This is a genomic window from Myroides albus, assembly GCF_009711045.1.
GTDB lineage: Bacteria > Bacteroidota > Bacteroidia > Flavobacteriales > Flavobacteriaceae > Flavobacterium > Flavobacterium album_A.
The window spans coordinates 1-57,671 of the sequence record NZ_WMJX01000006.1; the positions used below are offsets into that span (position 1 = coordinate 1).

A 57,671-nucleotide genomic window follows, 5' to 3' on the forward strand; every position below is an offset into this window, starting at 1 on the left:
TGCTTTTCTTTCTTGCAGAGGGCTGGAAAACTACTCTGAAGTCGCAAGTTTTTGATTGAAATGGTAGGTAGACTCAAAATATTGAGGGGTTTACGGATTTCTTCATATTGTATTAAAAAACTTTATTATTTTTACATGAGAAACTTTATTATTTAAAAATAATGAATTATATATTTAGCACTAATTCTACTGATCGTGTGTTGTGAGTAGAAAAAGTAGCCTTTATATTTGAACTAAAGTTACCTAAACTATATGATAAATGTAAAATCTCGTGTGTAATTTCTCACGAGGTAATGCATTTATTGATGCTTTTCAAAAAACAAGTATAGATGGTATATATGCTTGTGGTGATAATACCAGCGTATCGGCCGCAGTAGCGAATAGATCTTTGGCTGGGGCAACCATAGTTAAAGAACTTACTGAAGAGTTGTTCTGAAAAGATAAAGAGGGATTTTTTTTGAGATACCCTCTTTGTTAAAAAATATTTTACAACTGTAGCTTTAATTTCTACTGTTAGATTTTCAAATAATCCTTTTACATTAAGTACTGTTGTTGCTTGCTTGATTTTATGCTTAACAAGACATTCTTGTAAAATAGAAAAATGTTACATCAGTTCAGTGGTATAAATTGTATAGATATTTAATTTAACAATAACTTTAAGGGGATAATCTGCTGTTTTTATTACCTCTTCTAAGTTCTTAATAAAGAGTAGAAGCTGAGTTTTCATATCAGCATTACTTGAAATTCCATTAGCGTTGATGGCTACTTGACCAGAGCAGCATAAAGTACTTTGAACATTTTAATTTCTATTGCTTGAGCGTAGTTACGCTCAGATTGCCATTGCCAAGGGTTAATAGCTGTTTTAATCATTTTGCTTTCTTATTTAAGTTAAATAGCAAATTTGCTATTAAATGCTTAAATCAACAGTTGACCTATATCAGAAATAAAAAGTGAGGTAGATCACTTTAAATCTAATCGGCTTAGTGTTTCTCTAGAAACTCCAAGATAAGCAGCTAATAGAGATTTTGGAACGCGCTGCATAATACCAGGAAAGCGTTCTTGAAGTTCAAAGAATCGCTCTGTAATATTGTTTTCATCATGGATAAAATACGCTGCTGCCCTTCAATAAATCCCTTGTGCGTTTTATCTAAAAAGAATTCATTTATCATAGGAAGTTCTTTTCTTAGTCTATTATATCCTTCTAAATCCAAAGCATAGACCTGCGTATCTTCAATACAATCTAAACTTATACTTGCTAGATATTGGCTGTAGAATGCTTTTTGATCCGTTTCCCACTAGCCTTCCATTGCAAAGTCTACAATATGCTCTTTGGCATTATTGTCAGTATAAATAAGTTTTAATAGACCTGTATCAATAAAGAACAGATAGGGGGCAGGTTCTCCTTCTTGAATTAAAAATTGATGTCTTTTATATTTTTTAAACACAAAACAAGACAAGACAAAATCAAACTGCTTGTCTGTTATAAAGATTACTTGTTCTATTGGTTTCTTAAGAGTATTATTTATGTGATTTACTTTAGGTAAAGATATAAGCTCTGGTACATTAAAGATATATAAGTATATAATTATAGTTGTTCTAAATGTTTACTAATCAAATCAGCAGTTTGTTTGGGATGAGAAATAAGTCCTCCATGACCTGCACCTTGAATAGTCTGTAATTCTATTGAATTAACTTTCTGTTTTATTGTTTTTGCTACAGCTGGATATACTAAGATAGAATCTGAGCCTGTAATAAGTGTTATTCTACCACTAAATTGATTAAGGTTTTCGGGTTTTATATTTAATCTTTCAGGATCATTGGCTTGATCAAGCCAAGTAGTGTAACTAGCTGTCATTGTATTTCTGGCTCTTTGATCAAAAACAGAATACCAACTACCTTTTCCAAAGGCTACTTTTTCAATAAAATTAAAGGTTCCCTGTTCAATGTGTCCTTGTTCAAGTAAAGTTTTACTTTTTTGCATTTCACTTTGAACCTCTGATAAAATTTGTTTGTATTGAGTTTGTCCTTTAAGCATTCCAAAAATAGGAGGTTCATATAAAACAATGCTCTCAACTCTATCAGCGTGATTATTAGTAAGTTCAATTGTGATATTTGCTCCATAAGAATGTCCAATAAAATGAGCTTTCTCAATCTGCAAAGCATCGAGTAGGGAGACGGCATCTTGGACATCCATTGATATTGTACCTTGTTCTTTATCTAAAGAAGAAGCACTATGTCCTCTTCTATCATATAAAATAATGGGGTTAGTAGTAGTTTTAATTAACTCTTCTGCTACTGGTAGCCAAGAATTATGATCATCCCACGAACCATGAATAAAGACAATTGGTATACCTTGACCTTTTTTATAGCGTATAGCTAAATCAACATCACTTTTATTGATAAGATAAAGAGGCGTATTTTCAATTGTAAAATACTCAAGTTCTGTTTTTGAAGTAGTTTGAGCAAATACATCAATAGAAAATAACTCAAATAGTAATAAGAATATTATCCCTGTTTTTTTATATGAAAATTGTTTCATGTTTTTACATTATTTATTAAGTCTAAATATACTTAAAATGATTTAAGAAAAAAAATGCAACCATTATTTGACTATGTTTTTGGTGAGAAGAAGTATTAATTTCTTTAGCTATATCATTGATAAAGCGTTTTTCTTCTTCTTATAAGTAATCTTTCATCATTGAGGTGAAATCTTAGGTGGACGAAGTAGATTCAAATCCTGTGTATCTAGAATTATAAGAAAAATGAAAAGTTAAAAGTTAAAAGAGAATATAACCCAATAATGCCCCACCTAAAACAATAAAAGCACTATTTACTTTTTTAAATTTAAAAACCACTATACAACTTAGAAGAGCAATAACAAGGGGTTGCCAGCTAATTAAAGTATCTCTAGTCATCAATACACAAACGGCGATAATCAAAGCCACAGAAGCAACATTAACTGCATCTAAAAAGACAGATAATCCTTTTGAATTGCGCAGTTTTTTCATCATCGGATTGATTAAAGCTACTAGAACAAACGAAGGTAAAAAAATCGCTAAGGTTGATAAAAGAGCTCCTGATAAATCATTAATTTGATAACCAATAAAAGTAACAGAAGAGAAAACTGGTCCAGGGGTGAATTGCCCTACAGCTATAGCATCCATCAGTTGTTCTCTTGTTAGTAATCCTGTTTGAACTAGTTCTGTATCTAAAAAGGCAAATAGAACATAACCACTACCATAAAGTATAGCCCCGATTTTGAGAAAAATCCAAAATAGCTGCCGATTGGTTGTGTTGAAAAACGTACTTTGTATGCTAAGTAACAAAGGTAGTAGTATAAAACTTTGTAAAGTATTTTGCCTTATAATATTTATATAAAACAAAGCATAGGCTAAAATTCCAGCCCCAAACAATAAAATGATTTCATTAACACCTAGTAAAGAGGCTGTTAGAACGATTAATCCTAAAAAGGCTAAAAAGGAGGAGGTTATTGATTTTTTAGCTAGAGGAAAAACAGCTCCAAGCATAATGGCTATAATTGCGGGTTTAATTCCGTATATTAAAGGTTGTATATGTGGTAATTGTCCATATAGTTTATAAAAATAGGCGAGTACACCCGTTAGAGAAACAGCAGGAAGAATAAAACACAGCCCTGCAATTATAAGGCCTTTCCAACCCGCTTTGTCATAGCCAATATGAATGGCCATTTCTGTACTGTTAGGACCAGGGATTAAATTGGTAGCCCCTAGTAGATCTAAGAAGTGTTGTTCATTCATCCACTTTCTTTGTACAACGACTTCCTCTCTCATCATTGCAATATGAGCAGCAGGACCGCCAAAACCAATAAATCCCAGTTTTGTAAATACTATGGCTATTTCTTTTAAGCTTACTTTTTCTGACATATTGCTTTCTAATTTTAGTCTTTACTACAATCGACGTATTCTAAGTTATTAAGTTGTATGAATTGGTATAAAACTAATGATAATCTAATAACCAAGGGTTATGTGAATATTAATTATAGACTTGCTTTTGAACTTGTACTTTTTGTATGTAAAAAGAAACGTGCTCTCTTTACTAAAGTAATTGGTTTTAAAAGGAGATTAGATAATAATCTGTTGCTTATCTGTATTTATGAGATATATAACAACTATATTTTTAATTTCAAATAACAGTAATTCTGAATCTTGATTTAAAAACTATTATAGTTTATGCTTACGTGAAAATCTCTTTTTTAATTAAATTCCCTAAGAGAGTCATTTTTATTCTAAATTTGCCTATACATAGATAGTACTTATATTAAAAGTAATATGCGGTAGATATGGGAAGAAATACACCTGCCAATAGAAAGGCTGTAAAGGATAAGATAGATAAAAAGAAGAAGAAAGAGCAAGAGGCAGCTGTTAAGCGTAAAGCTCTTTTGAAAGAAATAGTAAATCAAATGAAAAATAAATAATCAGTCTATTAGTTTTATAAAACCAGAGAATTCTATGGTCCTTTATAAAAAGTATGTAGATCTTTTTATTTAAAGTTATTCTAAATAAAATAGTAGAATAGAAAGAATCTTTCTATTTTTGGGAGAAACTCAAAAAATCATGAAGAACAGTATTTTTCGCTTCGGTTTAATTCTTCTAACAATGGGAGCGATGCTATCTTGTAGTAGCACAGTAAAACCGGATAAGGCAACACCTATTACTAACTTTAAAGTGGATCACTACTTAGGTACCTGGTATGAAATCGCACGTTTTGACTTTCGCTTTGAAAAAGACTTAGATAATACTTCGGCACAATATAGTCTAAATGAGGATGGGAGTATTAAGGTCCTCAATAGTGGATTTAACTATGTTGAGAAACAGTGGAAAAAAGCAGATGGGAAAGCAAAGTTTAGAGAAGATGAAAGCACTGCAGCACTTAAAGTAAGTTTCTTTGGTCCTTTTTATTCTGGTTATAACGTCATTGCTTTAGATGAAGATTATAAATATGCTTTAATTGCAGGAAAGAATCTTGATTATCTTTGGATTCTCTCAAGGGAAAAAACTTTACCTGAAGATGTGAAAGTAAAGTATTTAGAAATTGCAAAAGAAGTTGGATATGATACTTCTCGTTTGATATGGGTAAAACACGATAAGAGTGATAATCCCTATTTAAAATAATACAAATAAGCCCTCTAAAATAATTATGAGGGCTTATTTTTTTATAGTATTTATATTGAAGTCACTTTGTAATGCTCTTTTACAAAAAGGATAGATTCCTTACATAAAATCTCTAAAGCGGCTAAGTTAATATCTGTTATTTTGCTTATATAGATGCACGCTTTTCCCATCTTGTATTTGCCTAAATCTACTAAGGCCATTCTACTTTTTTCGGTATCAGAGAAGACGTAGAGAGAAAATTTATCTTTGCGCGGAGAGAATCCCAAAATGGGAGCATCACCTTCATGGCCACTTGCATATTGATAATGATAATTGCCAAAACCTATAATGGTAGGGCCCCACATTCTCGGCTGATAACCAGACCAATGTTGAAATAATCTAATCAATTCTAGAGAATCTTCTTTCTTTTGTTGATTTTCTACATAGGAGTCTATAAATGTAGATACCTCTTGATCCGTATAAGTAGTTTTATTCTTTGCCATTGACACACTGAATTAAAAAATTAAAATAAGTATTTATATTGAATAAATAGCCAAAGACAACAAAAAAGGTGTCTTACAAGACACCTTATATGGTTTGTACATAAATGCTAACTTATAATCAGACAGGAGTGAAGTACTCGTTGTTTCTAACTTAAGTAATCGAATTAAGACAAGGCAATTCTTCTTTTGGTTTAACTCATTTTACCTTATTCTATCCTTACAAGTTCAACCCTGCGATTCTTAGCCTTATTGCTTTCAGAATCATTTGCAACTAAAGGATGTTCAGCACCAAATCCTTTTGCCAGCAAACGAGCTTTATCAACCTTGTAATTAATCAAGCTATTCATCACAGCATTTGCACGATCGGTAGAAAGCTTTTTATTGTTAATACCGTCGCCTGTGTTATCTGTGTGACCTTCAATAGAAATTCTTAAAGTAAGGTCTTTACTTAAGGCAGTTGCTATTTCAGCAACAATCTTTTGTCCTTCCTCAGTAATTGTAGATTTATCAATATCAAAGTTGATATAAAGAATAGATTTTCCCTTTTCAATTAAATCTTTTGCTATTTCGTCGGCCGTAATCTTAGTAATGGTCTGTTGTAAAGCTTCTTGTTGTACTATGTTAAGTTTACCACCAGCATTATTAGCTGTATACTGAACGTAGATGTTACCTTGTTGCTCAGAACGGATGACAAATACTTGTATTATTTCTCCTGGATATCCAATATCTCCATCTGCTCCTTTATTTGGATCTTGTTTGTGATAACTGTTGTATTGTTCCTGTGTTATTTCTCCATTGAATACTTTTACACCACCAATCGAAACTAAGTAATCTTCTATACTTTTTTCAAAGTAGCGTTGTGAGAATTCCTCTCCAGGGACAGCAGTTACATTTGTCTTAAACAGTTTTCCTTCAATAGGTGTTATTATTCCATCAATAGGGAAGTAGCAAACATCAAAGTTCTTCTGTAACGGTTTATTTAACTCTTGTAACCCTTTTGGTAAAGTAAAGAAAGGGAAGGTTCCCAAGTCAGCTTGGCTAAATTTAATATCTTCAATGTTAAACTTAGTAGGTGTTTGCTCTAACTTATCTGTACTATTTGATTGTTGTTCCATCGGAATATCTTGAGTCTGTACATTGTTTTTTTTCTCTCCACAAGCGATGATAAGACAAGAGCAAGCTAATATTAAAGTTGTTTTTTTCATTCTTTAGTTATAAATGGTTATCGTTATTTACTGATTTTTTAAACTGTACTAAGTTCAGAAAAAAAATAATAGCTAAGATATACTCAAGCTAAATAGTATATAAATAATAAACAATATGCGTATGTGTCAATAAGTAATGGTTATATAGAGTACTTGTTACAACTATAGGCTGTAACTTAATGACAGTGAAAGTGAACGACTTTTTTGTGGGTTCACAGTACCACTACCAGTGAAATACTTGCGATTAGTCAAATTATCTATTTTAAAAATAAATGATAAGTTGTTAATATCATACCCAATGGCTGTGTTCAATACAGTATAACTTGGCAAGGTAAACACGCCGATTGTCGATCTATTCAAGGTATTAAAACTACTTGTAGAATAAACACCAAAGCCCAAGCTTAAATTCTTCAATACTCCCGTTTGCAATTTGTAATTAGTCCATAAATGAAACGAATTGGCTGGTCCGGCTTCTTCGGGTCTTCTTCCTAAGATTCCATCATCTTCTGCAATTGAACGTGTTACTTTGTTGTAGTTGTGACTAAATCCTGAGATGAAATCCCAACCAGGAACTAATTGACCAGATACAGAAAGTTCAAGCCCCTTGCTTTTTACTTTTCCTCCTTGTTTTAACCCATCTAAAGTATTGAGATCAGACATTAACTTATTGGTAACTGTAATGTCATAGTAAGATATACTAGCGTCTAATTTTCCGTCAAATAGCTTGACTTTTGTACCAATCTCAAATTGATTGGCCTGCTCGGGGTCAAAGGGTTTGATAGACTTAGTCGTCCCATCGTCGTTTGATGTTACTGCAGGGTCTAAGTATAGAAATCCATTTAAGTAATTAGCAAAAAAGGCCCATTTATCTTTAATGGGTTGATAAACCAAACCAAACTTTGGAGAAAGTGTAGTTTGATAATTGCTTTGCTTTCCGAAAGAAGAGCTATTTCCTTTAAGGTGATCTATCCTAAGGCTTAACATCAAAGATAAATTTGGTGAAAACGCAGTTACATTTGATATGTATGCTCCATAAGTTTGTGTTTTCGCCACATTATGTGTTGTGTTGATATCTGCTAATGCTTGATCAATTTCTGACTTATTCATCTCGGCAGTATCAGATTGGTGTTTAAGGGAAATAATACCATAGTCAATTAAATCTCCGTCGTAACTATCAAATTTCTTTGATAGATAATCTAATCCAAACAAAATAGTATTATTGAAATTTCCTATTCTAAATTTTCCTGTAAGGTTATGTTGAAGGCTTATGACATCGGTTTTTGAATTAACTTTAGACAAGAACCTTAGGAACTCATCGCCATTGTTTAAATCACTGAATAACTGATCGTATCCTCTGCTACGAGTATTGTTAATACTAATCAGTGTATTGGAAGTCCAATTTTGTGCAATCTGATACTCAAGTCTAACCTGACTGGTCAATGTAGGGTTCTTAATCGATAAGTCATTTATAGTATATGAGTTCTTATAATTGTCTTTGAATAGATCAATTCGATCAAACGACATCATCTCATTCCTCGAGAGAAAGTACATAGGAGCATGAGCTGACTCAGCCGCTTTATATTGAAAATCAACAAATAACTTCAGATTCTCAAGCAGTGAAAACTTCACAGATGGAGCTACAAAAATAGATTCTTTGAATCCCGCATCTTGAAATGAATTTTCCTTGTGATATGCCGCGTTTATTCGAAAAGAAATTTTTGACGACAAGGGGGAATTGACATCAATAGCAAAGCGGTTCAGATTATTTGATCCTGTGATATAATTCACATTAGCATTGAATGTGTCGTGTGGTTTCTTTGTAATCACGTTAATTAAACCACCATAGGAAACAGCATTTCCTCCGTAGAGTGTTCCATTAGGTCCTTTGACAACTTCAATCTGTTCAATATTGGCTATATCAAGAGTTGCATTTGTATAACTTGGTAAACCGTTTAAAAGGTTAGGTTGAAGTGCGAAACCTCTCAAGGTATAGTATTCTCCTCCTTGAATACCCAATCCAGTCGATTCCCATGAACGTTGTAAACCCGTTGCATTTTTAAGAATGTCATGTATGTTTGTAGATACTTGTGTTTCGAAAGTATGTTGCGTGATGACATCGTAAGATTGAGGTGTTTCTAAAAAGCTCAATGGCATTTTAGATGTGTTATGACTACTGTGATGTGTAGTTGTAATAACTACTTCATTGATTTTGTGATTCACTAAAGAATCATTTGATTGTGAATATGTGTAAGTAAAACAACCCAATGATAACGAAAGTAAAATATATTTCATCAGTAAAGTTAGTATTATTTCGACGCGTAAAGGTATATGAATTAAAGTATTATAAAAATTGAGAATAAATATTTAACATTATTTATAATATGTGATTTTAATACCAGTAATCAAGAGATTAAAAATACATTTTGTAATTGTATGAAAATAATCTTTACATACAGTTGATTGTAAGTGATTGTTTTTTTTGAATTTACTTTAGCTAATCACGATGTCCCTTTTGTTTAGTTTGTGTATATCAATTTTAAATTACTTTGATAATCCTTGTATTCTTCGCTATTATAGAGGAAATCACTACCTTTAGTATAACTAAAATTTTAATATGAAAAGAGCAGATTTTACACCGCAAAATGTTACAGATTCACCAAATGTAAATACTATTTTTAGCATTTGGGTATTTAAAGATAATATTGATATTAAGCATAGTTTTGAGCGTGTTTGCGCTTTAGTTGAGAATTTTAATAACTCTTTTCGCACCAGATTGCCAAATACAGAGGCAAGTTGTGTGATGGGGATTGGGTATGAAGCTTGGTTAAAGTTAGATATGCCAATGCCAATGCCTTTAGAATTAAAAACATTTAATGAGATTAAAGGACCAAAGCACACAGCTGTTTCTACACCAGGTGACTTGCATTTTCACTTGCGTTCTACTACTATGGGAGCTTGTTTTGATATGTCTATGGCTTTGTCAGAAGTCTTGATTGAGATTGCTGACTGCATAGACGAAGTACAGGCATTTAGATATTGGGATGGTCGTTCTGTAATTGGCTTTGTAGACGGTACAGAGAATCCACAAGGACAAGACAGAGAACACTATGCTATGGTGGGAGAGGAGTCTGATCTCTACCAAGGTGGTAGTTACCTGTTTGTGCAAAAATACTTGCACAATATGAAAAGTTGGAATAGTACCTCGGTAGAAGAGCAAGAGAGAGTGATAGGTAGATATAAAATGTCAGACATCGAGATGCCAGATGACATTAAGCCAAGTAATTCACATACAGCATTAACTAATATTGAAGATGAAGATGGTAATGAGTTAAAGATTATTCGTGATAATTTGCCATTTGGAAATGCCTCTAAGGGAGAAATTGGAACCTATTTTATTTCTTATGCCAATAGATTTAGTACTACTGAGAAGATGTTGGAGAATATGTTCATTGGGGATCCTGTAGGTAATTATGATCGTTTATTAGATTTTAGTACAGCTGTTTCTGGCTCATTGTACTTTGTACCAACCTTGGATATGCTTGGTGATTATTCAGCTGATTAATGCGCCATAGTCTAATGGAATTAAACTAAAATTAAAAATATTATAATTGTTTTTTCGTCCTTAAATTGCCTATCTGAACAAAAGTAGTTATGGAAGTAAAGAATATTGAATTTAAAGCCAAAGTAGAAAATTTAGATAGGCTTATAGCTATTGCTGAGTTGTCTAATATTAAGTTAGAGGGATCATATAAGCAGGTTGACACCTATTATGATGTTCCGAAAGGAAGAGTGAAGTTACGCGAGTATGGGAATTTTAGTTCCTTAATCTACTATAATAGAGAAAATACTAAAGCAGTAAAGCAATCTGATGTAATCTATTATCAGCATGCGCCCAATCAGGCTTTATCTGCAATATTAGAACTACAGTTTGGCGTTAAAGTACGCGTGTCAAAAGTGAGGAAAATCTACAAGGTTGACAATGTAAGTATTCACTTTGACCAGGTTGATGGATTGGGATGCTTTGTTGAAGTAGAAGCTTGTAGTGAAGAAAATAATAAAACAGTGGAAGATCTCCAAAAACAATGTGATTACTTTTTTAATCTTTTTAAATTAACTCAAGCAGATTTAATAGAGCAATCCTATAGTGATTTAGTTCTATCATTACAATTACAATAAAACAACAAAGGCTTTAGATTACTAAAGCCTTTGTTGTTTTTATGTTGTTTTATATACTACTTCGAATAGTGTTCCATCATCGCATTTCAGTGTTTTATAGGGATACTTTAACAGTAGAGCATAATCGTGAGTTACCATTATGATTGTCTTGCCATTAGCATTGATCTCCTTGAGTAGCTCCATTACTTCTACACTGGTTTGTGGATCTAAATTACCAGTAGGTTCATCGGCAAGGATTAAATCAGGATCATTTAAAAGTGCACGTGCTATAGCTATTCTCTGTTGTTCTCCTCCAGATAATTGATGAGGCATCTTTTGTATATGCGTACGCATACCTACTTTGTCAAGTACTTCTTCAATTTTGCGGTCAATAGCCTCTTTCTCTGTCCACCCTGTTGCCTTTAGGGCAAAGTGTAAATTTCCATATACTGTTCTATCTGGAAGTAATTTGAAGTCTTGAAATACAATTCCTAACGAACGTCGTAAGTAGGGAATATCTTTTTCTCTTAATTGTCTTAAATCATATTCAACAATAGTTCCATGGCCTTCTGTTAAAGGTAAGTCAGCATAAAGCGTTTTCATAAAACTACTTTTTCCAGCTCCGGTCTTACCAATAATATAAATGAACTCTCCTTGCTTAACTTGTAAGTTAACATTGGATAGTACTTTGTGCTTATTTTGAAATATATCTACACCCTGTAAGGATAATACTGTACGAGCCATAATCACATCTAATTTTGTGTAAAAATAGCAAGTTAAATGTTTTTTACATAATAACTAAGAAAAAAGAATTGCAATAGGCTATAAGAATAATACAATAAAAAAAAACACTTTCTCTGAAAGTGCTTTCTCAACTAACCAAAAACAATAATAAAATGGGTTTATTCTTATAGACTTTATTTACTTATTTAATACTGTAAAAGTATGCTTATAATATTACCTGTGTGTTAATTAGAGGTTATCAAATCAATAAGAAATCACTTTCTAATATGGAGTAATATGAAGATTCTAAAGTGTTAAAAAAATGAATTAAATCGAAAAATGAGTTCTTGAGTTGTTATTGTTTAGTAATTTTGTAACAAATTAATTTGAAAAATGAACTTAATAAAACAGGTTGCGATTATCATAGGCTGTCTCGCATTCGGTGAACTACTTATCTATCTTACAGGTATCAAATTACCTTCAAGTATCATAGGCCTAATCTTATTGTGGACTCTTTTAAAAATTGGATGGGTTAAGGTCGAGTCCATCAGTGGGTTTACAGATTTTCTAATTAAAAATATGGGAATATTCTTTGTACCTCCTTGTGTAGCGATGCTCAACTACTTTGGCATTTTAAGCGAATCTATTATCCCGATTATCATAGCTACACTTGTCAGTACAGCTCTTGTTATTTTTGTCACTGGATTAAGTCACCAATTTTTAAGAAGAAAAAGATGAAATTTCTTACAGACCCAACATTTTTACTGTTTTTAACTTTGGCTTTTTATAGCTTAGGTATTTTTTTGACAAGTAAAAAAAAGTGGATTGTTTTCAATCCTATTATTTTATCGACTACTATTTTGATCTGTTATTTACTGATCTTAAAAATACCTTACGAAAAGTATAGTATTGCAGGACATTATATAGACTTTTTTTTGAAGCCCTCTATTGTGGCTCTTGCCGTTCCTCTTTATCTTCAATGGGACAAGATTAAAAAACAATTATTTGCTATTTTATGTAGTCAGTTATTAGGCTGCATTGTCGGAGTAGTATCTGTTGTTTTTCTCGCAAAATGGACTGGTGCTGATAAGGAAATTATTTTGTCATTGGCTCCAAAATCTGTAAGTACTCCCATTGCTTTAGAAATTTCAAACACAGTGAATGGTATTCCTTCTATTACTGCCGCATCTGTAATGATCGCTGGTATTTTTGGAAGTATGATAGGCTTTAAGTTTCTCAATATGTCGCGTATTAGTAATCCTATGTCCCAGGGAATTGCCATGGGAACCTCCTCTCATGCGTTAGGAACAATGAAAGCAATGGAAATTAGTAATAAGTACGGTGCTTTTGCCAGTGTTGGAATGATTTTTAATGGTATTTTGACTGCTTTTTTAGCTCCAATTATTCTAACTTGGTTAGATTCATATCTTTAATGAGAAAAACTTTTTGTTAATAGTGATAAATGGCGCAATATATTGCCGAAAAATATGTTTTAATTACTATAATAGATATATTTGGCAATAAATAAAACAGACTCAAATGCGCAAAAATATTAGATTAGCATATTTGGCTTTAGCTCTTGGAGCTGTTACAGCAAATGCTCAACAAACACAAAGATATACAAATGAATTTACTGAGTTTAAGCATGCTGTTAATTTATACAATGAGGAGCAATATTTAGCCGCTCAACTTTTATTTCAAAAAGTAAAAACTTCACAACAAGCCTTGAATACTGAAATTGAGGCAGATTGTGCTTATTATATCGCCAATTGTGCGATTCGATTAAATCAAAGCAATGCAGAACAAAAAATAGATGACTTTGTAAGTAAATATCCTACCAGTGCTAAACAACATCAAGCTTATCTTGATGTGACTGATTATTATTTCAATAAAGGGGATTACCGAAAAGCGCTACACTATGCTACTAAGATTAAGAAACCTTCTTATGTAGGTGCCTTGAATGAAGATAAATTTAACTTCCAAAAGGGATATTCTTTCTTTTATGTCAAGAATGTCAAAGAGGCTAAACGCGCCTTGAGACAAGTTAGACCTGGTAATGAGTGGGGAGATCAAGCTGCTTATTATTTAGGTTATATGGCGTATGACTCGAACAATGTGGAAGACGCTGAAAAGCTATTCGAAATGGTAGGAGATAAGTCTAAGTACCAAGACCGCATTGGGTATTATCGTGCAGATATGAACTTCAAGTCAGGAAATTTTGAGAAAGCTATTTCGGAAGGTCTTGCTCAAATAGAAAAGACAGAAGAAGAATCAGAAAAATCTGAGCTACAAAAAATGGTAGGAGAGAGTTTTTTCAATGTTGGACAATTTGAAAAAGCTTTGCCTTATCTTGTAGAATACAAAGGTAAAGAAGGTAAGTGGAGTAATACAGATTACTACCAACTGGGATATACTTACTACAAACAAAAGGATTACGAAAAAGCAATAGAGCAGTTTAATAAAATTATTTCGGGGAACGACCCTGTAGCTCAGAATGCTTATTATCACTTGGGTGAAAGTTACCTACATACGCACAAGAAAACCCAAGCTCTGAATGCCTTTAAGAATGCCTCTGAAATGAGCTTTAATAAGGATATTCAGGAGGATGCATTTCTGAATTATGCCAAGTTGAGTTATGAAATTGGAAACGCCTTTGAAAGTGCTCCGTCTGTTTTAAACTCTTTTATGTTGAAATATCCAAATTCACCGCATAAAGAGGAAATAGAGGGTCTATTGATTGATTCTTATATAACATCCAAGAACTATAAAGATGCTTTGAATATATTGGAGAATAGCCATTCAAAAGGCAATGCAGAAGTATATCAAAAAGTGTTGCTATATAGAGGTTTAGAGTTATTTTCAAATAGCGATTATACTCAAGCTTTGGAGTTGTTTAGTCGTGCCAGTAGTGAAGACCAGGACTTTAAGGTTACTGCAAAGGCATTGTACTGGAAAGCAGAGTCTATGTTCGCTCTTGATAAGTTTAATCAAGCCATTGACGCTTACGATGATTTTAAAAATAGTCAAGGAGCCTCAAGTGTAGAAGAATTTAAAAACGTGGATTACAATATTGGATATACTTATTTTAAGATAAAGGAATATCAGAGTGCAATTTCGTTCTTCAATTCATTTGTTTCTCAATCTTCTATTGATGCTACTCGTAAATATGATGCTTATTTACGCATCGGGGATTGCAATTTTGTATTAGGTAAATATTGGCCAGCAATGGACGCATATAATGTTGTCATTGATGCCAATCAACAAGATATAGAGTATGCTAAGTTTCAAAAAGCGATATCGTATGGTTTTGTCGATCGTACACAGAAGAAGGTAGATGATTTATTGGCTTTTGTCAAAGATCACCCTTTGTCAACTTTAGCAGATAAAGCACAGTATGAACTTGGAGTTGGTTATGATGTATTGAATCAAAAAGAAAAAGCTTTACAAGCTTATGATAAATTAATTTTAGATTTCCCTTCTTCCATTTTCAAAAGTAGAGCGATGTTGCGTCAAGGGTTGATCTATTATAGTCAAGGCAAAGCAGATATAGCATTGTCTAAGTTTAAACAAGTTGTATCAAGTGCTCCCAATACGCCAGAGGCGGTCGAGGCGGTTCAAAATGCTCGCTTAGTTTATGTAGACAAAGGGCAAGTTGACCAATATGCAGCTTGGGTAAAAGGGCTTGACTTTATCTCTGTAAGTGAATCAGAGTTAGATAGCGACACTTTTGAGTCAGCAGAAAGACAATTTATCCAAAACAACAAACAGGAAGCTATCAAAGGTTATGAAAGTTATCTAAAAAACTATCCTAATGGACAAAAAGCACTCCAAGCACATTATTACTTGGCGCAAATGTACTTAGAGCAAAAGAACGAGGATAAAGCTGTGGCACATTACGAAAACTTGTTGAAGTTTGGAAAAAGTGAGTACTCCGAACTTGCTTTGGTTAGAACATCAGAGATTTACCTTAAACGAAAAGATCAAGCAAAATCAATAGAAAAATTATTGCAGTTAGACAAAGAAGCCGTTCAAGAACAAAACAAAATATTTGCATTGTCTAATTTGATGAAAGTATACTATAATCAAAAAGAGTATAGCAAAGCTTTGGCCAATGCTGAAAAAGTGTTGCAAAAAGGAGCATTAGATGCCAGAGTAAGCAGTGATGCAAAACTAATTATTGCACGTACAGCTTTTGCCACAGCAAATGAAGATAAAGCTAGGACTGCTTATCAAGATGTCTTAAAACAAGCAAAAGGAGAAGTAGCAGCTGAAGCTATGTATTATGATGCATATTTTAAAAATAAAGACGCAAAATATGAGGCATCTAATGAAGTAGTACAAAAGTTAGCCAAAGACTACTCATCATACAAGTATTACGGAGCAAAAGGTTTGTTGTTAATGGCTAAGAACTTCTACGCCTTGAATGATAGCTACCAAGCAACCTATATCTTAGAAAGCGTAGTGAAAAACTTTGGTGATTATGCTGATGTTAAAGCAGAAGCTTTACAAGAGTTAAATCTAATCAAACAAGAAGAAGCAAAACACAATTCTTCAATTGCTAACTAATTTTTGCTAAAGAAAGTCAACAATGAAAAATAGAAATATATATATAGCCGCAGCATCTGTAATTCTATGCTCAACAGTGGTGCAGGCACAAGATCAGAAGAAGCAGGATTTGGGAACAGAAGTAGTTAATGTAGTTAGAAACTACGACGCTACTGTGTCTGATGCCTCAAAGGTGAAAGATTTACCCGAAGCAAAACAGGAAGGTGATATGCAAAAGAAAAATGTCATCTATACGATTAACTCTTATCCAGTTGAATCTACGTTTGTCCCTGAAAAAGGAGAAGTAGCTGAAGTAGAAAAAACAAGTCCTTTAAAGGCCTATAATAACTACGCATTAGGTTCATTTGGAAACTACTCTAACTTAACAGGAGAAGTGTTCTTGAGTTATAAACTTGACAAAACAAGTTATATAGCAGGTTTTGCAAAACACGTTTCTTCACAAGGAGGAATAAAGGATTTGTTGTTAGATGATGCTTTTTCGAAGACAAGTGTAAGCGCTTTTTATGGCGGTCAGCTTAAAGGGTTTGCTTGGAATACTGAATTAGGAGGAAGCTATCAAATGAGTAATTGGTATGGTTTACCAACAGAAGAAGTTGCTTTCAACCGAGGAGATGTTACAGGGATAAAAGAAAGACAGCGTTATAAGGATATATTTGTCAATGCGAATTTAGAATTTGACAATTCACCTTTTAAGAATGTAGAAGTTAAGTACGATAGATTTTGGGATGATTTTTCTTCTGTAGAAAATAGATTTTCCATTAAACCCAATATTCAAACCAGAATTGGCTACTTATCGCATGCTCAATTAGGTGTAGTGTTAGACTATGTGAGTACAGAGTTTAAAGATCGATTTAACACAGGGGAAACCAATAAAAACACACATTTCAATATTGGTTTTGAACCTAACGTAATCTTTAAAGATGAAAATTACTTTTTACAAGTTGGTTTAGGTATTTACTATAATGATGGTAAAGTAAATAATAGTTCAGATAACAAGTTTTACGTTTATCCACAGATTAAAGGATCGTATAACTTGGTCAAAGATCTCTTAATTACGTATGCAGGTATAGAAGGTGGACTACAGCAGAACTCATTTAAGGAATTAGTGGGAGTAAATCCTTTCGTTGCACCAGATTTATTAATTACACCAACAGATAAAAAATACGATATATACGTAGGTTTAAGAGGAAAATTAGATCACAATATATCTTATAATGTCAAAGGATCTTATAAGAACGAATCTGATAAATTGCTTTTTGTTCATACGCCTTATTCAACAAATACGGCTAAAGTTGCCTATGGCTTAGGTAATTCATTTATGACAGAAGCTCAAAAGGTAAAGACTTTCAGTCTTTTTGGTGAATTAAAGTACGAGTTTAGTCAAGAGACTTCTATTGGGGCTTATGGACAGTGGAACAACTATGATACAAATGGCATAAAGCCGTGGAATCTCCCAAAGATGAAGTTTGGAGCTAATGTTGATGTAGCTTTCGATCCACAGTGGTATGCAAATGTTGACTTATATTATGTAGGTAAGCGATATGATGCATTTTCTATCTCGGATATCGATGCGAATATCGTCGGAGATATGGAAGCAATTCAAATGCAGCAAGTAAGAGAATTAGAAGGATATGTTGATTTGAATTTAAGTGTGGGTTACCGCATAACAAAGAATTGGACAGCTTTTGTCAAAGCCAATAATATTTTGAACGATAAATACGACAAATGGGATAATTTTCAAGTTCAAGGATTCCAAGTTATGGGTGGTGCAATCTACAAGTTTGATTTTTGAGAAAAAAAGCTTAAATAAAGTTTAAAATTTTACTATTTACTTTAAAATAGGCAATAAAACTGCGCATAATTATTTTTTTCATTCATAGAAAGACTTACTTTTGCGACTCAAACAACAATAATCATATTCCTTGTAAGGGAGGACACTAAAATTTGAATAATGACGCTAAAGAAAAAACTTAAATCAATTTGTATTGAGCGGTTGGAAGATAAGATTAATGCTTTCAAAGGGATTGTGGAAGATATGTCAAATGGCGCTCAGAATGATGCTAAAAGTTCTGCTGGAGATAAACATGAAACAACCTTGGCGATGCTACACATCGAACAAGAAAATATAAGTAAGAAAATACAGGAAAACTTATCAATGTTAGAAGTTATTTCTAAAATAGATGAGAACAAAGTGAGTGAGAAAGTGGAGTTTGGAAGTGTTGTTAAAATTAATTCTGTAACCTTATTTTTTTCAGCAGCTTTGCCAAAGATTCTTATTGACGATCAATCTGTTTTAGCAATTTCTGTTGATGCACCTATTGCTAAAGAACTATTGGGAAGAAAGCTAAATGAGACTTTTATTTTCAACAATTGTGAATTTAAAGTGAATTACTTAGAGTAAGATTACCATAATTATATATTTGATAAGCGCGAGAAGTTTTCTTTTCGCGCTTTCTTTTTTTTCTGTTATAGGAAAAGTTTAAGCAGAAACTTATGAGGTATTAGTCTATATGAGTTCGTTTTCGATGGGTAATAATAAAATAAAAGTATCTGATGTGGGTTTCTGTAGCAATGTGAGAAAGAAAAACGACGACATAAATAGGCTGCAAAATGAATCTCAGTTGCAATATCGTTAGTAACTATTTTATTTTTGTAATTGCCTTATATATGGATCATAAAGGCTATTATTCAAAGTTTACTATAGTGAGTTAACATTAAATCAGTTGTAACGTATAATTCAATTGGGCTCATTGCCAATAAAGCTTCCAAATTCTTCTGAAATAAGCTATCTCAAACTCAAAATAGAGAACTGTTGAATAGTTAATATTTCATGCCATAACTTCCCCTAATTTAAGAACTATTGAATCAATACTATATCATGTGTATTTTTTAATTTTATATCTCAAATAAAAATAGAAAGGAATATGCAGTTCATGTCACAATTCTGCAACACTCTATAAAACCAATATAGAAGCTTTACAAGAGTCGAAGTAGAGAAGTATTTCAATCCAATTTGTAGAAGAAGGTGTGATTTAGAAAAAACTCTTTATCTTCATATTTGTTTTTATATATCAATTGAAAGAAAAACTGTGAAAAGATTGCAATTTGGGATTAATAAGGGTAGGTTAATCTTGATAAAGTCTTTGAATTAGTTTATATTTGTACGTTACTTATTTTAGAAAAAAATTATGAGCCAAGAAACAAATAAGAATAATTATTCAGCAGATAGCATACAAGCTCTTGAGGGAATGGAACACGTAAGGATGCGTCCTTCGATGTATATTGGTGATGTAGGAGTAAGAGGTCTTCATCATTTGGTTTATGAAGTAGTAGATAACTCAATAGATGAGGCTTTAGCAGGGTATTGTGATACTATTAAAGTTACAATTAATGAGGATAACTCTATAACTGTAGAAGACAACGGTCGTGGTATTCCAGTAGATATTCACAAAAAAGAGGGAGTATCTGCACTTGAAGTAGTAATGACTAAGATCGGAGCAGGAGGTAAATTTGATAAAGATTCTTATAAAGTTTCAGGAGGTTTACACGGTGTAGGTGTATCGTGTGTTAACGCATTATCAGATTTATTGCGCGCTACGGTTTACAGAGATGGAAAGATCTATGAACAAGAGTATTCAAAAGGTAAAGCGTTATTCCCTGTAAAAGTAATAGGAGAAACTGACCAAAGAGGGACTAAAGTTACTTTTAAACCTGATACAACTATTTTTACTCAAATTACAGAGTATTCATATGAAACTTTAGCAGGTCGTTTAAGAGAATTAGCATTCTTAAATAAAGGATTGACAATTACCTTGACAGATGCAAGAGAGAAATTAGAAGATGGCAGTGATAAGGGAGAAACTTTCTTCTCTAAAGAAGGTTTAAAAGAGTTTATCAAATTCTTAGATGGGAACCGCGTGCCAATTATTGGAGACGTTATCTCAATGGAACTTGATAAAGGAGATGTTCCTGTTGAAGTTGCCTTGATCTACAACGATACTTATGCGGAAAATATTTATTCATATGTGAATAATATTAATACACATGAGGGAGGTACTCACTTACAAGGTTTCCGTATGGGACTTACTCGTACTTTAAAGAAATATGCTGATGCTTCTGGTATGCTTGAAAAATTAAAGTTCGAGATTACAGGAGATGATTTCCGTGAAGGACTGACAGCTATAATTTCTGTAAAAGTAATGGAGCCTCAATTTGAAGGACAAACTAAAACTAAGTTAGGTAATAGAGAAGTTGTTTCTCCAGTAAGTCAGGCTGTAGCAGAAATGTTAGAGAGTTACTTAGAAGAAAACCCTAATGATGCAAAGATAATTGTTCAAAAAGTAATCCTTGCCGCTCAAGCTCGTCATGCAGCTAAGAAAGCACGTGAGATGGTTCAACGCAAGACTGTGATGACTGGAGGAGGCTTACCTGGTAAACTATCTGATTGTTCTGAACAAGATCCAACTAAATGTGAAGTATTCCTTGTGGAGGGAGACTCTGCGGGGGGAACTGCTAAACAAGGTAGAGATAGAAACTTCCAAGCTATATTGCCATTAAGAGGTAAGATTCTTAATGTTGAGAAAGCAATGGGACATAAGGTTTTTGAGAACGAAGAGATTAAGAATATCTTTACTGCCCTTGGTGTTACAATCGGAACAGAAGAAGATAGTAAGGCATTGAATTTAGAGAAATTGCGTTATCACAAGGTAGTAATCATGTGTGATGCCGATGTGGACGGTAGCCACATCGCAACGCTTATCTTGACTTTCTTCTTTAGATATATGAGAGGTTTAATAGAGAACGGTCACGTTTATATTGCAACTCCTCCGCTGTATATGGTTAAGAAAGGTCAGAAGAAAGATTACGCATGGACAGAAGAAGAACGCCTTAGCTTGATTGAACAAATGGGTAGTGGATCTTCAGTACAACGCTATAAAGGTCTTGGGGAAATGAATGCTGAGCAATTGTGGGAAACTACAATGAACCCAGAACACCGTATTTTAAGAAAAGTTACAATTGATAGTATGCAAGAAGCAGATAGAGTATTCTCGATGCTAATGGGGGATGAAGTTCCGCCTCGTAGAGAGTTTATTGAAAAAAATGCTACTTATGCTAAAATTGATGTTTAACATATAATAAAAAATAAAGGTCATGCATATTTGTAATGACCTTTTTTTAATAACATAAATCAAAGATATAAGTATGAAAGTTTCTATCATTGGCGCAGGAAATGTTGGGGCAACCTGTGCAGAAGTTATTGCAAATAGAGGAATTGCAAGTGAAGTTGTCTTAGTAGATATCGTTGAAGGCTATGCCGAAGGTAAAGCGATGGATATTATGCAATGTGCTGCTACTTCAGGATTTGATACTGTTGTAAGTGGTTCTACAAATGATTATTCAAAAACGGCAAATAGCAACGTTGTTGTTGTAACTTCTGGAATACCACGTAAACCAGGCATGACAAGAGAGGAGTTAATCGGAACAAATGCAGCTATTGTTAAAACAGTTATTGAAAGTGCTTTAAAATTCTCTAAAGATGCCATATTTGTAATTGTAACTAATCCATTAGATACAATGGCTTTAGCAGCTTTAAAAATTACAGGTTTACCTAAAAACAGAATTATTGGAATGGGTGGAGCATTGGATTCTTCTCGTTTTAGATATTTCTTGAGTCAAAAATTCCAAAAACCTATGGCTGATGTTGAAGGTTTAGTTATCGGTGGGCATGGTGATACAACTATGATTCCACTTACGCGATTTGCAACTTATAAAGGAGTTCCTTTTAGTGAATTTGCATCGGAACAGGACTTAGAAGAAGTGGCAAAACAAACTATGGTAGGTGGAGCAACTTTGACTAAACTACTTGGTACTTCAGCATGGTATGCACCAGGAGCATCTGTTTCATATATAGTAGATTGCATTTTAAACGATAGAAAAAAGATGGTTCCATGTTCAGCTTTTCTTCAAGGAGAATATGGAGTAAAAGATTTGTTTATTGGGGTTCCATGTATCCTTGGAAAAAATGGAATTGAAAGCATAGTAGAATTCAATTTGAACGATGCTGAAAAGGCAAAATTCAATGCAAGTGTAGAAGCGATATTAGAAACGAATAAAGGATTAACAAATTTTTTGGGTTAATAAGCTGAAATGTTAAAATAAAGTAATACTTTGCGACTGTTTTTTACTGATATTCTTCAAGGAAATATTGGTTAAGTATTATGCATATTTTATATTTGCTCGTTTTTAAAATAATAAATAATTAATTTTTAATAATAATGCAGAACAAAGGACTCGTTAAATTTTTTGCAATAATATTTGCATTGGTAAGTATTTACCAACTTTCATTCACCTTTGTTACCAACCATTATGAAGATAAGGCTAAGGCTTTTGCTGGAGGAGACTCTAATAAAGAGTTTCAATACTTAGATTCTATTGGTAATCAAACGGTATTTTTAGGACAGACATTTAATGAAGTAAGAGCTAAGCAAATCAATAAAGGTTTGGACTTAGAAGGAGGAATTAGTGTGACTTTACAGATTTCTATTAAAGATATCTTGAAAGGTTTATCTAATAACTCAAAAAATGCTGTTTTTAATAAGGCATTAGCTGATGCTGAGTCTATGAGACAAGGAAACCAAACATATTTAGATGGTTTCTTTCAAGCTTTCGATAAAGCGTCAAATGGAACAGTAAAATTAGCTTCTTCAGACATCTTCGCTAATAGAAATCTTAGCGAAATAACAGTAGATATGTCTGATAGCCAAGTAAAAACAATTTTAGAAAAAAAGGTTGCTGAGTCTGTCGAGAGTGCTTATCGAGTTTTTAGAGAGCGTATTGACAAGTTTGGAGTAAGTCAACCTACTATTCAATTGTTGGGTACTTCTGGGCGTATCTTAGTAGAATTACCAGGAGCTAAGGACATTGATCGTATTAAGAACTTATTGCAAAGTACTGCTCAATTAGAATTTTGGGAAACTTTCAAAAACAAAGAGATTAGAGGATTCCTATATTCTGCTAACGCATATTTAGAGTCAACAGAGAAAAAAGTTGATACTAAAAAACAAGAGGTAGTAGATAATACAACTTCTGAAAAATCTGAATTAGAAGCTATTTTAGGTGCTGCTAACAATGATAGTATTGCAGCTGAACCAGTTTCAAGAGGACCAATCCTTGACTTAATGTTAGGAGAAGGTAATCCAGAGGGGCCAATCTTAGCTTATTTCCAAGCAAGAGATACTGTAAAGGTAAATGCATTGTTAAAGCGTCAAGATGTTCGCAATTTATTGCCAGCAGATCAGAAATACGCTCGTTTTGTGTGGGGTAAACCTGCAAAGAAAAACGAAGGTGTAGTTGAATTGTACGCTTTAAAAACTAATCGCGATGGTATTCCACCATTAAGTGGTAGTGTTGTTACTGGTGCTCAAGATGAATTTGATCAGTTTGGTAAATCAGTTGTAGGAATGCAAATGAGTCCAAAAGGTGCAAAAATCTGGGAAGACTTAACTGGTAAAGCTTATAGAGAGGGATCTCAAATTGCAATTGTATTAGATAACGTTGTGTATTCTGCTCCAGGTGTTACTTCAGGACCTATCTCAGGTGGAAGATCATCTATCTCAGGAGATTTTACAATTGCTGATGCAAAAGATTTAGCTAATATTTTAAGAGCTGGTAAACTACCTGCAGGTGCTGATATAGTTCAGTCAGAAGTTGTAGGACCATCACTTGGACAAGAAGCTATTGATGCTGGTATGTTATCTGCTGTAGCTGGTTTAATTATTGTAGCAGCTTGGATGGCATTCTACTACGGAAGAGCTGGATGGTATGCAAACATTGCTTTATTAGCTAACTTGTTAATCTTATTTGGTGTTTTAGCAAGCTTAGGTGCTGTATTAACTCTACCTGGTATTGCAGGTATTGTATTGACAATGGGTACTGCGGTGGATGCAAACATTATTATCTCTGAACGTGCAAAAGAATGTCTACGCAAGGGAATGAATCTTTCAGAGACAATCAAAGAATCATATAGCTGGCATGGAGCAATGCGTCCTATCGTTGATGCTAACGTTACACATATCTTAACAGGGGTTATTTTATTTGCTTTTGGTGATGGACCTATCAAAGGATTCGCAACTACTTTATTAATCGGTATTGCTACATCTTTGTTCACATCTATTTTTATTGCTCGTATCTTTATGGATAGAGATGTAATAAAAGGAAGAACTTTAGCTTTCTGTACAAGTATAACTAAAAACTGGTTCACTAATTTCCATTTTGATTTCTTGAAATTGAAGAAAGCTACTTATGGACTATCAGCAGTGATTGTAATTGTTTCTTTTGTATCATTCTTTACTAATGGATTTGATGAAGGAACTGACTTTGTAGGAGGTAGAACTTTCCAAGTGCGTTTTGATCAACCTGTTGCAGCTACTGAAGTAGGTGATAAGTTAGGTCAAGTATTTGGTGTGAATGTGGAAGCGAAGGTGTTTGGTAACAAAGAACAACTTAAGATTACTACCAAATATAGAGTAGAAGAAGAAGGTGCTGCAGTTGATAAAGAAGTAAACGAGAAGTTATATGAAGGACTAAAACCTTTCTATAAAGAGGAGTTAACTTATGATCAATTTGTAAACACTGGTGAAGGTAAGAGTTTAGGGGTTATTCAAGCTTCTAAAATCGGACCGAGTATGGCAAAAGACGTAAAACAAAATGCGTACTGGGCTGTTATTGGTTCTATGATTGCAATCTTTATTTACCTTGCTATCTCATTCAAAAAATGGCAATACTCACTTGGAGCAATTATTTCTGTAGCGCACGATGTTATTTTCGTATTGGGTATTTACTCTTTAACTTATAAGATTATGCCTTGGCACATGGAGATTGACCAACACTTTATTGCAGCTATATTAACTGTAATTGGTTACTCAATGAATGATACTGTTATTGTATTTGACCGTGTACGTGAATATATTGCAGGTAAAACGAAAGGAGATTTCAATAAGATTGTTAATGACTCTGTAAATACAACATTATCAAGAACAATCAATACTTCTGTAACATTAATCATGGTATTATTGATTATGTTTATCTTTGGTGGAGATTCAATTAGAGGATTTGTTTTCGCTATGTTGATTGGTATCGTTGTAGGTACTTATTCATCATTATTCTTAGCAACTCCAGTATTAGTTGATACAATGCCTCGTAAGGATAAAGAAGAAATTGAAAAGAGACACAAAGAAGCTCAAGAAGAATTAGCTGCAGAGCAAGCTTAATCTTTTTTGACTTACAATATATAAAAGCCACTCAGTAATGAGTGGCTTTTGTTATTAATTGAATTATCAAGAAACTTTAATATAGAAGTATGATAATCTTCTCTAAAAGTCAAACAGTTTCTATGTGATATAAGACAATAGTATAGCTATGACTTCATTGCTTATTAATAGAAAGGTTTAGATGAGTTTGCGATATGTATTTAGCCATAGATATATTATTTCTGTATTAGATCTAATAGAATCGCTTGTTGATTAGAATAGTTATGCAACTTAGCAGCATTTGTTATGGTAGTATACATTTACTTAAATGAAAGTAAACAGGTTAGTACAGAGATTATTGATTGATTTACTTTAAAAAGTATTGTTGATAGCATATAGATAGTCAAGGAACAAAAGTAGTAATGACTTTATTACACAATGGAGACTTGACAATAAGAGCATTTTATAACAATATAAGGTCAATGATTTATTTGAAGAATTAAATATCAAATGCTATTAAATCAAGCTTTAGTATTATTAATGAAAACAATCGAAAAGGATGTATATTCAATTTTAATCAATATACTTAATATAAAAATTAAGTTTGTTCCCATTGACATAAAGAGTTAATGGGAACTTTTATATTACTGATTTTTGATACAGTGATTTAATCTAAAAATGGCGATAAGCAAATGAGCATCTTGAATCTTTTGAATATTTTTTAGTAGTTCATCTAAATTAACCCAGTATAGCTGTTCACTTGGCTTATCTAAGTGAACGAGATATGGGTATGCCTGCTCAGGTGTGATACCTATACTTGGAAAGTATTTTTCACCAAGCTTTGAGTAATGTGTTACTTGGCAACCTTCGATCTTTAAACTTGAGAGATACTGTTCTAATTGATTAAAATGAGCTATATTCTTGTTTAAGCGAAACGCAGGAACAGTAATTATTGAACTATTGCCAGAAAAGGATTGAGGCACAGGTAAATCCCTTCTTTCTAAACCTATATAAACTTGATCTTCTTTCTTAACTACAGGTATGGTTACCACTGTATTGCAGCTATAAGTTCTCGGATATACATATTCAAGTATTGTATTACTGTGCATTTGTTTTGTTTCGCTAAAATAAGCTCTACTCGAACGCATAAATTCAGCATTTTCTAAACTGTTTTCATATACTTGAGTATTTATACTTAATAAATCATGAATATTAGTAATTTTTAGTTCTGTTGTCGTTGTTATAGTTGGTTTAATACCTAACCACTTAGGTAAAGCCATTTTTAAGTTAAAGAATAAATTGTAAATATTTAACTCTAATCTAGCCTCTACTAAAGCTCCAGTCTGAGCGGTACTTAATAGTTGGGCTGCGTCATATTCGTGTAAGAAACCAGAATCTTTAAATCCTGTGATACTTCCATCTAAAGGTAGGTTCTGTTTTATTGTCTTTTCAAGTGGTAAGAACAAGGCCTTTACTCTTTCATTTATCCCTCCTGGTGAAGTATAATAGGATAGAGAATTAGTGAACATTGTCTCATTAGCTTGTATCTTAAATCTCCTTTGTAATTCGGCACATAAGTCATTACTTTCTCCAAGGGCAATTCCCTCTGTAATATAACCGCTGTAGTGTTTACAATCTATAATGGGCGAGTCTGTGTTTAAATTGGCAAGAGGACGTGGGTATCCATGCTTTGCAATAATCTTTAAACCTTCGTTTGTATTTCGGTATGGAATAATGTCAATTACACTATTGGGACGTTCTACGACATCGTAAATTTGCTTTGTATTCTTATTGATAAAAGACGAATGTTTGAGAAAAGGTACTTGAGCTTTTGGTAGGTGGCGAACGAGTTGAATGTCTTTTCCTTGAACCACTTTTTCACCAGCAATTAGGTAGTTAGTTGGAGGAAAGCCTATATCATTGCCATTTAAGTCATAGATTGTAAATTCTCCTTTATAACGATTGTTAATGATCCACTGATTATAAATTGGAGCAGATACAATAATACGCAAGCCTAATTCTTTAAAGATCGTCTCAAAGTCACTTTGTGTATAATAACCATATTCCTCTTGTAATTCAATATTCCAGTTGGCATAGTAATCTTTTCGGCGGACAAACTCTACTACATCAGTATAATAAGCTTGAAAGCGTTTGGTATTGGTTTTTATAGAAGGTAATTCCGCTATTGGAAACCCTTGTTCAGTCGCTAAAGATCTTGCAGTTTTACTAAATTGAATAAAGAGATCTGCATCGTTTGGTCTATCTTTTTTATCCAGAGTAGAAAACTCTACTACAACCTCTTTTTGTTCTACCTTTACAAAGTCACGGATGACAAGTATACCGTTCTCTTTCAGTAAATCTACTTGCCTTTTAAGGGTGCTCAAAGCTCTATTAGAATCATAATCATTGTAAGAAGTGATGTGATGAATAGCAGAGCAATTAAAAAAGCCACTAATTGTATTTTCTTCAAATGCCAATAGTTTTTCTCCATCATCTTCTTTGAACGTAAGATTGGGCATTGTATATAAATCATTTGCAATTTCGACCATCTTAGGGTTTATATCGACTCCAATAATATGTTGGTTAGGGAATAGTTGAGCAAGGATTGCCGTACTGGTTCCTGAGGCCATTCCAACATCTACTATAGTATTCCCATCCTTAGGTTGAAAGAAAACACTTGCAGACGCAACCTTTTCAATGGAAATAGCATCCATTGCTTGTAAATATTGTTGATAATCTTTTTTATTACCTCTATCCTGAGTAGTATATTTGATATCCATTTTGATGTATATTTTGCCTGATGAAAAGTAGTGATTTTATGCTATAAAAGGCAACGAAAATTTACATTAAATAGGGTGGAGGCGATTTGTCTTAATTATGAAATAAAGTAGAATGAAAAATATAATTAGAATAATTCTTATGTATTTTGTGGGATATGCAATTCTCTTGATGCTGCTTGTGTTTGTCTTGCCAATATCTTCCAAAGTGTTAATTATCGTTTTGTCACTGATAACGTTATTATTAGGCAGTTTGATTACTTATCAATTTTTAAAAGATAAAAAGCAATATAACAATACTCTTTATAGTCATCCATCACATATACCTATGCTTTCGGACTCAGTAAATCTAAGAGGATACAAGAAGATTTCCTCTAAAGCACTTTTGTTTAAAAGCGCAGTAAGCAATATTGAATCGTACTTTAATTCCCAAAATCTATCTCTCGTGTATCCAAACAGCGGTAAAGTAAATTATCCTTTAGATTCAATTGTGGAAGTAAAGCGCACAAGTACTAAGATTGCCAACACATCCGTTTGGAGTATTTCTATAAGTGAGGCAGGGGGGGATAATAACCTATAAGTTTATCCTTAACATTCGCTTGTGGAATAAAGACTTTATAAGCTTTTATAATTTTCTATTACAAGCAAATCCAACGGCAGTGAAATCATAGCGTAAGTGGCTAAGTATATAAAAAAGGATTATCTTAGAACTAATAATTAATAATATTGTCTTATGAAAAGATTTGAATACAAAACAATTGAAATTCTAACCAATGGATTCTTTGCCAAAATGAAAATAGAAGAAGCGGATAGGATATTAAATGATTTAGGAAGTCAAGGTTGGGAACTTGTATCTGCAGCCCCTTGTATTACCGGGAGTACTACACAAAGAATCTATTATACTTTCAAGAGAGAAATATAAATAGAGAGAGCTAATCTTGATTGATTAGCTCTCTTTTTATTTTATGATGTATAAACTCTATTTTTAGCCGTTATCCACAGGTAAATTCCTACAAGGATAAACGGAATACTAAGCCATTGTCCTGTTGATAGCAATCCTAAAGTATCTTCAAAGCCTCCTTGGCTACCTTTGACAAACTCTACTATAAATCTTACTGTCCATAATAGAACTAAAAAGACACCAAATATTAAACCTAAGTTTTTACGAGCATCTGTCTTCCAGTACATATAGTAAATTATGATAAAGACAATCACATATCCAAATGCTTCGTACAATTGAGTAGGATGTTTAGGTACTACTTTGGCTAATACTTCGGCAAAACGAGGATCTGTAGCAGCTGCATGATAAGCTTGGTTGTAATCATTTATCCCAGTGATTTGTCTGATTTCATTTGGTGAAAAGCGATCTCTTAGAAAGCGAATACCCATAGCGCTTGTTGTTTCATGCCCGACAATTTCAGAGTTGAAAAAGTTACCTAAGCGAACAAATACTCCTCCACTGGTAACAGGTATAACGATTCTATCTAATATCCAAAGGATAGGTTTCTTTACAATTTTCTTACTGTAATAATACATAACTAAAATAATAGCTATTGCTGCCCCATGACTGGCAAGTCCACTAAATCCAACGATTTCAAACTTAGGAGAAAAGCGCACAGGGGAGATAATCTCAAAAAGGTGGTCTTTGTAGTAATCCCAATCATAGAAGAATACATGCCCTAATCGAGCTCCAACTAAAGTAGCTAATACTGTGTAAATAAAAAGCTTGTCGAGTTTTTCAACTGATTCTCCTTCGCGATCATAGATCTTTTTCATCAAGAACCAACCTAAACCAAAAGCTACAACAAACATCAAGCTGTAATAGCGCAGTTTAATAAAACCTAAGTCAAATCCTTCTGAAGGATTCCATATCATATTTAGTGAGTGTATCATAAATACAGTGTAGAGTTAAAAGTTAAAAGTATGAATTTATCTTTACTTTTAAAAAAGAGATTGCAGTTTAAGTGCATTCATCATTAAGTTTGTTTAATAAGGCTGAGTAGTCAACTTAAGGGACAGGATCATATCCTTTACCTCCCCAAGGGCCACAACTCAAAATACGCTTAATAGCCAACCATCCTCCTTTAAATAAACCGTGTTTCTTTAAAGCCTCTAAAGTATATTGTGAGCAAGTAGGACTATACCTGCAAGCAGGGGGAAACAGAGGAGATATTGCGACTTGATAAAATCGCACAAGCACAATAAAAGGAAATATCAGAATCTTTTTAAGCATAAGTCTATAAGAATAAAAAGCTATAAGAAGGTTATCTTATAGCTTTTATTATATTATTAAAATGTAAATGTAGTGCCTTCTTTACCATCTTTAAGTTCAATACCCAATTTGGCAAGTTCATCTCTAATGTGATCAGACATTGCAAAATCTTTATTAGCACGAGCTTCGTTTCGCATGCCGATTAACATATTGACTACCCCTTCAAGTTTTCCGTTATCAACAGTAGTTGCTTGACTATCTTCTAAACCTAAGACATCATATACAAAACCATTCAAACTTGTAGTTAGTTCTTGTAAATCAGAAACTGAAATAGTTTCCTTATTGTCTTTGATTAAGTTGATCATCTTAACTGCCTCGAATAAGTTTGCAATTAAAATTGGGCTATTAAAATCATCGTTCATTGCATCATAGCAAGATTGCTTCCACTTGGCAATATCTACAGAAGAATTACTTGAAGTCTTTAAATCTTTTAGCGATTTAATTGCTTCCATTAATCTGAAGTAACCTCTTTCAGAGGCTAAAATAGCATCATCTGAAAAATCTAAAATACTTCTATAATGAGCTTGTAGAATAAAGAATCTTGTCACAGCTGGTGAAAACCCTTTACTTAGGATGCTATTTTCTCCTGAGAACAATTCGTTTGGCAAGATATTATTTCCAGTAGATTTAGCCATTTTCTTACCATTTAGAGTAAGCATATTAGCATGCATCCAATAGTTAACAGGTGAGTTACCTGTAGAGGCTTCATTTTGTGCAATCTCACATTCGTGGTGAGGAAATTTTAAATCCATTCCACCCCCGTGAATGTCAAAGTGCTTACCTAAGTACTTTGTACTCATTGCTGTACATTCAAGGTGCCAACCAGGGAAACCATCTCCCCATGGAGAAGGCCAACGCATAATGTGTTGTGGTTCAGCATTTTTCCATAAGGCAAAGTCCAAAGGATTCTTTTTGTCAGATTGTCCGTCTAATTCTCTTGTATTAGATAACATATCTTCGATCTTACGTCCACTTAAAACACCGTAGTTATAAGAGTTATTATACTTTTCGACATCGAAGTAAACAGAACCATTAACTTCATAAGCAAAACCATTGTTGATGATTTCTTGAATAATGTTTATTTGTTCAATAATGTGTCCTGTAGCTGTAGGCTCAATACTTGGAGGTAAATTGTTAAACTGCTTAAGGATGTTGTGAAAGTTTAAGGTATACTTTTGCACAATTTCCATAGGCTCGATTTGTTCAATACGAGCTCTTTTAGCGATTTTATCTTCTCCTTCGTCTACATCGTCAACCATATGTCCTACATCGGTAATGTTTCTAACGTAGCGTACTTGATATCCCAAGTGCTTTAAATAGCGATACACCAAGTCAAAAGAAATAAAAGTACGACAGTTCCCAAGATGTACATAATTGTAAACAGTAGGTCCACATACATACATACCTACTTTTCCATCATGGATAGGTGTGAAAACTTCTTTTTCTCCAGATAAGGAGTTGTACACTTTTAATTGTTGTTCTTGATATAATGCCATATTTAAAATAATATCTATGTTGTAATTAGAATTTAGTTTCTAATTTGATGTAATCTAAAAATTCCTTGCGTACACTTTCTTCTTGAAAACGTCCACCAAATTCAGCAGTAACTGTACTACTTTCGATATCGCGGATACCACGAGAGTTTACACATAAGTGTTTTGCATCAATCACACATGCAACATCTTCTGTATTAAGAACCTTTTTGAGTTCATTAACGATTTGAATAGTTAAGCGTTCTTGTACTTGTGGTCTTTTAGCAAAGTAATCTACAATTCTGTTCATTTTAGACAAACCAACTACTGTTCCATTAGAGATGTAAGCCACGTGTGCACGTCCTACGATAGGAAGTAAGTGGTGCTCACAAGTAGAATATACAACGATGTTCTTTTCAACTAACATTTCGTTGTATTTATATTTATTGTCAAATGTAGAAGAACTTGGTTTCTTTGCTGGGTTTAACCCTCCAAATATTTCTTTTACAAACATCTTAGCTACACGGTTAGGTGTTCCCTTTAAGCTGTCATCAGTTAAGTCTAAACCTAAAGTGTTTAAAATGTTCTCTACATCTTTTTTTATAATTTCTATTTTTTCGTCATCTGTGCGGTCAAACGCATCACTTCTTAATGGTGTAGCATCACTTGAAGCAATGTGGTTATCTCCCATTTCGTCGTGAAAATTTTCGTCTGTGTTCATTTATGCTTATTTTTAATACATATTGTTTTTAATCGCTACAAATATAAGTAATAAATATAGACCAAGGTAGGGGAGTATTTATAAAATATAAGTGAAAGTACAGTGGTTGTTATTCCTTTGAATTATAGGGCTAAGTTTTTAATTGTTACAGCAGCAGGTTTAAAATGTTATCTATTTGAAAGTAACTGTATTATATCCAAATAAAAATAAGAGTAGATCATCCTGTATTCATTGAATTTCTATAAAAAGATTAATTAATTGTAAATTGGTACTTAGCTTTTCTCTATTAAAATAACAAAAAACTCTTTAACAATCACTATTGTTATACAAAAGTATTAGTTCTAAATTTGTTTAAGGGATAAGCAAATCTTTGAAAAGAATAGCTTATCTACTTACTAAGTGAAAATAACTGTATATGAATATACGTTTAGATGAAGCCTTTTTTTGGGATATTATCAGACAAGGTAATCAAAGTCAAAATGAGGAACCTTTCGATACTGATGAACATATAGATCAAATAGTTACCGTTTTATCTCAATATGAGAAAGACGATTTTATTCTATTTGAAAAAGTATTGAGGGAGAAAATCAATCAGTTAAACAAAGTGGAAATAGCTGATTTTTATATTATTCTGAACAATTTTTTTGAATTTAAAAAAGAGGTTTACGATTTTGAAGGATATATTTCAACAGATGATTTTATCTATTTTCGCTGTTGGCTAATCTTACAGGGAAAGGAATTTTTCTATGATATAGTTCAGAATATAGAATCATTTATCAGTGGTGACTACTCTTGCGATATTGGGGATACAAGTGCAGAAGGACTGTTGTATGTTAGTGAGACAGCCTATGAAGTGAAATATGACAAGGAAGACTCTTTAGTAATTCGAGATGCAACTGATTTACTATATCCTGAAATAGAACATTATGATTTAGCTGAGAGTGACTGGGTTCGTGAGCCTTATTCAGGTAAGGAACTTCAAAAACACTATCCAGAATTAGTTAGAGAAATTGGAGAATTAAGAAGCGAATAAGTAATCCTAATGCCTACGCATATGTTTGGAGAAGAATTGTTTATCGATGCTATAAAGCAAACTTTTGATCAAGAAGATTTAGCTATTATCAAACTAACAGAGTTGAATTATCAATTCATGAAAGAATACCTTTCTTTAGACTTTGCAGAGTTTATGAGAAAGTATTCCTTTAGACAAGAACTTGACTTTAATAGCAATTACTTTCATACTCCTAACAGCTTTCGAACAGAGAATTTAGCAATACACAATCAAGAATTATACAAGAAGGGATATTTCATTATAGGAAGTGGTTTGAACGGAGATCCTATTGTTTTTAACAAACATACTTCTCGTATAGGGTATATCTTTCACGACTTGCTATGGGAATCCAATAGCCTACCTATAAGTGAAGTACACATCGATATGGGCATGGACTTGGGAACATTCTTTTACTTGTCAGCTACTGCTGCTGATTTTTCTATAGATGCCTATACAGCAAAGACATTTAGTCATTATAACGAAGCTACAGATTTTTAACAACACGACTTAAAGATAACTTAGCTTTAATTACCTACAAAAGCGTATTCTGAATTTATTTCAGGTGCGCTTTTTTTTACTCGATATCTCAAGTCAGAGGATATGTAAAAGATTGGTTAAATAGAATAAACAAGATTGCCTTTTGCACGTGTTCTTACTCATTATGCGAAGTAGTTTGATTTTAATATTGAAAGGTTTAACGAGAATATTCTATTCATACAACTACGTATTATTTTGCTTTAGTGTGTTAGGCAAATTCCAAACTTATTAAACAAATGACATAATACTGCTTTCCTTGGTCTTTCTTGGGGGTTTCTTGGGGGGTTCTTGCACTATTCTTGCAGTTTTACTGCCAAAAAGGGGTGTTTTAGCAAGCAAACTGCTACCAACCCCCAAGCAACCCCTAAGGAAGTGCGACCAAAATAGCCTCCTTTTTTGTAAAAAAAGATAATCAGTCAGAATTATATGAGGACAATCACTTGTAAAAATGAATAGTTTAATTCTTAAAGCTTTCCCTTTTACCATTGCTAAAAGTTCATTTAAAATTGAAACCTATTCCAAATTAAATACAATAAGTTACTTTTAGAATAACAAATAGAGTTATTTCGGTAGTATATTATTCACAAAATGAGATAGAATATAGTATCTTTGTATGTTAAAGAAATTGATATGTTTTCAGCAAAATCAAAGCAGATTTATGATGTTTGTGGTGTTCGTTTGCCCTTGGATATTTTAGCCAAAAGTTGGAATGCTGCAATTTTATTAGAACTTGAATTGGTTCCTGCCGGCACATTAGAATTACATAGAAGTATTATTCCTAAAATAAGTAAAAGGATCTTGTCTAATCAATTAAATGAGCTTGAACAATTGGGGGTAATAGGCAGGAAGATCGTTCCTGAGACAAATCTCAAGATAGAGTATGAGTTAACACCACGTGGCGTAGAAATAGTCTATATTTTGAAGCAATTACAACTTTGGAGCGACAAACACAATAAGCACTTACTCAAGAATGCAGAGTAACAAGGTTTTAAATGCTGTTTTAAACTAAATATTAAACAACTAAGTACCGTTCTTAGGGGTATTCTTATTTAAAGATTTAGAAGGTTATTACAAATGGATTTTTTATACCATATTTTAGAGGTCCTTTTGTGAAATATACTTAAAAACAAGGCGAATTACAGTAATTAGGAAAATAGAATGAGAGCAATTAATGAGTTTAAATGGAATTGAGAAAAGAAATATTGCCACAAATGAATATTGCACAAAAGCATTATGCTCAAGTGCTAAAATCTATACGAGACTACTCCCAGTATATTAATGAGTATGATGATAAGCATGGCATTATTTATAGCAAAGTAGAGGAGTACTTATCAGAACTAACCCAAAAAGACCTCTCTCAATACAATTTGAGTGAATGGTGGGAGGAGGAAGAAATGGAGGTTCTTGCTTTCCGTATTGCTTTACCAGATCCACTAATAGTAAAACATGTTAGCCAAGAAGAATTGACGCAAGTAATTACTAAAATAAAGACTTTTGAAGATCAATTAGGACAAGAAGAAGTCTTGACTTTCGAACAAGAATTTGGATTGTATTTAGATGAGTATTACCACAAGTGGTTAAAGCTTAATTTTGAGCGATATGACTACGCTTTATTTCTTCGAAATAGAGATAAGTATGGAAATTACTTTGAGTACAGTATTCAGGAAATTGTACGAAAATTAATAGGCGAGTAGTATGGTGCAAGAGAATAGTTCCGAGCAAATTTCCATTGTCGATGGTCAATACCTCATTCATATTGAGTTTGTTGAAATGAGAATGTCGCTATGGGTAGGGGTATTTTCAATTGAGAATATGCAAACAAAGGAGGTGATCTTAAACTTTAAACGACATAACTTCCACTTTCTTACGGTGAAGGAAATTGAAAATACTGTAGTGATAGTATTTCAAATTTACCCTAATGGACAGAACCAATATGAGATGTCTATCAATTTTGATTTAGAGCAGATTGCATTGTTTGGGAAGATTTATAACTTTATGGAGTATAACAATAGTTTTGTAATTTAGTAGTATGAAAGAAATAAAAAGTATTAATGTTGCGCTATTTGACCAAGCGGTTGAGATTATGAAACAGAAGTTTAATATGGAGAAACGCCCTCTAACAAAAACTGCTGAAGCTAATTTTATTCGAAATTTCGGAGAGGAAATAGGTACGTTCTTTATTAACCACTCTTACGAATCTGGATGGCGTTTTGGCAAGAATTTGTTTAGTCAAGTTGCTTTCTTACATGGTTCTAACTTTAGTAAATACAATAAAGAAATCTATAAAAAAGGATATTATATCATCGGTAGCGGATTACACGATGATTTAATAATTTTAAACCTCAACACGGGAACTATAGGGTATATTGACTCGGATTTGTTTTATCGCAGTGAGAAGGAGTATACGGTTGAAGAACTATTTAAAGATACAGGATTAGATTTAGGCACTTTTTATTATCGTTCTGTCGTAGAAGACGATAATTTTTATGGAAGAGCAAGTGACTTATAATGAAGGTATTAAATAATAAAACAAAGAGGTGTCTAAATTAGATGCCTTTTTTTGTTTGATTTTACGGGTTTCCGTAACAGACCTAATAGGAGAGTTAGTAAATTTAACTGGCTAAGAAAAGACGTTTTGTTGTTGTTGAAAAAGGAGCTATTCTATTGGAGAATAGCTCCTTTTCTATTTTTAGCAAACTTCATTGGAATAATTAAATTAAATAAAACTATTCTTTTTGATACATTTGGAAGTTTCAAACTAATAAAACAAAAATGATGAATATAAAATTAGCCTTATGTGGAGCAGCGTTATTAGCTACAATGACCAGTATTGCTCAGGAAAATATAAAACCATTAGAAATTGGTAAAACTATAGCATTGCACTCAGAAATTCTAAATGAAGAAAGAGTAATCAATGTCCTTTTACCTGCAGAGTATGATCCTTTATCTAAACAAGAATATCCCGTTGTGTACATATTAGACGGTGGAGTAGAAGAAGATTTTATTCACCTGGCAGGATTGGTCAAGTTTAACTCTCAGCCTTGGATAGCGCGTTTTCCTAACTCTATCGTAGTGGGTATAGAAACGATCAATCGTAGAAAGGATATGACTTTTGCAGTAGATAACCTTGATTTCGTTGAGAAAGTGGGGTATAGCAAAGATATGTTTGTTGAATACGGCAGAGCAGAAGCTTATACTGCATTCTTAGAATCTGAAGTAATTCCCTACATAGAAAGAAACTTTCACGCAAGTAATCAACGAACTGTTATCGGAGAATCGTTAGCCGGCTTATATTCAACTTATGTCCTGTTAAAACATCCATACTTATTTGAAAATTATATTATTATAAGTCCAAGTTTATGGTGGGCAGATGGTAAGTTATTAAATAAAGACTCCCTTTGTTTGTTAGATAAAATTAAACAGGATATCAATGTTTATGTAGGCGCTCCAAGCAAAGAAGAAGATGAAATGATGTATCAGTATGCTAAGGATTTATATGACAGCTTACAAGGTAATAAACATATTACTTCACACTTTGACTACCTGCCAGAGGAGTTACATTCAACTGTCATTCATCAAGCTGTTAATAATGCTTTCCGTTTAATCTACAATAAAACTTATTTCTCTAAATAGGAGATTATTCAACTAAAAATAATACACAGGGCTACTCATTCTTTGGGTAGCTAGCCCTTTCTGTTTTTTTGAAGCCTTCAACACATGGTTAGATCAAAGGGAAAAAGCATCGCTTTTTACATAAGAAAGAACAAGTCAAAATGCTCTTTTTTATACTTCATCAAAAAGGCGTAAAGCTGTGTTTTGGGTTTAGCTATCTCAAAGCTTTTCCTTGTTATAATGAGAAATAAAGTTAGATGCAGATAAGTAAAAAAGTCAATTAATATAATCTTCTTTAGACCGTGATGTAAAGTTGATTCTAGGATAGAAATTTGAAATAAAAGATGTTTTTCAGGTAAAATAATTTCTTATAAAAGAGAGTATAAAAAGGGTAGGGTTGCAGATCTTTATCATCATAGTATATCGTTTATTTTCGAAATTGTAAGGTTTGTAATTTGGTAAACTGACAAAATGAATCTCCTGAATCTATATAATATTACAAGATATAAAATAGGAGTTAAGTATCTTTACTTAAACTAATACTTTAAATAAAAAATTAATAGGTTAACTTACTTTGTTAGCCATCTATTTTGAATAGGAGTCCCTCTGTAAAAAGGTCTTTTTGTCAAAATGTCAGTATCCCTAAGAGGTTCATTTAGCAAGGTTTAATTAGGTTTAAAGTTGGTAAAATCATTCCTTAAAAAAACACTAATTTTTAAAATAAGATATAGGTAAGGCCCCTTATAACTAATTAAACCTAACTTAAACTAAGACTTTAAGTATTATTTACAACTATTTGATTTTAAGATATTAATGTAATTAAAATATTTATTGTTAAATATAAAAATTGCATATTGTTGTCAAGGTTATTATATTTGCAACAACAATGTGGCTTATTTCAAACTATAAGAAGTTGTCAAAAGTTATTTTATAGCTAAAACCAGCTCTCAGTCAACAAAGGAAGTTAATTGTGCTTTTTCAAAGTCAAACACCCTAAAGCAACTTAATTTAGCAGTCTTTAAAGTTGTTTTATTTTTGAGCTAACTTATTTTGATCAGATTCGTATTTGAATAGCATTGAGCAGTTAGTTATATAGAGTTGACTTGTTGCTAAATTTATTTTCCTCTGTAATTATGATCTGCTTCCAATGTAGTTAGCAGATTTAATACAAGAACTAAATCTCGACAAGTTTGGTTCGATTTAACTTATAGATACTATAAGAAAAATAGGTTAAGCATTCTGACTTTTACAATTGGAATAGTTTTTAGAAATAGATAAAAAACACCACATTTTTTATTCTAGTTACCGTGAAAAAAATGCAATAAATTTTAGTTTTAGAATTTGAAAAATCGGCTTCCATAAGTTGGAGTATATTTTGAAATTTATTAAGTAAAGACAAGAGATAAATTTAGAATCAAAGACATAAGAAATTACGATGACACAAACAGGAGATTTACAATTCGAATCGACAGAATTAAGTTCTGGTTTTTTACTTTGGCAAGTAACTATGGCTTGGCAGAGAAGTATAAAAAAAGAGTTAGATAAGTTGGACATTACCTATACCCAATTTGTTTTATTAACAACATTGGATTCGCTTTTACTACAAACTAATATCGTATCACAGATTGATATAGCGAACCACAGTTATACAAATCGCATGATGGTATCGAAAGTTTTACGCACTTTAGAAGAAAAGAAGATGATTCAAAGAAAAGATCACCCTACAGACACCAGGGCCAAAATAATCAATTTGAGCCCTTTTGGGAAAGAATCTTTAGAGAAAGCTATCATTGTAGTAAAAGAAGTAGATAATGCCTTTTTTAGTGTCTTAGGGCCTTATAAAGGGGTATTGGACTTGAATATGAAATCTCTTTGGGAGAATACTAAGGAATAGCTAAGCCTTAAACCCAGATTCCGCATTAGCCAAATACTATAAAGCAATTCTACTTCATATCTCTTTCATTAGTTCTAAAACCATACTATCGTATGCTTCACTGACTAATTTAGAACTGTTTTGTATCATTACTTTTCGTTTATATGTCTATAGCGTAATCTGGGTTAAAGAGAATTATTTTCTTTTTTTAAAGACTCATTGAATTTATGTGTTATAGTTTTTAGACTTTATTTAGTCATAGACAACTAAGCTATTGAAGGAATGATTATGTTTGATACAAAATGTTTTATAATGAAAAATACGTTTATATTACTCAGTTTGGCATTTGCCGTGAACTCTTTTGCACAATCTTCAAAGGAGTTAGCTCCAAAAAAATTTCTAAACAGTTTATCACAATTATGTGGTACAGCTTATAAAGGCAAGATTGTATCGACTTCTGTTCCTGAAGATTTTAAAGATAAAGAATTGCTTATGTATGTTATGCAATGCAATAGCGATCAAGTTAAGATTCCCTTTTTTGTAGGTGATGACTTATCGAGAACATGGATATTTACTCTAAAGGGAGAAAGGTTGGAGCTAAAACACGATCACCGCAAGGAGGATGGAGTAGCAGATGAAGTAACAATGTATGGTGGAACAACAACAAATACAGGAACTAATAATATCCAATTCTTTCCAGCTGATCAACAGACAGTTGATTTATTAGCGCCTACTGCTGGCAATGTTTGGTATGTTACAGTCGATGAGTTTAAGTTTACCTATAATTTAAAACGCGTTGATAAAGAGAGTGCTTTCTCAGTAGAATTTGATTTAACGGCGCCTGTACAAACAGACAAAAGACCTTGGTAAGATTTGCATAAAAAGCTCTATTTAATTTTTAGAGCTTTTTTTCTGCTTGTTCTCAAGCATAATTATACAACTCCCTATCAAAATTGTATAACAATCTATTTAGAGAAGTAGTATAATTTAGCAACCACAATGAAGAAGGTATTTTCCATATTATTTAGTCTATTATTTGTTGTTATTTCGTCTGGATTTACAACATATCAGCACATCTGTCAAGGAATCGTGCAACAGACTTCTATGTCTTCAACTTACGAATCAAAAAGTGAATGCGGATTCTGTAAGGTGAATGGAAAACAAGTGGAGAACCCACAAAAGGAATGTTGTAAGCAAACTGTTGAGATAGTAAAAGTAAAAGCTGATTTTCAGAAAACATCTGCTCAAATTGTCAAGGCATCATTCTTTATAGATGCCATTTTACATCCTTATTTTGGTTACGTATTCCAAGGTGTTGTTTCAACAGTTTCTCAGACTGCTTCCTTTCTTCCTTATGTTTACTTCGTAAGAGAAATTCCTATCTACATCAAGAATTGCGTATATAGAATTTGATTAAGAAATCATATTGATAAATATACCTTATTCAATTTTAAGGTATAGAGTTCTTTATTTTTTAATTAAACGCAATGAATATTTATGAAAATGAATAAATTAGCTTTGTTCATTTTATTTGGTATTGCCTCAAGTGCTTATGCTCAAAAGCTGACACTTCAACAAGCAATCGAACAAACTACACAAGAGTATGACTTATTAAAAGTCAAAGAAGCTAAACTAAAAGCGCTACAGCAGAATACTACTTATACGCAAGGAAACTACTTCCCTGATTTGACCTTTGGTGCTCAACAAAGTTACGGTACTATTAATGCTCAGAATGGTCCTCTTTATGCTTATGGAGGATTGGGATCTGCTTCAACTTCAATGCCTTTAGCAGAACAGAATTGGAATGCTGCATTCGGATCATTATACTTTGCCAACATTAATTGGAATGTTTTCTCATTTGGAAAAACAAGACAACAAGTAAAGATGGCTAAAGCTCAAGAACGAGTAAGCCTTGAAGATCTCAATCAAGAAGTATTTAAGCAGCAAATCAAAGTAGGAGCTACTTATTTGAACCTTTTAGCAGCTCAGCGCATTAAATTTGTACAAGAACAAAATCTTCAGAGGGCTAAGGTATTCTACGAGGTAACAAAAGCCAATGCTGATAGCGGTTTAATTGCTCAGGTGGACGAACAGTTAGCTCAAGCAGAATTAGCCAATGCTCAAGCACTTTATCTAAAAGCTTACGACAAGGAGATTGAATATCAAGAAGCTTTGGCTGCTTTGCTAAATCAAACAACAATGCCATATCAGTTGGATGAAGTCTTTACGATTTCTCAGCCCAATATAGCTGAAGGTTTATCCAATGAGGTAGTAGAACACCCTATTTTGCAATTGCATCAAAGTCAAATAGATCAAAGCAAAGTTATGGAGAAACTCATTGTTAAAGGGAGTCTACCTACTTTAAATGCCTTTGGTATTATTCAGGGTAGAGGATCAGGTTTTGAGTGGAACTATGTACAAGATAATACTGCATTTACTCGAAATTACAGCAATGGCGTTGGTATTGATCGTTCAAATTATTTAGTAGGTCTTACTTTGACTTGGAATATTACAAACTTTTTCAAGACTACTTCCAAACGCAAAGAACAAGAGCAGTTCACAAATAGCCTTTCTTATCAATACAGTAGGATGAGCAAAGAACTGGAAAATCAACAAAAGTTGGCAGCAGAAAAATTTGTCAATGCCCAGGATATTTTAGGACAAACAAAAATACAGGTTAGTGCTGCAAGCACTGCTTTTGCACAGCAAAAAGCATTGTATGAGAATGGATTGAGCAACTTAGTAGATTTTACACAAGCTTTGTATACCCTACAAAGAGCCGAGATTGATTTTGAGATAGCACAGAACAATGTCTGGCAAGCTTTGTTATTGGAATCTTCTGCTAAGGGAGATATAAATTACTTGTTAAACGCTATACCCCAAAAATAAAAAAAGATGAATTTAATACGTTTTGCTTTGCGCAAACCAATATCAATTATGGTATTGGTATTGGGACTGTTATTCTTTGGAGTAAAGTCATCTAAAGATATCCCTGTTGATATTTTACCCGAGATGAACCTGCCAGTGGTTTATATAGCCCATTCATTCAATGGGTATACACCACAACAAATGGAAGGTTATTTTACAAAGATGTATGTAAATATGATGTTGTTTGCCAATGGCATCAAGAGTATAGAAACAAAAAACACACAAGGGTTGACCTTGATGAAAATAAATTTCTACGAGGGAACAGATATGGGAGAAGCGATTGCCTCAATTTCCGCTCTGTCTAATCGTTCAGTTATATTTTTACCACCAGGAGCACCGCCTCCCTTTATTATTCGATTTGACGCATCTTCTCAACCTGTAGGGCAGTTGGTCTTTAGATCGAATACTAAAACTAATAATGAATTACAAGATATTGCGAATTTTGCAGCAAGGCCTCATTTGATTAAAATTCCAGGATTAACAACTGCACCTCCTTTTGGTGGGTCTCCGCGTACTATAGAGATTAATATTGATCCGAATAAAATTCGTACACATCAGATTTCTCCAGAACAAGTTGTTGAGGCAATCACTCGTCAAAACGTGACTATGCCTTCTGGAAATATTTACGTTGGAGATAAAAACTATTTAACACCAACAAACAATACGCTTAAAACAGTCGAGGAGTTTGGTGATATTCCCCTGTTCAAAGGACAAGTAGACAACGTGTATATTCGCGATATTGCTACTGTAAAAGATGGTGCAGATATAACAACAGGGTATGCCCTTGTCGATGGTAAGCGTTCTGTATATATCAACATTGCCAAGTCAGGTAAAGCTTCTACTTATGATGTAGTAGAGAAACTAAAAGAGTCTATTCCTCATATACAGAGAAACTTACCTGAAGATGTGAAAATCTCCTATGAGTTTGATCAATCTGTCAATGTAATCAATGCTGTAAAGAGCTTAATTGTAGAGGGAGTTTTAGGTGCTTTATTGACTGGACTTATGGTCTTGATGTTCCTAAGAGATCCAAGAGGAGCTTTTATTGTTATTCTTACCATACCAATTGCCATTATTTCATCAGTATTATTTTTGAAATTATTTGGTCAGACTATAAATATTATGACCTTATCAGGTTTAGCTTTAGCTATTGGTATTTTAGTAGATGAAAGTACGGTTACTATAGAAAATATACATCAACATTTGGCCTTAGGTAAGAATAAGGCACAAGCTATTTGGGATGCGTGTAAGGAAATAGCTTTTCCTAAGCTATTGATTTTGTTCAGTATTCTGGCCGTTTTTGCACCAGCTTTTATGATGACTGGTATACCAGGTTCGCTGTTTATGCCTTTGGCAATGGCTATTGGTTTTGCAATGACAGTATCATTTTTGCTCTCACAGACTTTTGTTCCTATTATGGCCAATTGGATGATGAAATACGATATAGCTAAACACAACCTACCAGAGAAGGCAAGTGGCTTTGACAAATTTAAGAATCGCTTTGTCGCTTTGGTGGATCGAATGATGCCAAGTAAACGCATTATTGTAATCTTCTCAACCGTTATCGCTTTGATTAGTGTAGCAATTTTATATGTCAACATTGGAAAAGACGTCCTTCCTACTGTTAATTCAAGTCAGGTTCAATTAAGAATTACCGCTCCTGAAGGAACGAGAATTGAGCATACTGAAAAAAAGATAAAATCAGTATTGAAAGAAATAGAGGATTTATACGGCAAAGAAAAGATTGCTATTTCCTCTGCCTTTATAGGACAACATCCCTCATCGTTTGCTGTTAGCCCGATTTACTTATACAATGCTGGACCACACGAAGCGTTGATGCAGATTTCGTTTAAGGATTTCAAGGGTAATACGGACGAATTGAAAGATGAAATAAGACAGAGAATAAAACAGACATTGCCCGAGTTAAAACTAACTTTTGAACCTATTGAGTTAACGGAGAAGATCTTGAGTCAAGGGACCAATACACCAATTGAAATACGCGTATCTGGTATGATGAGAAAAATGAATATGATGGTAGCTAATAAGTTATTGGTCAAACTCAATCAGATAGACTATATGCGTGACCAACAAATGCCAATCTCGATGAATTATCCTTCTTATGAGATTAATATTGATAGAGTACGCGCAGCACAATTGGGGTTAGATGCAATGGATATTGCCAAATCATTAGTTGCTACAACAGCTTCTTCCAGATATACTAATCGCAATATGTGGGTAGGAGGTATGATGGGGATTGCCTATGACGTGCAAGTTCAAATGCCTCAAAATCAATTAAACAGCAAGCAGGAGTTAGAGAGTATTCCATTGACTAAGAATGCAGATCGCCCAGTTCTAAGTGATGTAGCAACAATTACTGAAAGTAAAGCTTTAGCAGAAAGTTATAATGAAGGAACCATGGGATATGTCACCGTTATTGCCAATATACATCAGACAGATTTGAATCGAGCAAAGCAAGATGTAGAAAAAGCTATTGCAGAGTTGGGAGAATTGCCAAAAGGAGTAAACGTTGAATTAAAGGGAATGGCCCCTGTTTTGGACGAAACAATGAAGAGCCTTGCTAATGGATTGTTAGTTGCCATTGTCGTTATTTTTTTAATGTTGACTGCTAACTTCCAATCGTTTAAAGTGTCGTTTGTGATTTTAACTACCGTTCCCTTTGTGATGTTGGGCTCATTGAGTTTACTTAAACTAACGGGATCGACTGTAAACCTACAATCATATATGGGAATAATTATGTCTGTAGGTGTATCCATAGCAAATGCAGTATTGTTAATTAACAATGCAGAGACTTTGAGAAAATCAGGTTGGAGTGCAACAGCCTCTGCTATAGAAGCAACCAAACTGCGCATTCGTCCAATAGCAATGACGACTTTAGCAATGATTGCGGGAATGATGCCTATGGCCATAGGATTTGGTGAAGGAACAGAGCAGGTAGCTCCATTAGGTAGAGCTGTGATAGGAGGCTTATTCGCCTCGACTTTCTCTGTACTAATAATTTTGCCTATGGTTTTTGCATGGGTAATGAATAAATCTACAAGACAGTCACCGTCGTTAGACCCAGAAGATAAAGAAAGTATCCATTATTTACCAGTTGATAATAAGTAATAAAATGAAAAGAGTATATATCGCTATATTGAGTTTAATTGTACTTGCTGGGTGCAATAAAAAAGAAGAACAGCCTGTACAGGCAAATGAGCAACAACAAATGAATATGATGCTCACAGAGACTTTTGAACTAAAGAAGTCTAATCCTCATGTAAAATTACAACTCCCAGCAGAAATTAGAGCGGATCAACGCACCGAGATATTTGCTAAGGTCAATAGTTATGTAACAGATCTAAAAGTAGATATAGGAGATAGAGTTAAAAAGGGGCAAGTATTGATGATTTTGAACGCTCCGGAACTACAAGCTCAAGTGCTCAGTGCAGAAGCTAAATACAAGGCCCAAGAAGCAAATTATATCTCATCTAAAGCTACGTATGATAGAACATTGAAAGCAAATCAAACCCAAGGGGCTATTGCTCCGGATTTTTTAGAGCAAATTACGGCTAAAATGCTTGCAGATCAGGCACAATTGAATGCTCTAAAAGCTGCTTATCAAGAGGTTAAAAGTATTGATCAATATTTAGTTATTAAAGCGCCCTTTGACGCAGTAGTTACCAGTAGACAAGTGGATGTAGGTGCTTATGTAGGGCCAATGAATAAAACGCCTTTACTTATTGTAGAGGATACCAATAAGTTGAGATTAAACTTATCCATATCGGAGGCTAATACACCGTATTTGCAAATGGGTGATACAGTTTCCTTTACTGTACGAACCATGCCTCAGGATAGATTTAAAGCTATAATTACGCGTAAGGCTGGAAGTTTAGATCTTAAATTGAGATCAGAACAAGTACAAGCAGATTTAGATAATAGCAAAGGATTGCTAAAGCCTAATATGATTGCCGATGCTGTTGTACAACTCAAAGCAAAACAGGCGAGTTTCTTTGTGCCTAAATCAGCATTAGTGGAGAGTAACTTGGGCTTATACCTTATTGAAAATAAAGCAGGCATCGCTCATCATCATAAAGTTAGAAAAGGTAGAACAATGCCAATGATGATAGAGGTATTTGGAGATCTTCACGAAGGGATGAGAATGCTTAAAATGGCAACAGAAGAAATTGCCGATGGGTTAAAAATCAATTAATAATTAGTAAAACAAAAGAGAATGAAATTAATTAGTTTAAAAGGTATTGCACTGTTTGTTACTGCACTTTTAATGATTGCTTGTGGGCAAAAAGAAAACAACACAACAGTTGTTAAAACAACTTCAATGGAAGAAATACATCAAAGTTTACCAAAACAAGAAAACAAAGAGGTGACAAGTAATACTTCCTATAAGAAGGGTGATCACGTTCCTTCTGATTTAGTTTGCATGGTTAATGATGCTTACATGGGGGGAAACAAACAATTAGAAGTCCCTTTTGAGGGGAAGATGTATTATGGTTGTTGTCAGATGTGTCAGAGTCGAATACCACAAGATAATTCAGTTCGATTTGCATTAGATCCTTTTAGCTTAAAGCAAGTGGACAAAGCTTTGGCTTATATTGTTATCATTGGCAATAATGGAGAAGTGGCTTACTTTGAAAATGAGAGTAACTACAAATCACTACTTGCGCAAGCAAAAGAAGCATAACTTAATCATGGGGCTATGCCTTAGCCCCATAATACTTTAAACAAATATGGAAACTAATAGCGTTTTACATATAAAGAATATGGTTTGCCACCGTTGTGTACTCGTGGTAGATCAAGAACTAAAGAAATTAGGTGTACTTGAAGCCACTGTTACTTTGGGAAAAGTAATATTGCATTATCCACTTGCGAGTTCTACGATGCTGCTATTTGAAAAGAAATTACAAGCCTTGGGATTTGAGTTAATTAAGAATAGGCGTGGAGCCATAGTAGAGCAAATCAAGAATTTAGTAATTAAGATTGTCGATGCTGATGAGAAGTTAGCTATTAATATGTCCTACTATCTCAGTGAACAATTGGATGTTGAATATAGTTATGCCAGTAAATTATTCTCTGAAAGTGAAGGGATTACTATTGAACGTTATTATATACTACTGAGAATTGAGCGAGTAAAAGAGTATATTTCTTATGGTGAATTGTCTTTAGTAGAGATAGCAACTAAACTGTACTACAATGATTTAAGCCATATGAGCAAACAATTTAAAAATGTGATGGGAGTTTCTCCTTCAAAATATAAAAAAGATCAAGTCTTTCAAAGGAATCACTTAGATAAGATTATTACTTAATTTACTTTTGTGACCATATAAACTTGATATGGTCAGTTTTTCTATTTGTATTGCGGGGATGCTATGTATGGAGTATCCCCGTTTTTTATTGAGCTTTAATCATTTTTGTCAATTGCGAATTAAAAGCAATAAAATAGTAAACGGTTAGGTCACGACCTAACCGTTTACTATTCTTCTATATTATTCTGTTTGAGTAAATCTTGTGCTCGGTGTAAATCATTTTGATCGACAAATACATTTACAGCTTTACCGAGTATTCCATATCCTGCTGCAATACCAGACTCGATATCATCGCGAATAATGTATGCAATGCCATTTTCTTCTAAGAGATCTCTGACAGCCAATACCATTATCTCACTGCCAGCATATAATTTTTTGCTACTCATAATTGTTTGTGTTTTAATAAAGTAATTTACTCAAAAAAAATAAAATATCAGCAATTAAGAAGACTTTTAAGATAATATTATTTGTTTTGAATCCTATTATTATCAGAGTTCACTTATGAAGTTATTTAAACTTAGTAGTTCCCTTGCTTAAAAAGATTTATTTTTTAAAAAAAACACGGATTCTAAACCAACTAAAAACTCTAATTTCTTTGATTATATTTACTTCAAAAAGTATGCATATTATTAAAGTTTTAATCTGCTTGTTTACAGTGGTTAGTTTTGCTCAACCAAAAGCAGTAATAGATCAAACGACTTATCACTTTTGGCTAAACGAACCTAAAGTAGTAGAAGATAAAACTCCTTTGATTATCTTTTTACATGGTAAAAGTCTTTCCGGTACAGATATCAATAGGGTTAAGCGATATGGAGCCTTAAAGGGAATTGAGAAAGGGTTAGATATTCCCGCTTACTTAGTAGCACCTCAATTGCCTTCAGGACCTTGGAATCCTGATAAAGTAGAGGAAATAGTTACTTATATGATAAAACATTTCCCGATTGATGAATCTCGTATTTATGTGACTGGTATGAGTTTGGGGGCCTATGGAACCTTGAAGTACACAGCCAAATATCCAAATCGTGTAGCTGCTGCTATAGCAATTTGTGGTGGTGGAGAAAATAGAGATGCTTGTAGTTTGGCAAGCGTACCAATTAAGCTTATACATGGAGATAAGGACAACATTATACCAATGAAAGAATCCAAAAGCATCCTGAATGCCATTCAAAAGTGCGATTCTAATGCTCCTGTCGAGTTAGAAGTAATAAAAGGCGGAACACATGGAAGTGTAGAGGATCTATATAGACATATAGAACTATATAATTGGCTGCTTAAGCATCAAAAGAAAATAGAGACAGTGGAAATCTCTTTGCAATAGAATTACCTCTTATCATACTCAATAAGTTTACTAATTGTATTAAAGTGATTTCTAATAATAGACAAATGTCTTATCCGAGCTACTGGAAAGACCTTAAATTTACTGCCAAAATTAAGTTTAATAGGTATGAGTAATAGAATAAAGACCATCGCATTTGATGCAGATGATACACTATGGGATAACGAAATATATTATCAGCAAACAGAACAAGCTTTTTGTGAGTTATTAAAAGATTTTCTCCCAAAAGAAGATACTTCGAGAGTACTGTTTGAAACAGAAATGAGGAATTTAAGTCGTTATGGCTTTGGAGCCAAGAGCTTTTTACTTAGCTTATTAGAAACAGCTATGCAGATAACTCAAAGGAAAATGAATGATGTTTTGATGCAGCAAATTCTGGATTTAGGCCATGCTTTAATAGATAAGCCCATTACTTTATTAGATGGTGTACAGGAGACAATGGAGATTTTAAGTAAAGATTACACCCTTATTTTAGCAACTAAGGGAGATCTGTTAGATCAAGAACGCAAACTCAAGAACTCAAATTTAGGCAAGTATTTCGATCATGTGGAAGTCATGAGTGATAAGCAGACAGAAGATTACCACAAGTTAATTGACAAATTGAATATCACTGCCCCAGCATTTATGATGGTAGGAAATTCAGTAAAATCAGATATTATTCCTGTTTTAGAAATTGGAGCCAATGCCTTGCATATTCCCTTTCACGTAACTTGGGCGCATGAAGTAGTAGAAGCAGTTGACCATAAAGGATATTACAAATTAGATAACATCAGAGAAGTTGTTGATTTTCTCAAATAAGATTAAAACTCATCTACACCATAGATGAGTTTTGTGTTTCAAAAAAGATAACAAAAACTCAAAATTGTATAAAAGTTAAAGGGAGTTTTTCAAGTATTTTTGTCCACATAATCTTAGATCAATAGGCAAATGAATTATCTTTTAAACATTCCAAATAGAAAGAACTACTTAGTAGCCTTTACCTTTATTGTTAGTATGGTGGCCGCTGCAGTACTGTTTAAAGATAGAGAAATCGTGTTACCAGAGATAGCTGCACTGACAATTGGGCTATGGGTATTTCAGGAGAAAGCTTGGTTAAGACAACCTGAAAAGGTCTTTATTCTACCTTCCATTACCGCTTTTGTTGGATTTAGCATAAATATGTTAGAGATACCTTATGTCGTTAAAATAGTGGGAATATTGTTTTTCATGTTAATATTAATGAAAGTAATTAACTATAGTTTACCACCCGCTTTAGCTACTGGCTTTCTACCTATTGTTACTAATGCAACACATTGGTCTTTTGTATACGCTATTTTAGCTACTACTTTTATCTTGATGATTGGCATCTATTTATTTAAGTTAAACAAGAATATAGATAGAAATAGTAAAGTAAATACTACAGCAATGACTGTTTATGCAGGGATTGTTTTGAGTACTATTTTGATTGCACTGCTTTTTGGTAAGGAGAAATACGTTGTTATACCACCTATTGCTGTGGTTCTTTACGAGACACTGCATATGAAACAATATACAATTAAAATGGTAGTTAAACAGATAGCAGTATTGAGTTTGTCTATTTCTATAGGAGTAATCCTCTATCTTTGTATTTCCAATTGGATTGTAATTACTATATTGATGCTATTGTCAATATACTTTTTATTAGAGCTATTTCAAATGAAGATGCCACCAGCGTATGCTTTTCCTTTCTTAGTATTTATATTTTCTAAAGAACAGGTAATCAATTTGCCTTGGCTAACAGTTTTATTGAGTAGTTTTTCGCTATTCATAGCATTGGCATATCACCGATATTATTTATCAAAAAAGATAGTTCAATTAGATTGAGTATGTTTTTTTGACTCTGTCTGTAATTGAAAAATGTTGGTATCTTAGTAAAACCAATCAATTATAGCTTTTTAATTAGAAAACATTTAAGGTATGTTCGAATATATAGATAGAGAATCTGTGCTAACCAAATCATTTCTGGAAGAGTATCAATCTCATTTTAGAATAGAGTCATATCCGAGCAAAACAGTTTTATTAGCCCAAGGGCAAGTTGCTGAGAAAATCTTTTGGATTGAGAGTGGGTGTATGCGTATTTGGTTAAACAAAGATGGTCAAGAAGTTACCTTTCAATTCTTTCTTGAAAATAGCTTAGTTGCATCAATTGAAAGTTTTTGGCAGAGTACTCCCAGTCTATTTACGTTAGAGACTATAGAACCTACAACAGTTTGGGTCGCTGATAAGAAAGATCTCAAACCATTATTAGACAAGACTTTACAAGAAGAAGCTTATAGAAATCTGTTTATTGATGCTATTTTTCAGCGTACCTTTGATTATATGCAACGCAGTTTATCTTTTGTTCAATCTACTCCTGAACAGCGTTATTTAAATTTAGTTGAGCAGCGACCTGAATTAATAAAGCGCATTGCTCAACATTATATTGCATCTTATATCGGAATTTCTAAGGTACATCTAAGTCGTATCAAGAAAAAATTGCTCAAAAGCTAAATTGATAACAAATGTTATCGCTTTAGATGTAGAGCCACTACTACTTTTACAATCTAAATATTAAACAAAATGAAAGCAGTAATTGTAGAAGAAAAAGGGAAAACTCCCACTTATACTCCCAATTTTAAATCATCAAAGGCTATTGCGAAAAATGCTGTGCTTATGCGCGTTAAAGCTGTTGCTATTAAAAACTTAGATAGAGCCATAGCCAGTGGTAAGCATTATTCTGTGAGTACTAAGAGTTTCAATCCATTTGTCATAGGAACTGATGCTGTAGGTGAGCTTGAAGATGGCAGATTAGTATATGGATTTGGAATACAAGGAACTTTAAGTGAATATGCTTATGTAGATAAAAATCAGATAGTTCCGCTGCCTAAAGGAATGAATATAGCACTTGCGGCTGCTTTACCAAATGCTTTGATGGGGTCTGTTATAGCTCTGATGTTAAGAGCAAAGCTCAAAAAATCAGAAGTTGTACTGATAAATGGCGCAACAGGTGTAACCGGGCAAGTAGCAGTGCAAATGGCCAAATATTATGGGGCAAGTAAAGTATTTGTAACAGGTCGCAATGCTGATGCACTCAAAAAATTAGAACACTATGGCGCAGATCAACTTATCAGCTTAACTCAATCAAGTGAAGAATTAAGTCAACAAATACACAAATTAAATCAAGAGTTTCCTATTGACATCGTCATTGATTATTTATGGGGAGAGAGTGCAAGTGTCATACTAAACACTTTAAAAGACAAAGGAGCTTATCAACACCATACTCGATTTGTCAATGTGGGAGCTATGTCTGGTGATGATCTGCAGTTATCTTCTTCTATTTTAAGAGGAACTGATTTAGTCTTATTAGGCTCAGGATTGGGTAGTTGGCCTCAAGACGATATTGATCTTTTCTTTAGGGAGTTGCTACCAGAAGCTTTTAATTTAGCTTGTGAGAAGAAACTTTTTTTAGATACTATTTCCTATAATTGGAAAGAAGTAACACAAGTATGGAATCAATCATTAAAAAGCAATGTTAGACTTGTATTTGAAGTAGCATAGATAGGCTAACTTCTTCTTTTCTAATTTTGATAATCAATTGTATCAAGCGATAAAGCATTTACAAATTCGCAATAATTAACAAGTTAACCAACTGTTATTAAAAATGTTAATCAATCGAATATAAAATAACAAGAGGCTGTTTAACTAAACAGCCTCTTGTCTTATTTATTTTGTTGGTTTTTCTAAGAAGTCAAAGAAGTAATTTGCAATTTTTGTATTCAAATGAATTCTATCTTTCCCAAGTACATTATGTTCATGCGTTGGGTAAAGAAAATAGTCAACCTGTTTGTTCTCTTTGATACACGACTCTATGAACTCCATAGAATGCTGCTGTACAACTACAGGGTCTTGAGCTCCGTGAATAATAAGGAGTTTGTTATTTAATTTATCCGCCTTATTCAATAGACTTGTCTTTTCATATCCTTGAGGATTCTCTTGAGGCATATCCATATATCGCTCTCCATACATAATCTCATACATCTTCCAGTCCATAACTGGTCCTCCTGCAACTCCAACTTTAAATATCTCTGGATGATTGATAGATAGGGTAGTAGTCATAAAACCTCCAAAACTCCATCCATAAACACCGATTTTGTCTTGATTTACAAAAGAAAGTGATTTTAGGTATTCAACTCCTTTTAATTGATCCTGCATTTCAGCTTGTCCTAACTGTCTGTGAATTACTTGTTCGAAATCACGTCCTCTATTGAAGCTACCTCTATTATCTACAGTAAAGACAATATAACCGTTTTGGGCCATGTAGTGGAAGAATAAATTTGCTCCACCTAACCATGAGTTGGTAATAAGCTGTGCGTGAGGTCCACCATAAACATAAACCATTACAGGATATTTCTTGTTTGGATCAAAGTTTGTTGGATAAATAATTCGCGCGTTTAAATCTGTTTTATTGTCACCTGCTTTAAACTTAACCAATTCCATTTTAGGCATGTTAATCACACCTTGATAAGGATTAACAGCTTCAAATAACTCAATTTCTTTCTTATTATCCGTGTTTTGGACAACAGCTTTATTAGGAGTCTCTAAATTGTTGAATTGATCTAAGAAAACTGATTTACTCTTGTTTAAAACAACGTTGTGTGTTCCTGAAAGTTCAGTCAATTGCTCCGTTTTTCCCTTTTTTAAATTAACTCTAAAAAGTTGTCTATCTAACCCTTGATTAGTAACTCCTTCATAATAAGCGTGCTTTCCTTCATGATCGAATCCTAAGAATTTAGAAACTATGACATTCTCAAATCCTAACTTTTGTTCTAATTTGCCATCTGTATTATATAAATACATTTGTCTATATCCTTCTGATTCAGAGAAGTGAATAAACGATTTTTTATTAGGTGTAAAAACTAATCCTTGAGAAGGTTCAACATAGGTAGTCGCTTTTTCTTCAAATAATGTTTTTTCAAATGCACCTGTTGCAGCATTATACTGATTTAGTTTTAAATGGTTCTGATGACGGTTTAAAACTCCAACATATACATAATTACCAGAAGGATCCCAGGTTACCATCGTCAGAAATTGATCTTCATATCCAGTATCTAATGTTACTTTTTCTTTTGTAAGAACATCGAATATAACTAAAGAAACGCGTTCATTAGTCATACCAGCCATTGGGTACTTGATACTCTTATTTTCAGCTACTCGTTCACCCCATTGAACTAAAGGATAATCTGTAACTGTACTTTGGTCTTTTCTATAATACAATAATTGATCTTGTTTTGGGCTCCACCACATACCTGTGTCAATACCAAATTCGTTTCGGTGAGTACTTCCACTTCCATTAACAACATCAATATTGATATCTTCAGTAACAACCATATCAGCTCCTTTGTTGTCAGTAATCACGATATTATTGTCTTTTAACCAAGCAAGGTAGTTCTCATTGCGAGATATTGTTTGCTCTTGAGCAATACTATTGTATTTAAAGAAGTTAGTTACTTTTTGTTCCTTCGTATCTAATTTAATATTGTATTTAAACTTTTTCTCTTTGTCCATAACTGTAAAAACAGCGACATTGTCTTGTACCCATTTAAAATCAAATGGAATAGTGTTTAATTCAAAAGGACTGTTTTTAAAGTTCTGGTTTAAGATTAATTCAAGTTGCTTAGCTGTTAGAATAGTTTGGTCTTGCCATTTTAATTCTTTTGACTTTAAAAGTAAACTATCTCTTTGTGATGTTACAAAAGTAAAAGCACTATCATTCTTCCATTGAGGTTGAGCTAAGCTCTTTGGAGCAAAATGTGAATATTGTGCTCTTGTTGCCTCTGCAATAGTTAAATCTCTTTGTGCAAATAGTATATTACCCGTTAGTAGTAAAAATAGTAGCGAGCTTTTTTTTATCATATTTTTAAGTTTAAAAAGCTAATTTAAACTAATTGTGCTGTACATACAATATTCCTTTAAAAATAGAGGAGTAATCCCCTGTTAAACCCAAAAGCTCTTTGTCAAATTTAGCTTGTTATTTACCACCATAATCTTTAAATAAGTTGTCAATATTAAAATTATTGACGTTAAAACCTATTAGTTATTGTCATAATGCATAATTTTATTCTTTTACAAAAAGAACTTTTAGGCTTGAAAACTTGGATGAGAATAAATGCTCTTTTATTTTGTACTTTTATAAAAATAAACAAATACAAATGAAACAAATCAACGGGAAGGTAGTATATATCACAGGAGGAACCAAAGGAATAGGTAAAGGGATGGCAGCGGCACTTTTAAAAGAAGGTTGTAAAATAGCTATTAGTGGTCGTAAATTATCAGATGTAGAGTCAGTAGTCAGTGAATTTAATAGCAAAGACGTTTTGGCTATCAAATCTGATGTAAGAGATTATGGACAGGAACAAGCAGCAGTACAGAAAATTGTAGATACTTTTGGGCATTTAGACATCGTAATTGCCAATGCAGGTGTAGGTATTTTTTCATCTATCGAAGAAATATCAATTGAGGATTGGAATACAATGATTGATACCAATTTAACAGGAGTGTTTCATACCCTTAAAGCATCTGTTGCTCAATTAAAAGCAAATAAAGGATACTATATAAGTATTGCCAGCTTGGCTGGAATTAATTTCTTTGCTAATGGGACTGGATATAATGCAAGTAAATTCGGTGTTGTTGGTTTTACGCAAGCTGCCATGCTAGATTTGAGAAACCACGATGTAAAAGTAACTACTATTCTTCCAGGATCTGTATCAACAAACTTCAACAATCATATTCCAAGTGAGTTAGACGCTTGGAAGATTCAGCCAGAAGATATGGGAGAGTTAGTAGTAGATATTTTAAAGATGAATCCAAATGTTTTACCAAGTAAAATAGAGATTCGCCCAACCAAAACAAGTTAAAAATTCAAACAATATACAAACTATGGGAACAGACTTTGGAAAACTTCTTTTGAGATTAGGAGTTGGTGGACTGATGATTTTTCACGGAATTTATAAGTTGATTCACGGGCATGATTTCATTATTAATCAATTATCCGCTAAAGGCTTACCTACTTGGTTATGGTTAGGTGTGCCTATTGGAGAAGTAGTTGCACCTCTTTTTCTAATCTTAGGTATTGCATCGAGATTCTCGGCTGCTGTTATTGCCTTCACAATGGTAATGTCAATCTTCTTAGTAAACGGAATGGCTGTATTTAATACAACAAATACTGGAGGGTTAGCAGGTGAATTAAATCTACTTTTCTTATTTAGCTCTTTAGCTATTGCCTTTATTGGCCCAGGAAAGTTTAGACTATATAAAGGAGCTGGATTTTTAGCCTAAATACGATACAAAGAACAGAAAGAGGGTTTACATTAAAAGTAAATCCTCTTTACATTTTCCTTAAAATGACAAGACGCTCACTGAGGTGTTCTATCTCAAAACCAAACTGTTGACTAATAACTTCGAAAGTCTTAAAAGTATAAATAAAAACGTGTGTTTGATCTTTGCGGTAATACCAATTGACAAAATCAGTTTTCCCTGTGTAAAGATGAGTTTTGACAATTAACAAGCCACCTGTTTTCAATAGATTATAAAGTTTTGTTAGCTCTTGAAAAGGATTGTAGAAATGTTCAAATACTTCGCAGCTAAAAATAAAGTCATAGTTGTAATTTAAATAATCTTGATTCGGATAAAAAAAAGGGTCATATAAATTAATCTGATAGCCTTTTTCATTTAATTGCTTAGTAATAACAGGACCTTTTCCACAGCCATAATCTAAACCTAACATATCACTTGTACAGCGTTCTAAAATCGCGTTAGTTACAGGAGAAGTAAACTCTTGATAACCTATGTCATTAATATCGTTATTATGGCATTCGTAGTGTTTTTTCTCCTTATCAGGTGAAAAATAATATTGACTATCCTTAAGATAAGCTTCACAGTTGTCACAAATAAAATAAAACTCATCGACCTTTTTCTCTAAAGGCAAATTACATAAGGTACATTGCATTTGATAACTTCTTAATTTTGATCGAAAGTAAGTCTTTTTTTCAAATGCCTGTCTGATTTTAAATAGAATTGCCAAATATATATAAGAATAGACTCAATAAGTAACATTGGTTACAATCCAAACTGAGAATTGTTTCTATTTTTACCACTTAATGCTCTATAATTTAAAACAGATGAAACAGGAGATTAAAGTTAACCCATTTTCTCTACTCATATTAAGAGTAGCTCTAAGTGGTATTTT

51 protein-coding genes and 2 pseudogenes (1 of these 53 running past the window's edge) are annotated in these 57,671 nt (G+C 33.2%); 37 read left to right on the plus strand and 16 right to left on the minus strand.

Features of this window, described 5'->3' with window-relative positions; genetic code table 11:
• Positions 1 to 484 precede the first annotated feature (484 nt).
• The 4 genes and pseudogenes from GJV76_RS04370 to chrA form a co-directional block, all read right to left on the minus strand.
• A pseudogene (locus GJV76_RS04370) lies at positions 485 to 870 on the minus strand (RidA family protein); the annotation flags it as partial.
• Positions 871 to 960: 90 nt separating this feature from the next.
• A pseudogene (locus tag GJV76_RS04375) lies at positions 961 to 1,526 on the minus strand (Crp/Fnr family transcriptional regulator).
• A 59-nt stretch (positions 1,527 to 1,585) separates the two neighbouring features.
• A complete protein-coding gene (locus GJV76_RS04380; protein ID WP_155091424.1) occupies positions 1,586 to 2,539 on the minus strand; it encodes an alpha/beta fold hydrolase in 954 nt (317 codons plus the stop codon).
• Between the two features lie 238 nt (positions 2,540 to 2,777).
• Positions 2,778 to 3,902, minus strand: coding sequence for a chromate efflux transporter (chrA, locus tag GJV76_RS04385; RefSeq protein ID WP_155091425.1), 1,125 nt, complete (start codon positions 3,900 to 3,902; stop codon positions 2,778 to 2,780).
• Between the two features lie 416 nt (positions 3,903 to 4,318).
• On the opposite strand from chrA, the gene GJV76_RS16070 reads away from it, so the two are divergent.
• Both GJV76_RS16070 and GJV76_RS04390 read left to right on the plus strand, forming a co-directional pair.
• Positions 4,319 to 4,453: a hypothetical protein gene (locus tag GJV76_RS16070; RefSeq protein ID WP_258204373.1), complete on the plus strand. Its 135-nt coding sequence runs from the start codon at positions 4,319 to 4,321 to the stop codon at positions 4,451 to 4,453.
• Positions 4,454 to 4,592: 139 nt separating this feature from the next.
• On the plus strand, positions 4,593 to 5,150 hold the full coding sequence (locus GJV76_RS04390; RefSeq protein WP_155091426.1) for a lipocalin family protein: 558 nt from the start codon (positions 4,593 to 4,595) through the stop codon (positions 5,148 to 5,150).
• A 50-nt stretch (positions 5,151 to 5,200) separates the two neighbouring features.
• On the opposite strand, the gene GJV76_RS04395 is transcribed toward GJV76_RS04390, so the two are convergent.
• From GJV76_RS04395 to GJV76_RS04405, 3 genes are all read right to left on the minus strand, one after another.
• The gene (locus GJV76_RS04395; protein WP_155091427.1) at positions 5,201 to 5,632 is read right to left on the minus strand and encodes a DUF1801 domain-containing protein; all 432 of its coding nucleotides are present in this window, start codon (positions 5,630 to 5,632) and stop codon (positions 5,201 to 5,203) included.
• Positions 5,633 to 5,838: 206 nt separating this feature from the next.
• Positions 5,839 to 6,837, minus strand: a complete 999-nt coding sequence (locus tag GJV76_RS04400) for an OmpA family protein (protein ID WP_155091428.1) — start codon at positions 6,835 to 6,837, stop codon at positions 5,839 to 5,841.
• A 162-nt stretch (positions 6,838 to 6,999) separates the two neighbouring features.
• Positions 7,000 to 9,057 carry a TonB-dependent siderophore receptor gene (locus GJV76_RS04405; protein ID WP_317162595.1) on the minus strand — a complete coding sequence of 686 codons (2,058 nt, stop codon included), beginning with the start codon at positions 9,055 to 9,057 and terminating at the stop codon, positions 7,000 to 7,002.
• A 394-nt stretch (positions 9,058 to 9,451) separates the two neighbouring features.
• Between GJV76_RS04405 and GJV76_RS04410 the strand changes: the two genes are divergently transcribed.
• Both GJV76_RS04410 and GJV76_RS04415 read left to right on the plus strand, forming a co-directional pair.
• Complete coding sequence (locus GJV76_RS04410; RefSeq protein WP_155091430.1) at positions 9,452 to 10,399, plus strand: Dyp-type peroxidase; 948 nt, start codon at positions 9,452 to 9,454, stop codon at positions 10,397 to 10,399.
• A gap of 89 nt (positions 10,400 to 10,488) precedes the next feature.
• Positions 10,489 to 11,013, plus strand: coding sequence for a class IV adenylate cyclase (locus tag GJV76_RS04415; RefSeq protein WP_155091431.1), 525 nt, complete (start codon positions 10,489 to 10,491; stop codon positions 11,011 to 11,013).
• Positions 11,014 to 11,052: 39 nt separating this feature from the next.
• Here GJV76_RS04415 and GJV76_RS04420 read toward each other — a convergent pair whose 3' ends face one another.
• Positions 11,053 to 11,736 (minus strand): cell division ATP-binding protein FtsE, encoded by a 684-nt coding sequence (locus GJV76_RS04420; protein ID WP_155091432.1) that lies wholly within the window; start codon positions 11,734 to 11,736, stop codon positions 11,053 to 11,055.
• A 372-nt stretch (positions 11,737 to 12,108) separates the two neighbouring features.
• Between GJV76_RS04420 and GJV76_RS04425 the strand changes: the two genes are divergently transcribed.
• The 8 genes from GJV76_RS04425 to secDF all read left to right on the plus strand — a co-directional run bounded on the left by GJV76_RS04425 (position 12,109) and on the right by secDF (position 25,550).
• A complete protein-coding gene (locus tag GJV76_RS04425) occupies positions 12,109 to 12,453 on the plus strand; it encodes a CidA/LrgA family protein (RefSeq protein ID WP_155091433.1) in 345 nt (114 codons plus the stop codon).
• Complete coding sequence (locus tag GJV76_RS04430) at positions 12,450 to 13,148, plus strand: LrgB family protein (RefSeq protein WP_155091434.1); 699 nt, start codon at positions 12,450 to 12,452, stop codon at positions 13,146 to 13,148. The genes GJV76_RS04425 and GJV76_RS04430 overlap by 4 nt, the downstream gene beginning before the upstream one ends.
• Positions 13,149 to 13,254: 106 nt before the next feature.
• Positions 13,255 to 16,281, plus strand: a complete 3,027-nt coding sequence (locus GJV76_RS04435) for a tetratricopeptide repeat protein (protein WP_155091435.1) — start codon at positions 13,255 to 13,257, stop codon at positions 16,279 to 16,281.
• Between the two features lie 22 nt (positions 16,282 to 16,303).
• A complete protein-coding gene (locus GJV76_RS04440; RefSeq protein WP_155091436.1) occupies positions 16,304 to 18,073 on the plus strand; it encodes a TonB-dependent receptor in 1,770 nt (589 codons plus the stop codon).
• A 159-nt stretch (positions 18,074 to 18,232) separates the two neighbouring features.
• Positions 18,233 to 18,682 carry a hypothetical protein gene (locus GJV76_RS04445; RefSeq protein WP_155091437.1) on the plus strand — a complete coding sequence of 150 codons (450 nt, stop codon included), beginning with the start codon at positions 18,233 to 18,235 and terminating at the stop codon, positions 18,680 to 18,682.
• Between the two features lie 787 nt (positions 18,683 to 19,469).
• Positions 19,470 to 21,410 carry a DNA topoisomerase (ATP-hydrolyzing) subunit B gene (gene gyrB, locus GJV76_RS04450; protein ID WP_155091438.1) on the plus strand — a complete coding sequence of 647 codons (1,941 nt, stop codon included), beginning with the start codon at positions 19,470 to 19,472 and terminating at the stop codon, positions 21,408 to 21,410.
• 73 nt (positions 21,411 to 21,483) lie between these two features.
• A complete protein-coding gene (gene mdh / locus GJV76_RS04455; RefSeq protein ID WP_155091439.1) occupies positions 21,484 to 22,419 on the plus strand; it encodes a malate dehydrogenase in 936 nt (311 codons plus the stop codon).
• Between the two features lie 137 nt (positions 22,420 to 22,556).
• On the plus strand, positions 22,557 to 25,550 hold the full coding sequence (gene secDF / locus GJV76_RS04460) for a protein translocase subunit SecDF (RefSeq protein ID WP_155091440.1): 2,994 nt from the start codon (positions 22,557 to 22,559) through the stop codon (positions 25,548 to 25,550).
• Positions 25,551 to 26,173: 623 nt separating this feature from the next.
• Here secDF and GJV76_RS04465 read toward each other — a convergent pair.
• Complete coding sequence (locus GJV76_RS04465; protein ID WP_155091441.1) at positions 26,174 to 28,309, minus strand: class I SAM-dependent methyltransferase; 2,136 nt, start codon at positions 28,307 to 28,309, stop codon at positions 26,174 to 26,176.
• Between the two features lie 112 nt (positions 28,310 to 28,421).
• Here GJV76_RS04465 and GJV76_RS04470 point away from each other — a divergent pair, with 112 nt between their 5' ends.
• Together GJV76_RS04470 and GJV76_RS04475 are read left to right on the plus strand one after the other, a co-directional pair.
• Positions 28,422 to 28,886 carry a hypothetical protein gene (locus tag GJV76_RS04470; RefSeq protein ID WP_155091442.1) on the plus strand — a complete coding sequence of 155 codons (465 nt, stop codon included), beginning with the start codon at positions 28,422 to 28,424 and terminating at the stop codon, positions 28,884 to 28,886.
• A 153-nt stretch (positions 28,887 to 29,039) separates the two neighbouring features.
• On the plus strand, positions 29,040 to 29,228 hold the full coding sequence (locus GJV76_RS04475) for a DUF4177 domain-containing protein (RefSeq protein WP_155091443.1): 189 nt from the start codon (positions 29,040 to 29,042) through the stop codon (positions 29,226 to 29,228).
• Positions 29,229 to 29,269: 41 nt separating this feature from the next.
• On the opposite strand, the gene lgt is transcribed toward GJV76_RS04475, so the two are convergent.
• The 4 genes from lgt to folE all read right to left on the minus strand — a co-directional run bounded on the left by lgt (position 29,270) and on the right by folE (position 32,771).
• Positions 29,270 to 30,199 (minus strand): prolipoprotein diacylglyceryl transferase, encoded by a 930-nt coding sequence (gene lgt / locus GJV76_RS04480; protein WP_155091444.1) that lies wholly within the window; start codon positions 30,197 to 30,199, stop codon positions 29,270 to 29,272.
• Positions 30,200 to 30,314: 115 nt separating this feature from the next.
• Complete coding sequence (gene yidD, locus GJV76_RS04485; RefSeq protein WP_155091445.1) at positions 30,315 to 30,539, minus strand: membrane protein insertion efficiency factor YidD; 225 nt, start codon at positions 30,537 to 30,539, stop codon at positions 30,315 to 30,317.
• A gap of 56 nt (positions 30,540 to 30,595) precedes the next feature.
• The gene (gene cysS / locus GJV76_RS04490) at positions 30,596 to 32,074 is read right to left on the minus strand and encodes a cysteine--tRNA ligase (RefSeq protein ID WP_155091446.1); all 1,479 of its coding nucleotides are present in this window, start codon (positions 32,072 to 32,074) and stop codon (positions 30,596 to 30,598) included.
• A gap of 25 nt (positions 32,075 to 32,099) precedes the next feature.
• Positions 32,100 to 32,771 carry a GTP cyclohydrolase I FolE gene (gene folE / locus GJV76_RS04495; protein WP_155091447.1) on the minus strand — a complete coding sequence of 224 codons (672 nt, stop codon included), beginning with the start codon at positions 32,769 to 32,771 and terminating at the stop codon, positions 32,100 to 32,102.
• Between the two features lie 415 nt (positions 32,772 to 33,186).
• Between folE and GJV76_RS04500 the strand changes: the two genes are divergently transcribed.
• The 15 genes from GJV76_RS04500 to GJV76_RS04575 all read left to right on the plus strand — a co-directional run bounded on the left by GJV76_RS04500 (position 33,187) and on the right by GJV76_RS04575 (position 48,093).
• Entirely contained in the window at positions 33,187 to 33,804 is a 618-nt protein-coding gene (locus tag GJV76_RS04500) for a DUF4240 domain-containing protein (protein ID WP_155091448.1), read from the plus strand.
• A 21-nt stretch (positions 33,805 to 33,825) separates the two neighbouring features.
• On the plus strand, positions 33,826 to 34,320 hold the full coding sequence (locus GJV76_RS04505; RefSeq protein WP_155091449.1) for a hypothetical protein: 495 nt from the start codon (positions 33,826 to 33,828) through the stop codon (positions 34,318 to 34,320).
• A 669-nt stretch (positions 34,321 to 34,989) separates the two neighbouring features.
• Positions 34,990 to 35,340, plus strand: a complete 351-nt coding sequence (locus GJV76_RS04510) for a winged helix-turn-helix transcriptional regulator (protein ID WP_155091450.1) — start codon at positions 34,990 to 34,992, stop codon at positions 35,338 to 35,340.
• 200 nt (positions 35,341 to 35,540) lie between these two features.
• A complete protein-coding gene (locus tag GJV76_RS04515) occupies positions 35,541 to 36,053 on the plus strand; it encodes a hypothetical protein (RefSeq protein WP_155091451.1) in 513 nt (170 codons plus the stop codon).
• 1 nt (position 36,054) lies between these two features.
• Positions 36,055 to 36,384 carry a hypothetical protein gene (locus GJV76_RS04520; RefSeq protein ID WP_155091452.1) on the plus strand — a complete coding sequence of 110 codons (330 nt, stop codon included), beginning with the start codon at positions 36,055 to 36,057 and terminating at the stop codon, positions 36,382 to 36,384.
• A 4-nt stretch (positions 36,385 to 36,388) separates the two neighbouring features.
• Positions 36,389 to 36,868 (plus strand): hypothetical protein, encoded by a 480-nt coding sequence (locus GJV76_RS04525; protein WP_155091453.1) that lies wholly within the window; start codon positions 36,389 to 36,391, stop codon positions 36,866 to 36,868.
• A 263-nt stretch (positions 36,869 to 37,131) separates the two neighbouring features.
• The gene (locus tag GJV76_RS04530; protein WP_155091454.1) at positions 37,132 to 37,992 is read left to right on the plus strand and encodes an alpha/beta hydrolase; all 861 of its coding nucleotides are present in this window, start codon (positions 37,132 to 37,134) and stop codon (positions 37,990 to 37,992) included.
• A 1,414-nt stretch (positions 37,993 to 39,406) separates the two neighbouring features.
• Entirely contained in the window at positions 39,407 to 39,865 is a 459-nt protein-coding gene (locus tag GJV76_RS04535; protein ID WP_155091455.1) for a MarR family winged helix-turn-helix transcriptional regulator, read from the plus strand.
• Positions 39,866 to 40,156: 291 nt separating this feature from the next.
• On the plus strand, positions 40,157 to 40,714 hold the full coding sequence (locus GJV76_RS04545; protein ID WP_155091456.1) for a hypothetical protein: 558 nt from the start codon (positions 40,157 to 40,159) through the stop codon (positions 40,712 to 40,714).
• Between the two features lie 129 nt (positions 40,715 to 40,843).
• Positions 40,844 to 41,257: an HYC_CC_PP family protein gene (locus GJV76_RS04550; protein WP_155091457.1), complete on the plus strand. Its 414-nt coding sequence runs from the start codon at positions 40,844 to 40,846 to the stop codon at positions 41,255 to 41,257.
• 84 nt (positions 41,258 to 41,341) lie between these two features.
• Entirely contained in the window at positions 41,342 to 42,733 is a 1,392-nt protein-coding gene (locus GJV76_RS04555; protein ID WP_155091458.1) for a TolC family protein, read from the plus strand.
• Positions 42,734 to 42,739: 6 nt separating this feature from the next.
• Entirely contained in the window at positions 42,740 to 45,898 is a 3,159-nt protein-coding gene (locus GJV76_RS04560) for an efflux RND transporter permease subunit (RefSeq protein ID WP_155091459.1), read from the plus strand.
• A gap of 4 nt (positions 45,899 to 45,902) precedes the next feature.
• Positions 45,903 to 46,982, plus strand: a complete 1,080-nt coding sequence (locus GJV76_RS04565; RefSeq protein ID WP_155091460.1) for an efflux RND transporter periplasmic adaptor subunit — start codon at positions 45,903 to 45,905, stop codon at positions 46,980 to 46,982.
• A 21-nt stretch (positions 46,983 to 47,003) separates the two neighbouring features.
• Positions 47,004 to 47,471: a hypothetical protein gene (locus GJV76_RS04570; RefSeq protein WP_155091461.1), complete on the plus strand. Its 468-nt coding sequence runs from the start codon at positions 47,004 to 47,006 to the stop codon at positions 47,469 to 47,471.
• A gap of 46 nt (positions 47,472 to 47,517) precedes the next feature.
• Entirely contained in the window at positions 47,518 to 48,093 is a 576-nt protein-coding gene (locus tag GJV76_RS04575) for a helix-turn-helix domain-containing protein (protein ID WP_155091462.1), read from the plus strand.
• Between the two features lie 167 nt (positions 48,094 to 48,260).
• Here GJV76_RS04575 and GJV76_RS04580 read toward each other — a convergent pair whose 3' ends face one another.
• On the minus strand, positions 48,261 to 48,479 hold the full coding sequence (locus GJV76_RS04580) for a putative signal transducing protein (RefSeq protein WP_155091463.1): 219 nt from the start codon (positions 48,477 to 48,479) through the stop codon (positions 48,261 to 48,263).
• A gap of 233 nt (positions 48,480 to 48,712) precedes the next feature.
• On the opposite strand from GJV76_RS04580, the gene GJV76_RS04585 reads away from it, so the two are divergent.
• The 5 genes from GJV76_RS04585 to GJV76_RS04605 all read left to right on the plus strand — a co-directional run bounded on the left by GJV76_RS04585 (position 48,713) and on the right by GJV76_RS04605 (position 52,984).
• A complete protein-coding gene (locus GJV76_RS04585; protein WP_155091464.1) occupies positions 48,713 to 49,411 on the plus strand; it encodes a carboxylesterase family protein in 699 nt (232 codons plus the stop codon).
• Between the two features lie 126 nt (positions 49,412 to 49,537).
• Entirely contained in the window at positions 49,538 to 50,227 is a 690-nt protein-coding gene (locus GJV76_RS04590; protein WP_155091465.1) for an HAD family hydrolase, read from the plus strand.
• Between the two features lie 129 nt (positions 50,228 to 50,356).
• Entirely contained in the window at positions 50,357 to 51,271 is a 915-nt protein-coding gene (locus GJV76_RS04595; RefSeq protein WP_155091466.1) for a hypothetical protein, read from the plus strand.
• A 93-nt stretch (positions 51,272 to 51,364) separates the two neighbouring features.
• Complete coding sequence (locus tag GJV76_RS04600) at positions 51,365 to 51,937, plus strand: Crp/Fnr family transcriptional regulator (RefSeq protein WP_155091467.1); 573 nt, start codon at positions 51,365 to 51,367, stop codon at positions 51,935 to 51,937.
• 69 nt (positions 51,938 to 52,006) lie between these two features.
• Positions 52,007 to 52,984, plus strand: a complete 978-nt coding sequence (locus GJV76_RS04605; protein WP_155091468.1) for a quinone oxidoreductase family protein — start codon at positions 52,007 to 52,009, stop codon at positions 52,982 to 52,984.
• Positions 52,985 to 53,149: 165 nt separating this feature from the next.
• On the opposite strand, the gene GJV76_RS04610 is transcribed toward GJV76_RS04605, so the two are convergent.
• Complete coding sequence (locus GJV76_RS04610; RefSeq protein ID WP_308860673.1) at positions 53,150 to 55,336, minus strand: S9 family peptidase; 2,187 nt, start codon at positions 55,334 to 55,336, stop codon at positions 53,150 to 53,152.
• A 299-nt stretch (positions 55,337 to 55,635) separates the two neighbouring features.
• Here GJV76_RS04610 and GJV76_RS04615 point away from each other — a divergent pair, with 299 nt between their 5' ends.
• Together GJV76_RS04615 and GJV76_RS04620 are read left to right on the plus strand one after the other, a co-directional pair.
• Complete coding sequence (locus tag GJV76_RS04615) at positions 55,636 to 56,340, plus strand: SDR family oxidoreductase (RefSeq protein WP_155091470.1); 705 nt, start codon at positions 55,636 to 55,638, stop codon at positions 56,338 to 56,340.
• 22 nt (positions 56,341 to 56,362) lie between these two features.
• Positions 56,363 to 56,761: a DoxX family protein gene (locus tag GJV76_RS04620; RefSeq protein WP_155091471.1), complete on the plus strand. Its 399-nt coding sequence runs from the start codon at positions 56,363 to 56,365 to the stop codon at positions 56,759 to 56,761.
• Between the two features lie 49 nt (positions 56,762 to 56,810).
• Here the strand turns inward: GJV76_RS04620 and GJV76_RS04625 are convergent, their stop codons facing one another.
• Positions 56,811 to 57,431: a class I SAM-dependent methyltransferase gene (locus tag GJV76_RS04625; protein ID WP_155091472.1), complete on the minus strand. Its 621-nt coding sequence runs from the start codon at positions 57,429 to 57,431 to the stop codon at positions 56,811 to 56,813.
• 172 nt (positions 57,432 to 57,603) lie between these two features.
• Here GJV76_RS04625 and GJV76_RS04630 point away from each other — a divergent pair, with 172 nt between their 5' ends.
• On the plus strand, positions 57,604 to 57,671 hold the beginning of the coding sequence (locus GJV76_RS04630; RefSeq protein WP_155091473.1) for a DoxX family protein. Its footprint extends 352 nt past the window's final position; only the first 68 of its 420 coding nucleotides appear in the window; the start codon lies at positions 57,604 to 57,606; its stop codon lies beyond the right edge, outside the window.

What these genes read in the sequence shown, in the direction of transcription:
- GJV76_RS04415 (WP_155091431.1), top strand. Translation starts at nt 10,489, where the DNA reads ATGGAAGTAAAGAATATTGAATTTAAAGCCAAAGTAGAAAATTTAGAT.
- GJV76_RS04615 (WP_155091470.1), top strand. Translation starts at nt 55,636, where the DNA reads ATGAAACAAATCAACGGGAAGGTAGTATATATCACAGGAGGAACCAAA.
- GJV76_RS04545 (WP_155091456.1), top strand. Translation starts at nt 40,157, where the DNA reads ATGAAAAATACGTTTATATTACTCAGTTTGGCATTTGCCGTGAACTCT.
- lgt (WP_155091444.1), bottom strand. Translation starts at nt 30,199, where the DNA reads ATGATACACTCACTAAATATGATATGGAATCCTTCAGAAGGATTTGAC.
- GJV76_RS04440 (WP_155091436.1), top strand. Translation starts at nt 16,304, where the DNA reads ATGAAAAATAGAAATATATATATAGCCGCAGCATCTGTAATTCTATGC.
- GJV76_RS04580 (WP_155091463.1), bottom strand. Translation starts at nt 48,479, where the DNA reads ATGAGTAGCAAAAAATTATATGCTGGCAGTGAGATAATGGTATTGGCT.
- GJV76_RS04585 (WP_155091464.1), top strand. Translation starts at nt 48,713, where the DNA reads ATGCATATTATTAAAGTTTTAATCTGCTTGTTTACAGTGGTTAGTTTT.
- GJV76_RS04505 (WP_155091449.1), top strand. Translation starts at nt 33,826, where the DNA reads ATGTTTGGAGAAGAATTGTTTATCGATGCTATAAAGCAAACTTTTGAT.
- GJV76_RS04595 (WP_155091466.1), top strand. Translation starts at nt 50,357, where the DNA reads ATGAATTATCTTTTAAACATTCCAAATAGAAAGAACTACTTAGTAGCC.
- GJV76_RS04475 (WP_155091443.1), top strand. Translation starts at nt 29,040, where the DNA reads ATGAAAAGATTTGAATACAAAACAATTGAAATTCTAACCAATGGATTC.
- GJV76_RS04530 (WP_155091454.1), top strand. Translation starts at nt 37,132, where the DNA reads ATGATGAATATAAAATTAGCCTTATGTGGAGCAGCGTTATTAGCTACA.
- GJV76_RS04590 (WP_155091465.1), top strand. Translation starts at nt 49,538, where the DNA reads ATGAGTAATAGAATAAAGACCATCGCATTTGATGCAGATGATACACTA.
- GJV76_RS04515 (WP_155091451.1), top strand. Translation starts at nt 35,541, where the DNA reads ATGGAATTGAGAAAAGAAATATTGCCACAAATGAATATTGCACAAAAG.
- cysS (WP_155091446.1), bottom strand. Translation starts at nt 32,074, where the DNA reads ATGGCATTATATCAAGAACAACAATTAAAAGTGTACAACTCCTTATCT.
- GJV76_RS04525 (WP_155091453.1), top strand. Translation starts at nt 36,389, where the DNA reads ATGAAAGAAATAAAAAGTATTAATGTTGCGCTATTTGACCAAGCGGTT.
- GJV76_RS04500 (WP_155091448.1), top strand. Translation starts at nt 33,187, where the DNA reads ATGAATATACGTTTAGATGAAGCCTTTTTTTGGGATATTATCAGACAA.
- GJV76_RS04465 (WP_155091441.1), bottom strand. Translation starts at nt 28,309, where the DNA reads ATGGATATCAAATATACTACTCAGGATAGAGGTAATAAAAAAGATTAT.
- GJV76_RS04570 (WP_155091461.1), top strand. Translation starts at nt 47,004, where the DNA reads ATGAAATTAATTAGTTTAAAAGGTATTGCACTGTTTGTTACTGCACTT.
- GJV76_RS04620 (WP_155091471.1), top strand. Translation starts at nt 56,363, where the DNA reads ATGGGAACAGACTTTGGAAAACTTCTTTTGAGATTAGGAGTTGGTGGA.
- folE (WP_155091447.1), bottom strand. Translation starts at nt 32,771, where the DNA reads ATGAACACAGACGAAAATTTTCACGACGAAATGGGAGATAACCACATT.
- GJV76_RS04425 (WP_155091433.1), top strand. Translation starts at nt 12,109, where the DNA reads ATGAACTTAATAAAACAGGTTGCGATTATCATAGGCTGTCTCGCATTC.
- GJV76_RS04565 (WP_155091460.1), top strand. Translation starts at nt 45,903, where the DNA reads ATGAAAAGAGTATATATCGCTATATTGAGTTTAATTGTACTTGCTGGG.
- GJV76_RS04435 (WP_155091435.1), top strand. Translation starts at nt 13,255, where the DNA reads ATGCGCAAAAATATTAGATTAGCATATTTGGCTTTAGCTCTTGGAGCT.
- GJV76_RS04390 (WP_155091426.1), top strand. Translation starts at nt 4,593, where the DNA reads ATGAAGAACAGTATTTTTCGCTTCGGTTTAATTCTTCTAACAATGGGA.
- GJV76_RS04575 (WP_155091462.1), top strand. Translation starts at nt 47,518, where the DNA reads ATGGAAACTAATAGCGTTTTACATATAAAGAATATGGTTTGCCACCGT.
- GJV76_RS04555 (WP_155091458.1), top strand. Translation starts at nt 41,342, where the DNA reads ATGAAAATGAATAAATTAGCTTTGTTCATTTTATTTGGTATTGCCTCA.
- GJV76_RS04430 (WP_155091434.1), top strand. Translation starts at nt 12,450, where the DNA reads ATGAAATTTCTTACAGACCCAACATTTTTACTGTTTTTAACTTTGGCT.
- GJV76_RS04510 (WP_155091450.1), top strand. Translation starts at nt 34,990, where the DNA reads ATGTTTTCAGCAAAATCAAAGCAGATTTATGATGTTTGTGGTGTTCGT.
- GJV76_RS04380 (WP_155091424.1), bottom strand. Translation starts at nt 2,539, where the DNA reads ATGAAACAATTTTCATATAAAAAAACAGGGATAATATTCTTATTACTA.
- GJV76_RS04400 (WP_155091428.1), bottom strand. Translation starts at nt 6,837, where the DNA reads ATGAAAAAAACAACTTTAATATTAGCTTGCTCTTGTCTTATCATCGCT.
- GJV76_RS04550 (WP_155091457.1), top strand. Translation starts at nt 40,844, where the DNA reads ATGAAGAAGGTATTTTCCATATTATTTAGTCTATTATTTGTTGTTATT.
- GJV76_RS04470 (WP_155091442.1), top strand. Translation starts at nt 28,422, where the DNA reads ATGAAAAATATAATTAGAATAATTCTTATGTATTTTGTGGGATATGCA.
- GJV76_RS04535 (WP_155091455.1), top strand. Translation starts at nt 39,407, where the DNA reads ATGACACAAACAGGAGATTTACAATTCGAATCGACAGAATTAAGTTCT.
- mdh (WP_155091439.1), top strand. Translation starts at nt 21,484, where the DNA reads ATGAAAGTTTCTATCATTGGCGCAGGAAATGTTGGGGCAACCTGTGCA.
- yidD (WP_155091445.1), bottom strand. Translation starts at nt 30,539, where the DNA reads ATGCTTAAAAAGATTCTGATATTTCCTTTTATTGTGCTTGTGCGATTT.
- GJV76_RS04560 (WP_155091459.1), top strand. Translation starts at nt 42,740, where the DNA reads ATGAATTTAATACGTTTTGCTTTGCGCAAACCAATATCAATTATGGTA.
- GJV76_RS16070 (WP_258204373.1), top strand. Translation starts at nt 4,319, where the DNA reads ATGGGAAGAAATACACCTGCCAATAGAAAGGCTGTAAAGGATAAGATA.
- GJV76_RS04520 (WP_155091452.1), top strand. Translation starts at nt 36,055, where the DNA reads ATGGTGCAAGAGAATAGTTCCGAGCAAATTTCCATTGTCGATGGTCAA.
- GJV76_RS04395 (WP_155091427.1), bottom strand. Translation starts at nt 5,632, where the DNA reads ATGGCAAAGAATAAAACTACTTATACGGATCAAGAGGTATCTACATTT.
- GJV76_RS04420 (WP_155091432.1), bottom strand. Translation starts at nt 11,736, where the DNA reads ATGGCTCGTACAGTATTATCCTTACAGGGTGTAGATATATTTCAAAAT.
- gyrB (WP_155091438.1), top strand. Translation starts at nt 19,470, where the DNA reads ATGAGCCAAGAAACAAATAAGAATAATTATTCAGCAGATAGCATACAA.
- GJV76_RS04445 (WP_155091437.1), top strand. Translation starts at nt 18,233, where the DNA reads ATGACGCTAAAGAAAAAACTTAAATCAATTTGTATTGAGCGGTTGGAA.
- GJV76_RS04625 (WP_155091472.1), bottom strand. Translation starts at nt 57,431, where the DNA reads ATGCAATGTACCTTATGTAATTTGCCTTTAGAGAAAAAGGTCGATGAG.
- GJV76_RS04410 (WP_155091430.1), top strand. Translation starts at nt 9,452, where the DNA reads ATGAAAAGAGCAGATTTTACACCGCAAAATGTTACAGATTCACCAAAT.
- secDF (WP_155091440.1), top strand. Translation starts at nt 22,557, where the DNA reads ATGCAGAACAAAGGACTCGTTAAATTTTTTGCAATAATATTTGCATTG.
- chrA (WP_155091425.1), bottom strand. Translation starts at nt 3,902, where the DNA reads ATGTCAGAAAAAGTAAGCTTAAAAGAAATAGCCATAGTATTTACAAAA.
- GJV76_RS04605 (WP_155091468.1), top strand. Translation starts at nt 52,007, where the DNA reads ATGAAAGCAGTAATTGTAGAAGAAAAAGGGAAAACTCCCACTTATACT.
- GJV76_RS04600 (WP_155091467.1), top strand. Translation starts at nt 51,365, where the DNA reads ATGTTCGAATATATAGATAGAGAATCTGTGCTAACCAAATCATTTCTG.